A 57671-nucleotide genomic window follows, 5' to 3' on the forward strand; every position below is an offset into this window, starting at 1 on the left:
TCTTTATGAACAGTACGTCCAAAAATAACCCAGGGGGCAAAAAGGGGGCAAATCTCGTTTGCAAGGTTAACAAACCCTTATAGGACGGGCTTAACCAATAGACCCTTCCATTTCGAACTTGATCAAACGATTCATTTCTACCGCATACTCCATCGGCAGCTCTTTGGTGAACGGCTCGATAAAGCCCATAACGATCATTTGTGTCGCTTCTGCTTCGGTCAGACCACGGCTCATCAGATAGAACAGCTGATCTTCTGATACTTTGGAAACCGTTGCCTCGTGCTCCAGCGTAATATCGTCGTTCATGATTTCATTATAAGGAATGGTATCGGAGGTCGACTGATTATCCAAAATCAACGTATCACATTTAATATTCGATTTTGCACCTTGAGCCTGACGACCGAAGGAAGCCAATCCGCGATACGTTACTTTACCGCCATGCTTACTGATCGACTTGGATACAATGGTCGATGTGGTATCTGGCGCCAAGTGGATCATTTTTGCCCCTGCATCCTGATGCTGGCCTTTGCCTGCAACTGCGATGGACAAGACCATACCTTTGGCTCCGCGGCCTTTCAGTACAACGGCTGGATACTTCATCGTCAGCTTGGAACCGATATTGCCATCGACCCATTCCATCGTTGCATTTTCTTCTGCAACCGCACGTTTAGTTACCAGGTTGTAGATGTTTGGTGCCCAGTTCTGGATCGTTGTGTAACGAACGCGTGCGTTCTTCTTACAAATAATTTCCACCACGGCGCTATGCAGCGAGTTCGTGCTGTAAATTGGAGCCGTACAGCCTTCTACATAATGCACAAAGCTGTCTTCATCGGCAATAATGAGCGTACGCTCAAATTGTCCCATGTTTTCCGAGTTAATGCGGAAGTAAGCCTGCAATGGAACCTCACATTTTACACCTTTGGGTACGTAGATAAAGCTTCCGCCTGACCATACCGCACTGTTCAGTGCTGCAAACTTATTGTCCGCAGGAGGTACAACGGTCGCAAAGTACTCTTTCAGAATTTCAGGATGCTCACGCAGCGCCGTATCGGTATCCATGAAAATAACACCCTGCTCTTCCAGATCCTTTTGCATGCTGTGGTAGACAACCTCGGATTCATACTGTGCAGATACACCAGCCAAAAACTTTTGCTCCGCTTCAGGAATCCCCAGTTTATCAAAGGTTTCCTTAATTTCGGTAGGAACCTCTTCCCACGTTTTCCCTTGTTTCTCGGAAGGTCTTACATAGTACTGGATATCATCAAAATCCAGCTCATCCATATCCCCGCCCCAGGTTGGCATTGGCATTTTTTCAAACTGTTTCAATGCTTTCAGGCGGAATTCCAGCATCCAATCCGGTTCACCTTTAATTTTGGAGATTTCCTTTACGATTTCCGGAGTGAGACCCTTACCTGTTTGGAAAATGGATTTGTGCTCGTCACGAAAGCCATATTTATACTCTTCCATTTCCGGCGCTTTCTTGGCCATGTTTCTCAAACCTCCTCTGTTCTCATTAAATTATTTATCTTCATCGATTCCTTTGCGCAGCGCGTTCCAAGCCAGTGTCGCACATTTAATGCGAGCCGGGAACTTGTTAACACCGGACAAAGCTTCCAGTTCTTCGTAATCGTCGAATTCCACGGCTTCCCCTTGCATCAGAGAAGAGAAACGACTCGCCATATCCAGTGCCTGTTCAATCGTTTTTCCTTTGACCGCTTCCGTCATCATCGAAGCAGAGGACATGCTAATCGAGCAGCCTTCGCCTGTAAAACGAGCATCTTCGACCACGCCGTCTTTCGTTTTAAGCTGAAGGGAAATCCGGTCACCGCACGTAGGATTATTCAAATCCACCGTGACCGCATCATCTTCAAAACGACCGCGATTCCGCGGATTTTTATAATGATCCATAATTACGCGTCGGTACAAGTCATCAAGTTGCATCGCCAAAATACTCCTTTGTTTGGATTAAGGCGCTGACCAGAGCGTCGACATCTGCTTCCGTGTTATAAAGGTAAAAGCTGGCTCGTGCGGTTGCACTGGCTTTCAGCCAGCGCATCAATGGCTGGCAGCAATGATGGCCTGCACGTACCGCTACCCCTTTGCTATCCAATACGGTAGCTACATCATGCGGATGCACATCATCCAAATTGAATGTTACGAGTCCCACATGACGTTCTGCAGGCCCGTAAATTTTCAGGCCATCCACTTCACGAAGACGCCCGAGAGCATAGTTGACCAGGCGGTTTTCATGCTGTGCGATTGCGTCCAGACCGATGCTTTCCAGAAAATCAATAGCTGCCCCCAAGCCGACGGCTCCGGCAATAATCGGGGTTCCACCTTCGAATTTCCAAGGCAGCTCCTTCCATGTGGATTCATATAATCCCACATCGTCGATCATTTCCCCACCAAACTCAATAGGCTCCATATTTTCCAGCAGTGCCTTCTTGCCGTACAATGCTCCGATCCCTGTAGGAGCACACATTTTGTGACCAGAGAAAGCATAAAAGTCAGCATCTATATCTTGCACGTCTACTTTCATATGTGGCACGCTTTGTGCACCATCGACAACGATAATCGCGCCTTTGCGATGAGCAATCGCTGCAATCTCTTTAACAGGATTTACAACGCCAAGCACATTGGAAACATGCGCAATGGCTACAATTTTGGTGTTTTCTGTAATGGTATTTTCCACATCAGCAAGATCAACGCTACCGTCCTCTTGAAGCGGAATATATTTTAAAGTCGCGCCTGTGGCTTTGGCTACCTGCTGCCACGGAATCAGATTACTGTGATGTTCCATCGGCGTGATCACAATTTCATCACCCGCCTGACAGTTAGCCCTGCCATAGGAAGAAGCCACCAGATTCAGCGCCGTTGTTGTTCCTCTTGTGAAAATAATCTCCTGGCTGCGCTTCGCATTCAGAAAACGGGCTACCTTCTCACGTGCACCTTCATAAGCATCCGTAGCGCGGCTGCCCAGCGTATGCACACCGCGGTGAACATTCGAATTGTCATATTCGTAGTAGTGCTTGATCGCCTCGATGACCGCCAACGGCTTTTGCGAAGTGGCCGCATTATCCAAATAAACCAGCGGATGACCGTTAATCTCCTGATGTAAAATCGGGAATTGTTCACGGATCAATGCAGTATTCATTGGCCCAACTTCCTTTCAACTAGGCTTTGCAGCTGCTGTTGAAGTCCTTCGAGCGGAATTTCAGATACGACAGGTGCCAGGAAGCCATAAATAATCAGACGTTCGGCTTCTGCACGACTAATCCCGCGGGACATCAAGTAATACACTTGCTCACGGTTAACCTGACCGACCGATGCTGCGTGACCTGCCGTCACATCATCTTCATCAATCAACAGGATCGGGTTAGCGTCACCACGCGCTTTCGGGCTAAGCATCAGAACACGTTCTGTTTGCTGACCATCTGCTTTCGTAGCCCCTTTTTCGATTTTTGTAATTCCGTTAATAATGGAAGACGCTTCTTCACGCATAACTGCGCGCGTAATCATCTGGCTGGCGGAATTTTTACCAAAATGCTGTGCTTGTGTTGTATAGTTCAGCTTTTGTGAGCCGGAACCTACAGCAATGACCTTGGCATCCGAGTTGGAGCCATTGCCTTTGAGGACAGACATCGTATTGCTGGCTGTGTTGCCGTTGTTCATTTCGCCTACAATCCATTCGATGGCGGCATCATTGCCCAAAGTAGCACGACGAATAGAAATATCCGTTACTTGCTCTCCAAGCTGGTGCACCGTCGCATAACGAACTTTGGCTCCTGCATTCGCAACCACTTCTACTGCACCGTTATGAATAACAGGCGTCGTCAAATCCGCAGATACATAATTGTCTACGTAGGTTACAGAGCTATGGCTTTCAGCAATGAGCAGCACATGCGGCGCAAACGTCGCTGTCGCATCATCTGTCAGGAAAACAGCCTGAAGCGGAACGTTCAGCTCTACATTTTTCGGCACATAAGCAAATACTCCACCGTTCCAGAGTGCTGCATGCAATGCAGACAATGAATTTTCCTCAGCCTTAACAACTGTATTCAGGTGAGCTTTAACCAAATCACCATGTTCCTTGACCGCTGTTTGTAAATCCGTGAAAATGACACCTTGAGCTGCCAGTTCCTCGTTCAGCTTTACGTATACAGCACCGGAGTTGCGCTGGATGATCAGACCGCCCTCCTGCTGTTCTTTAACCAGATCAGCAATTGCTGCGGGAACCTGTCCCAGCGATACAATAGCCTCACTATTTTTATGTTGACCGTAATCGTTCAAATTCCAACGCTCGATTTTAGTTTTTTCAAATACCGGAAGCTCCAGTTTGCCTGCAAGCTCAAGTGCTTTTTGTCTGTCTTCGATCAGCCAGGACGGCTCGCCGTTACGTTCAGACAGAACACGCAGTTGCTCGGAATCTACCGGAAGGATTGTTTGTGTACTCATCAGTTTTCCTCCTCGCTTCCGGCTTACGCCTCTTGTCCTACAGTTTCATCAACGATGCCCAGCTCTTCCTTGATCCAATCGTAACCGTCTGCTTCCAGACGTTCAGCCAGCTCAGGGCCTCCAGATTTAACGATACGTCCTTGCATCATTACGTGTACATAGTCAGGCTTAATGTAGTTCAACAGACGTTGATAGTGAGTAATCACGAGAAAACCACGGTCTTCAGAACGCATAGCGTTCACGCCGTTAGCCACAATTCTCAAAGCATCGATATCAAGACCGGAGTCGATTTCGTCAAGAATGACAATTTTCGGGTCAATCATCATCATCTGCAGAATTTCATTCCGTTTTTTCTCACCGCCGGAAAAGCCTTCGTTCAGATACCGGTGAGCAAACTCCGGATTCATTTCAAGCTCTTTCATTTTGCTTTCCATTTGACGAATAAATTTGATCAGAGAAATTTCTTGTCCTTCTTCACGGCGTGCATTAATGGCACTACGCAAAAAGTCGGAATTTGTTACCCCTGCAATTTCACTCGGATACTGCATCGCCAGGAACAATCCCGCGCGTGCACGCTCATCCACTTCCATGTCCAGCACGTCTTCTCCATCCAAAGTTACGTTGCCCTCTGTAACTTCATATTTAGGATGACCCATCAAAGCAGAAGCCAATGTACTTTTACCTGTTCCGTTAGGACCCATGATAGCGTGGATTTCTCCGCCCTTCATTTCGAGGTTAATACCTTTCAAAATTTCCTTGCCTTCAATGGTCGCTTTGAGACCTTCAATCTTAAAGTTTGTAGCCATATTCGGGATACCCTCCAAAAATTGTAGTGTGGTGTCGAAATCAGAAAGTATATTTAAACAGGGGAGCCCCCTGATTTCAAACAAAGCAATAGTTAAAATTTTATTTATAATCATTCTAAACTGATTCTCAATGATTCTCAAGTTATTTTATAATAAATATCTTTGATGGTGCAAGCAACAGACACGCGTTATGCGCCTTTCTTCATAAAATGTTCATCCTCCCCAGCACACAAATAGCCAAATACATCCTCCAAATTCATTATACACTTATATTTGCGCTCAACTTGAGGATGTAGGATTTCTTTTTAGCCATAAAAACGCTACTGACAGCATGGTGTCAGTAGCGTTTTTTAATGTAAAGGGTTTATTACAAAATGCAGCCCTGTCTGTATCGGGTGCTATTAAACTGTCCGATCGACAATTTAGCCGAATTTTCTGCTGATTAGCCCAGATAGGAACGCAGCATCCACATATGCTTCTCCAGATCCGCTTTGTAGCCGATCAGCAAATCTGCGGTAGGTTGATCGGAATTGCTTTCTGCCAGCTCAATCCCTTCTTGAAACTCTTCACATACGGTTGCAAAGTCCTCAATTAAGGTTTGTACCATTTTTGGAGCATCTTCATCGCCGGTTGCCTCTTGAATTGAGGACAGCTCCAGGTATTCCTTGAGCGTTGCGGAAGGTGAACCCTTCAATGCGAGCAGACGCTCGGCAATCTCGTCCATCTTCAATGTAATTTCATTGTACAACTCTTCAAATTTAGCATGCAGTGTATAGAAACTGGAGCCTTTCACATACCAGTGATAGTTATGAATTTTCACATATAACACATTCAGGTTAGCGACTTGACGGTTTAAAAGCTCCTGCACAGAATTCGTTTGTGTATTTTTCGAGTTACTTGTTGTTTTAGTCATCATAAATCCCTTCCTTTTAATTAAATTGACATTCATGAACGACTACTCTTTATCCACCGTCATGCTGACGGAGAGACGCCAGTAGGCATCAATGATCATCCGCCATGATCACCTGCCGGACGTCTGCTTATCCATTACCCTTTCTCCACGGTGATGAAACCAAAGAAAAAAAATGTACAAAACTTCACCGATTTTCGTTATACTTTTTCTATCCTATCAAAATACTTGGTTTAATATTGTAATATTTTTCGTATTTTATCGCGCACAATTTATGGAGGTGACTTCGTTGTCCCAATATCATCCTTTAACGACAGAAGAAGCAATCGAATTCGTGAAGAACATCCCCGGATTTTTCAGCAAGGAAGCCCGTCTGGAATGCCAAGAAATCGGTGATGGTAACCTGAATCTGGTTTTTCATATTACGGATTCTGAATCTGACAAGAGTATCATTGCCAAGCAGGCACTTCCCTATGTGAAAATTGTAGGTGAATCCTGGCCGCTGTCGCTGGATCGTGCTCGCATTGAGCGCGAGGCACTTCAGCAGGAGCATCAAATTTGCCCTGAATTGGTTCCTGCCGTACTGGCCTATGACGACGAGCTTGCGTTGACTGTGATGGAGGATCTTAGCTCACACACCATCATGCGCAAGGGATTAATAGAAGGAAATACCTATCCGCATTTTGCCGATCATATCGGAGAATTTCTGGCGCGCACGCTCTTTTTCACTTCCGATTTGGGCATGAATCAGCAGGTCAAAAAAGACCTGGTTAGACGTTTTATTAACCCGGAGCTCTGTAAAATAACGGAGGATCTTATTCTGGATGAACCATATCGATTCTCGGATAATAACAACTACGGTGAGTATATTGAAGACGAAGCAGAGGCACTCCGAACGGATCAGATTCTTCATCTGGAAGTGGCTTTGCTGCGGGAAAAGTTTCTGACACGGACAGAAGCGCTGCTGCACGGCGATCTTCACACTGGCAGTATTTTTGTAACGGCGGAGTCTACCAAAGTCATTGATCCTGAATTTGCCTACTACGGACCGATGGGCTTTGATATCGGAGCGGTAATTGCCAATCTGCTATTGAACTACGCAGCCCAGCCCGGCTGGATTTCTGGCGAGACAGCTGTACAGGAACGCCGTGACTGGCTTTTGCAGACAGCGATTCAGGTGTGGGAGCAGTTTGAAGGCAGATTCCGCAAGCTTTGGGACGAGCATGTCACCGACCCTATGGCACGTACGACCGGATATCAGGATTTGTATCTCCAAAAAGTGCTGCAAGATACGGTTGGCTTTGCAGGCTGCAAAGTGATTCGCCGTATCATCAGCCTGTCGCATGTAGCGGATATAGATACAATTGCCGATCCTGAACTCAAGGAAGCCGCTGAACGTCTGGCGTTATCTATCGGAAAAACCCTAGTTCTGCGCAATCGTAAGCTGCATTCGATTCAGGAACTGGAAGACATTGTTCGGACAGCAACGGCTGCCCAAAATAAAGGAGCTTAATGGATATGAATGAAAAGAAAGAATCCACCCCCGTAACCTCTGCTGAAGCCACAGTATCCAGCGGGCAGGCTCTGTCTTCGCTGGTGTGGAAAGGCGACCACTTGTCCATGCTGGATCAGCGTCTGCTGCCCGAGACGATTGTCATGCTGGATTTGTTCACAGCCGAGGAAGTGTGGGATGGCATTCATACGATGAAGGTACGCGGTGCGCCTGCCATCGGCATGGCTGCGGCCTACGGCGTTGTACTGGGAGCTTCCGCCTACGGCGGCACAGACGCTGCTGGGTGGCTGGAGCACGTACACGGTGTGTGCGGGCATTTGGCTACATCACGACCGACCGCCGTGAACCTGTTCTGGGCATTGGATCGCATGAAGAAACGGGCCGGGGAACTCGTTGCTGCAGCTGGCGGAGGTCAGATCGAAGACTGGAATGCCGGGCTGGAGCGTGAAGCGATAGCCATTCAGGCAGAGGATGAGGAAGTGTGCCGCCAGATCGGCATCCATGCTTTACCTTTGTTCGAGGACGGAATGGGCGTACTCACTCACTGCAATGCTGGCGGATTGGCAACAGCGAAATACGGAACAGCGCTCGCGCCCATGTACCTTGCGCAGGAGAATGGCATCCACCTGAAAGTATTTGCCGACGAAACACGCCCCGTGTTGCAAGGTGCGCGCCTGACCGCTTTCGAGCTTCAGCAGGCAGGCATTGACGTAACCCTGCTCTGTGACAATATGGCAGGCATGGTGATGTCCAAAGGATGGGTACAGGCCGTCATTGTCGGCACGGACCGAGTGGCCGCTAACGGCGATGTGGCCAACAAAATCGGCACCTATAGCCTGGCTGTGCTGGCAAAGGCGCATGGCATCCCTTTTTATGTGGCTTCGCCGCTATCTACAATTGATTTGCAGACCTCAACAGGCGCAGATATCCCCATTGAGGAACGTTCTGCGGAGGAGGTTACGGAAAGCTTTGGCAAAAGGACAGCCCCGCAGGGCATCAAAGTCTACAACCCGGCTTTCGACATTACCCCTCATGAGTACATTACCGCCATCATTACCGAAAAAGGGATTGTCCAAGCTCCCTTTGACGACAGTCTGGCCGCTTTGTTTGCGGATTAATCTATTCTTGCAGATCAAACAGCTCGTATGAGAGCTAAAATTGCTTTATTGATAACGTGATTTCTCATCGAAAAGACCGGAGCCAAAAAGCTCCGGTTTGTTTGTTTCTTGCTCTTCTACTTTACTGTGAGGCATGGTTATTTAAACTTTATTTAGACTAGTTTCAAAAGTGCTTCGTATCCTGGCATACCTGGCTTAACCCCCAGCTGCTCCGCTTCCGTCGTCACCGATTCCATCGGCGCTTCCAGCAATTCCTTCAGTGTTTTTACCCCCACAGCTCGTGCGGCAAGAATTTTCCGGTCCGCCAGCCGCTCATTGAGCAATCCAACATCCAGTGCACCACACATGATGTAACCACGGGAGTTGGAGATCGTCAACATCGTTGTTTTAGGCAGTTTGACCTCGACTCCGATAAATGTATGCTCACCCACTTGTACGGGTTCCATGTGTATCATGGTTATTACATGCACCTCCTCTTTGTTCATCCGGGATATTTTATGCATCATTTACGGGTGGGTGTGGACGTCCGTGGATACCTGTAAAATATTAGAGGCTTATTTATGTATAGCAAAACAGGCAATAAAAAGGCTAGACGGATCATTCCATCTAACCTCTTGATCAAAGTTAATTTTTTAGGTTCTACTGTGATCTTGAACTTGAGACCATTTTATTCTCACATTCCTCCATGTTGTCCAGTCAGATCGTAACTACTACCGTTACTAACATAAAACTGGATTAAACAACAATTATTTTTTGTAGTCATCAGAATTAAAGTTTGCTCTTTATTCAAACTTCTTTAAGTACTGTGGGGGTACAAGGTCGGCAAGCCAAACACCATTGTTTGCTTTATAAAACTTCACTTGATTAGCCAATGCCTTTGCTGTGTCTACTTCGAGAATAACTAGTTCTCCACGTCTTTTGCCCGCCAAGATTGCAAACTCAAGGGATTCAGACAGATGTACATACTTTCTGCCCATTGGTTTAATTCCTTCAGTAAAAATTTTATTTAGTACCTTTGTATTTGTACCGTGATAGAGAATTGTTGGTGGAGTAGCTTCCTTATAATCTAATCTGCCTGTGCTGTGTCCATAATTAGCTCTTATGTACCCATTAACAATCTCATACCTTTGCTTTGCACAATTCTTTACTACTTGCTTGATGTCCGACTCACTGACATCAGACCATCTATTCTCTGATCTAATCCCTTTAATCAGGTCTTGAATGTCACAATAGCCCTCATGATCCAGATCAATTTCAAATTGTTCAGGTGTGTGCCTCAGAATTTTACTCATAAATTTACTAAGGCTCTCTTCTTGTTTTGGTGATAACATCATATACTCCTTCTAATGTAATATTTGTTTTATCTATAGTAACCGATCCCATGATTCATAACGTCTTGTGAAATAAAATACTGATCCCCCAATAAGGAAACACACACCAGTATTGATTTTCCTTGCTACCGTCCCAGATTAACCCAAAATCTCCAACGATGATTACATTGTCAGTCCTTTTCATTTTTTTCTGTTGGGGGGAAGTTTCTAGTGTTGAGACGCTTGTTGACACTGATTGTCCCGTGAATGTCTCCAGTAATATAGATCACTTATTGCATTTGTCCTCTCTTGTAAGAGTCATATTTCAGTTAGAATTAGACACCTTTCAGTCTTGCAATTAGTCTACTTTAAGCTAATGAGCCATTTGCAAGTTTTTTATGCAAGGCTTGATAAGCTCTGATTGTTATATTCACTTCGTCAGCGATAATGGTGATGGAATCATTGAAATACGAAGCGATAATTCGAATGGTAAATTCAATGTCGTTTTCATATAGGTATACCTGGTAAATCACTTTTTCTTTACTGTTGTGCTCATTAATCACTTGCGCATCCTTGAATTCCTTGCGAATAATATCAGGTACGGAAGAAAGAGAAGCAGCATTTTTCTTGAAGCCAAAAAAAATTAATTTGTTCTTATGAAATTCTAGTGCCAACCCTTCTTTCATTACAATCGCCCTCCTCGTGGACAGAAAAATTCATTTTGATTCTTCCCAAGCTTTCATATATTTTTATGATTCTTACCTTGGAAAAGTGGAAGATTTATTATTCCCACTTTTCCAAGATAATTATTAAATACTAATCCCAACGATCAATCTTGATGAGTCGTGTGGAGTTGCCTGATGTTACTTTCACAATCAAATTCCACTCACTGTCCTTAGAGTAACCCACACCACTAGCTGACGCTGCTTCAATTCCTTCGATTGGAGTGTTAGCGGTATACGCTTCAAGCGTCTTTCTCACTTCACGAAGTTCTGGTTTCAGTGTTTCGACGAAGAATCCTCTGCCTTTACCCTCCGACAAGTCTTTGCATCCGTCCAACAAGAAGAAGATATGATGGCCTGTATGAGTAACTTTCTCTTCGCCCCACAAATTTGGAGAATTCGTAATTCCGTTTACCTTGACAAAACTATTAACTGAAACATTCCATGCATCATCAGAAGAATATGAATTTGAATTAACGATTTCTGGATGCTGATTCTTAATATGTTTAAATATAAATACGTCTTGTTGATAGCCATCACCGCCAGCAACGCCATGATAGGAATATATTTTTCCATTGACTTCAAGCTCTACCTTGAATGGTGTGCTTCCTTTTCCTCGTTCACAGTAATTATGAACATAGAATCTATATGTTCCATTTCTAGCTTCTCCTTCGCTCCATCTGATATTTTCTACTGGCGAATAATCTCTATGACCTCCACCATTCATATCAATGTCCAGCCAACCATTACATCTGCTTCGCTTGTCTCCGTAGTAAATATGTTCACCGTTAGGGGTCACGCAATGCAAATCAAGATCTGTGTATCCTTCCCAAATGAGTGAGCATCGGATTTCATTGTTCTCATATTGACCACCTGCACTCTCAACCCTACGTTTGATCTCTCCGTCAATACCTCCATGATAATACCAGCTAAATGCGTTATCCCATTGCAGAATGTTAGGTGCTGTATCATCGGAAGCCGTAACCAATGCCATAAATCTATTTGGATTGTCGATTTTCACTTCAATGCTTTCTGCCGATGGCATTACCGTTCTTTGAAATTTATCCCATGTCATAACCGCACTTGGAAGGTCAACTCTGCTTGAAACAGTATTAGTTTTCTCTTTCGGCATAATATTACCGAATATACCTCCAGCATTAATATCACCCTTATTCACAAAAGAACCTTTATTCTTCCAAATGGTCTCAGGGACTTCTTCAATCGTTGCGTATCTTCGTTGTAGCGAATTAGCAATGCCAAGCTTCTGAACAATCTTCTCAGCTTGCTCAATGTTCCCTTGAGATGGAGCAACTTGCGCCCTCATATAATTGGAAGGACTCATTTTTTCCGCAAATCTACGACTTATAGAGTCAAATGGAAGTCCGTTAACAATATCGTCAAGCAAGGTTCCGATCATGCTGCTTTTCACATGGCAGAATCCAGAAGGAGCGGTTGCAACAGCCATCCAAGTAATGTTGTCACGAATTTGACTGTTCCAAATGTTTTGATGTTTTGCGTGAAGAACTTGAAGAAATTTAGCTACACCAAGAACTTTGTCAGACCGATACAAAGATTCTGATTCCAAGAGAGTCACAGCTTGTTCTACAGCCTCCGGCGGATATTCCGTAAGTCCAGCAGTCAAAATTCTGAAATCCTCTTTCTTCTCTGCCAGTTCCTGACTAGCAGTTTTCAGTCTAGATTGATAAACTTTTTCTGCTGGAAGCGTAACTGACATATGATCCCATCCATTAGAGTGTGGTTGACCAAGATTTCTTTCGCTAGAAACAAACACCCCTGTAACTCTAGATTTAAGGACAATTTGCTTCATTGCATTGACAGAATTAACGAAAAACTCAGGAGTGTTGCTTTCATCCCACAAAGCAGAATTGATTTCGCCATCTTCAGAAATAGATACAAGCCCACCAAAACGATTCACGAAATTTCTACAACATTTACAAGTATAATGTTGTCTTGCTTCATGTGGTAAACCCTCAAGAAATGCGTCAAATACTCCATCGGAATCAGTTGTGAAAAGTGGCTTGCTGCTAAAGGTTGCAAATCTTTCTTTGATTACCTCACTGAAATGTGGGTATTGATCATTGCTGTTGTCGTATTTGTCTTTGATAGAATTGATATTGTTGTTCACTTTTAAACCCGCTCCTAATTGTATTATTATTTTTATGTAACATTATTGTAAAATCATCATTTTACTTCAAAAGTCTTCAGTATCTAGTTACCTGAAGCGATGAGTTTTTCAGTCTTACGATCCTTTTTAATTTGTTTATTGTTATTCCTATAATCGTCCCATGAATCCAGACTCAAGTAAGGCTCAGCTTCAATAATATCTTTTACCTTGCTATGCTGCTGCGCTTTGAATAGCTCAATCATTCTAATTAAATCGTTGCGATCCAGCAGCTTCACTCCATTAAAACTTGCTAACTGTTCACACGAGGTTGTATATTTACTAGAAGTAATGACAATGGACTTCTTTGCTCTATAATACCTCATGCAGCTATACACTTCCTGAACCGCACTCAGACCCACAGGATTGCTTATTGCATACCGTTTAGCCTGAATGACATTACGGTATCCCTCACGATCTGTAAAAACCAAATCTGCTCCAAAATCTCTGCTGTCTTGTGTCTTATACGCATCACCATAGCCCAGACATAGGAACAGCCTGAACAAATACATTTCAAAGTCCTTACCATCTTCCATACGGTCTATTTCGTTAATGCCGATTTTGTAAGGGTCAATATCCTGCGTTACTTTATAGCGCTCTTGAACTCTAGGCTTTTTAAATAAGCGTAGTAATACCAGAGCAAGCAATACAGTAATGACACACACTATCACAAATATAGACAAAAATGCTCCTCCTTAGCTGTTCTAAGTCCTTTTCACACTTGCTTATAATACAACATATAAGGGAAATTTCCCACATGATTTGGATAAACATAGTAATTAATCAACAAAAAACGCCTATTACTAGGCGCTTAGTTACATATCAAAGGGGCTAAATTTAACCCTCCCTGACTCCTATATACACATTCCTTCTAATTTTGCCTTCCTCTTTATACATCGAATTCAACCAATCCAAATTCATTTTACACGGCCTTTCTGTCAGCCTGAGCCAACATCTTGAGGTTGATCCAGTTACCATCTATTGTTTTAAGGTATAGTTTGCCGTCCATCAGCTTCCCAGTTTTGTACATTGGTATTGCTCCTTTCTTGGTGGACATATGTATCTTCCCCTTTAGAAATTATAGTTGTATCACGTGACACATTAGAAACCTGAAACAATTCCTCTCGCTTCGTCCTCAGCACGTTCAATGGCCTGAATAAAAGGCAGCAATGGTTTCTCTGATTTATATTGAATAGCCTTCTCACATGTACCGCCAGCAGCTTCCCATTCCCAATAAGCGATGACATCCAATGCCTCAAGGAAATACATGGACAAGGCTTCCACAGGATTCACAGCGTACAATTGCATAAACTGTTCATTTGATAGCTGATTACTCTGAAGGTATTCGTCCTTCAATTGGTGAAGTAAAAGAAATGTGCTTTCAGAATTAACGTTTACAATACGATTTACATACTCATTGCGGCGCTCAACTGTGTTCAATATCATTTGCATGTCATTACGGATACGCCAAGTTTCAGGGCTGATATTGAGCATACTGATTAGGTCATTGGTGGACAGGTCAGGATTGTACGGTGCTGGCTCAATAATACGAGTCCATACCCCATCGTTACCATGCTCAAATACTTGGATAGCGTCTGAAACGTTAAGACCAATCGTCTGCCATTTGTGATTAAGGGCATCGGTAATGTGGTAATAATGTAGTTCTTTTTCAACGCTCTCTTCTGATTCCCAAACCTGTCCCTGTCTGATAATATTAATTATGGCTTGATTGTTAGCTTTTTGGGGTCATTTAGTATCGCTCCTTTTTATCTACTAACAGTTATATTTTATATCTATTAATAGATAAAGTCAAAAGGTTTTTATCACTTTCCCGTTAAATTATTTATCAAATCACTGTTGTGTTAGAGCCTGTTTTTTTAGAAATAGATATTATTGAAAGGAACTATTTTGATATGATCAAGATAACACTAGGCGAGTCATTAAAAGAACTTGCATTAACACAAAATAAGTTTGCAGTAACATACGGTTTTCGCCCCAATACAATTAATGATTTTGTGAATGGAAACGTTAAAAGAGCTGATTTCGACACTTTAGATAAGATGGTTAATTCTCTAAACCACTACGCTAAAAATATGAAGATTCAGCGTCACTTTACGTTGAGCGATGTTTTTATTCACGTCGACGAATCACAAGAAGAACCCAAAGATTAGCTAATATAATAGTTATGCGCAGACACAGTAAAGAGCCTAGACCAATTCTCTAGGCTTATTTGTCGTACCCCCATTGAACGCAATTCTACGTTGAATGGATCAGGTAGTAAAAGAAACTTCCTAACTATAAGGAGTCTCTTTTGCTTATGCTCTTGACAACTTGTCAAATCCCTTGATATGGCTGAGTTTAACGTAGTAGATAGTTTAGTAAGTTTTATGAAAGCTACCAACCGTAGATTTATACTTGGCAATATCAGATGGTAACACGAACCCGATTGATGTTTGATAAAGATTTGCAATGTCGTTCCCTGCTCCGAAATAATATGTCTGCCAAACAAATTTGGAATAATAACTATCAGCAATATTACTAAGTGTATGATTAAAAGTATAATTTTGCACCCTACCTATATTGTTCATTGCCCATCTGGCTGCGGAAAGGCCACCTCCACCATATGCATGCATGATTGTAAACGTGTTACCTTTAGAAAACCGAAATATACGAGTCTATACTCTCTGAAATGCCGGGGCCGTATGGATGGACATGGTAGATTCTATAGTCGGTTCCTACAATGCCAACGTGACCAGCAAGGAAAGTAGAAAACGATTTAGGATTATAAATAATATCTCCTGCTTGAATAGTTATGTTAGTACCAGGATATTTCTCAGGAAGTTCAGCCGTTGGACTGATTATAGTTTTATCCTGTGAGTATGTAGATTGGGTGACAGAATTTGAATCATCGGTAATTGTTGAACTTGCATCCGCACTAGCTACGCCAGCAAATAGAAATGCAAAACAAATAATAAACAAAAATCCCAATGAATGTTTCAACTGCATTTACTCCAATATTCTCTAAATAGTATAATTTTGACATAATTAGTGTACAGATGGGATTATTTCTTTTCAATTTTTTTTTGAATTTTAATCCAACAAAGGGGATAGTTATGAAAAAATATGGTGTAGTAATCTTTATAGTAATTATATTTGCAAGCGTTTGGATACTTAGTAGCTTCACTAAAAGTCATACTCAAAACGAAGTATTCAACTATCTTGTAAAAATTCAAGGATACAAACCATCTGAAATTTATTCAGTTGAAACTCAAATAGGTAAAGTTCCCTTAGTTAGTACACAAGTTATATTCAAGGACGAAACCAATGCAAGGTATTTTTATAAAAAAGAGCAGGATAAAATTATTCAGTATAGCCAAGCCCCCGTTAAAGGAGTAGATGATGGGGCGTATAATTATAAACATAAAGAAAGAAAATAACCTTTTTTACTTTGAGAGTAAGAGAATCCAAGTGGGTACAAGGTTTATGCATGGAAAATGAGTACTGCAAAAAGAAACCCAAATGACTGAGGTGTTTTATGCGCTTGATTTGTTTAGTATTATTAATAATCCTTGCATCATGCTCAAATGTAACAAATAGTTCGACCCAGGAGGTGAGTACTGAATATGAAAATGTTCAGGAACTTAACAATTTACCTGTTCCCAGCACTGCCATCGAAGTCGCTGAAAAATCTGCTAGAGATTTAAATAATTGCAAAATTCCTCAATTCTTTGAAAATTTTAATGCTTCATATCAAGAAAAACTCAAAAATGAGGGATGGGAAATAACTGAAGTCGAGAGCAACAAAGTAATATCAGTAGAGAAAAACAATATTAAGTACTTACTGATTATCACTAAAAGCTCTGACACTCAAACAACCAAGGTTACAGTCAGAAAAAATTCTTAAGACCCCGCACGGGGTCTTTATTTATGTCATAAATAGGGAAGTCTCAAAATTCTATTGTAGTTACTGCTGCATTCTTATAGGTTAAATCATTCCAATACAAGATTTTCTATAACCTGAACGGCATTCCTTACTCCTCCGAGACTTAACAACTTTTCTCCGGCTATATTAGCATTATGAGCAAATATGGGTTTCTCATTAAAATCATCTACGATTCTTTTTATTGTTTCGGAGTTAAAATCATTTGCTTCAAGCAATACACCTGCGTTTAACTTGGCTACTGAAGAGGCGTTGTACCGCCGTTCAAACACACCACCAGGACATACGATTTGAGGTACTCCATAGATCAAGCCAGTCATAATACTATTTTGCCCACCGTGATTTATATAAACTCTAGCTTCCGGCATAAGCTTGCTAAAATCAAATTTTTTGTTGACAATTATGTTGTTTTTCTCAAAGGGTTTTACTTGCTCTGATGCAATATATACTTCATAGTCAGATCCTTCAAAAGCTTTAGTTAACTCTTTTATAACCTGCTTTGGAGAAATCACACCATTTCCCATATAGGCTATTATTTTATTTTTTTCGGTTTTAGCGTCTGTACCCTCTGGTGCGGAAAGAGGTCCCACAAAAGCTATATCCTCCCCATCCACAGGTTCCAACTCATAAGAACTCGGAATAATCTTTAAATCTGCCCAATCGAAGATTTCTAAAACCGACTCCACTTTGTTTAAGCCATTATCTTTTAAGTATTTATTAACGCCCTTACTATATTCAGGGTTGGAAGCAAAGCTTTTTTGAACTGGATAACTGAATCCCGTAGCAATTTTCACCTTTTCTAACCGGGCGGCGACAATAGCTGATATTCTAAATTCTGAATACATAACGTCGGGTTTAAATTTTTGAATTGCTTTTCTAATGGAAGATACATCTTTTAGAAAATATCGTCTATTTATTACTCCTAAAAAATGTAAAACATCTTCAAAGCTATTGGCTTTCTTTTTTGGCTGAATTCCCAATGATTGAAATATTTTAAACATACTTTTGCCGATAAATACAGGTGTTCCAAAGAGTGAAGGAATAGGCGCATAATAATTTTTCACTTTATGAATACGATGATAATTTGCATCTTCTGGTGCGCATAATGCTACTTCATGGCCTCTTTTGATAAATTCATTTGCTAATAAGGTTGTTCTTGAAAAAGGTCCTTTTGTTTCTACCATAGCTGACATCGGTGAAATTAGAACTCTCATAATACTCTCTCCTTACCGGATTGGAGTTACATACACATCAATATCTGGACACTAGAGCTATGCTGTTGGTATAACACCATGCTGAAAAACATGTATGGCGTGTTTAATAATGGCTTCATTCTGATATTTTCTATCTTGCATGGGAACCATCTCTTGGAAAATTACAAACGACCAAATTGAACCAATAAACAGCCTAATCGAAAGGACAGGATCTATCTCGCTAGATACATGGGGCTTTAACATTTTGCCGATCTGCTCGGAGGCTTTTTCGACGATCTCATGGTAAAACAGTTCCCCTATTTCCGGGAAGTTAGGCGTTTCTCCAATGATAATCCGCATGAGCTTGATTTTTCGCGGGTCTTCGAACACAGATAAAAACACCATTCCAATTTCAACTAAAAATTCCTCTATATTTACCATTTCATGCTCCAACTTTGTGAGCTTAAAAAGCATCTGCATCTGTGTTTCCCTGATCGTGGATATGAACAGTTCCTCTTTGTTTTTGAAATATTGATAAATAGCTCCTTTGGACATACCTATTTCATTGGTTATATCCTCAATGTTTGTACGACTGTACCCTTTTGTCCCAAAAACATTAAGAGCAGCCTCCATGATTTCCTTCCGCCGGATGTCCTGAGAATGGGAAACATCCTTCAAATCCAATCGGCCGATGTCCATGAGGATGTCATCCTTGCTTTTGTAATAGCGGTAAATTGTCCCCACAGCCACTTTTGCGCTTTTCGCAATATCCTGAACGGTAGTATCCCTGTAACCCTTCTTTATAATCAGCTCCTCTGCGACTTTTTTAATTTTTGCCTTAGTGTTGTTCTTCATATGAATGACGTCCTCGTATTATGAATATTTTCTGGATGGATATTTATTATTCATTCACATTATAACGCTTTTTTTTCGTTAATCAATAGGCCAGAGTCAGTTAAACACACTAAAAAGGCTAGACGAGTAATCTCATCTAACCTCTTGATCATAGTTGATTGTCTAGGGATACTAGAAGGGCGATCAACTTACTCTTCATCTTCGTTAACCACTTTAATCAGATTTCCGTAGACTGCCTTCGTATGAGCAGATGCATGTTCTTTAAAATGTGTAAACAACCTCATACATCTGATCGCTTGTATTTTATTGTTAACTTTAGCAGACCTTTCCAAACAACTGAACAAAAATGCGAAGCCGTCTGAAAACCTCCCTTTACGCAAAAGATAGATCGCTAATTCCCTTGAGAAATCAGTATATCGCTCCGTTATGAAGCGTTGAGTATACAACCCTTCCACTTTTTTCTGCCTCAGAAAGGAGATAATTTCCCCTTCAAATTGCACTAAAATATCATCTACATCAAAATGATACCGATTTGCCGCCTCAAGGATATTATCAAGTGCGGGAAGAACTTCCTCTTTTCTTGAAGAAATATAATTTACATAATTGGGAAGAACGCTCTTATCGCCAAAAAGAAGCTTATTTACATACGTATTTACTACTGCCCAGTCTTCATATTGCCTCTTCCACTTCAAAGCAGTTTCATCCGTAGCATTCACCCAACTCAAATCGGCGTAAGCATAAGTGTGCTGAAGTGCTTGCTCGTAGTCTTTCCTCCCTTCACAAGCTTCTGCACGAAGTAAATGGGAGAATGCCCAATAAGCAAACAAAGGAAAATTGGGTTTCTTCGAATTGTCTTTGTTCACAGGATGTCGCTGCTGCTCCAGTTTGTATTGAATTTTAGCCTTGTCTCCCATAGCTTTAGCGAATAGTTCTAATTTATCCCATTTTCGTAACGAACGGTATGTATTCGCCAAATCTTTTAACGCCTCTAACTGATCTATCTCATCTAACCGTTCAACGTAAGGCTCAAATTGAACAGCTGCATCATAGTTTTTCTCTTGATCGTCTCCAATACGAATCGTAAACAATCGATACTGGCAAACTGCAAAATTATCCGAATGTTGATTCTTCTCGCTTACTGCTACATTTTCGTACAGGAACGCCGCTGCTTCATTGTAACCGTCTTTGTATACATTTTCAGCAACTTCAAAGAGCGATGGCAAATATTTAGGATTATCCAGCAACAGAAATACAACGCGCTGCAAGCAATCAAGTCGGTCAAGCTCCACGCATCCGTACAAAAAAGGGCAGATTCTTCGCCAGTTGAGCGGTTCTTCTACGATACATTCTTCAATGTAACGTTCATAAAAATAGTCTGGTCGTAATTCCATCCCCACAGTTATGCGATCCAATTGGTTAACCGATAAAATACGATTTCCAGTAACAATACTGCTAACCGTACCTACATTTAAACCAATGATGTGTCCAAACTCGGTCATACTCAAACCTTTTTGTTTTAGATATTGCTCCAATTCTGCTCTAATCGTAAGTGTGATTCCCATGAATAAACCACCCTTTCAACGTAGACTCGCCATATGTAGTTGAATAAATCATTTTATCACCCATAATTGTACCATATTTTGGAACAAAGCCATATACCTTTCAGTTATTTACTTTAGATACCTTTTCGGGGCTATAGGCCCTTCCATTTTTTCAAACTGAAACATTTTTCCAATATAGATCGTCTATAAAGCAAATAGATAAAGTCAGAAAGGGGGTAGCTCATATTATGCGGAAAAATAGAATCTTATTTTTGACTATCGTCCTGTTGTTAATAACCACTTACAGCTCTAACGCAGAAAAAGAAGTTTTTGCTCAAAGCGCGAAGGAGCAGGAGACGCTAATCGTTTATAAACTACAAAAGGGCACCACTCTACAACAGCTAACTAAAAAAGATATACTTGCTACATTCAAAGATAAAACTGACACTAAGATTTTTATCAATGCAGTGAATACATCAGAAAAAATATCAGGTATAGTTAATACAGCTTCTCCAAATTACGAACTTACTTTCCACAAGGATGGAACTGAAGAGTCTTATTATTTATGGATTAACCTCAACGATTCAACCAGCAATGCTATGTATATAAATAATGAAGATCCCCATACTGCATACAAATTATCAGTCAACTCCACAAATTCTATAAAAAAATTACTCCTGCAAACTAAAAATAAACTAAAAAGACCTGTTCTTTGGTTTCATTCAAAAAACAGGTCTTTTTTCGATTTTATTTTAACTCATATTTTTCCAACACAGATTCTCTAAATTGTTCTTTAGAGTCTTGTTTATCCACCAAAGAGCTAGGAGATTGAGATGAGGGTTCAATAGCAAACTTGCCAAGATCCATATTTATCACGCTGTATTGTCCTTGTGTATTTTTTTTGAGAAAAATAATACTTTTTTCATTTTGCTTCAATTCAGTATAATCCTCATAGGCTATTTTTTTCTTGCCTCCGGCATCATCAATATAAGAAATCGGTTCCACGATAGACAGAGGCTCTTCTACATTTAATGCTGTGCCTTCGGGTGATTTAATTACTTTATCAATTTTTATATTCGTAAGTGTATAAAAGTCTTGTATCGTACCATCATCAAAGCTTGTAACGATATGTTGTCGATCATCAAACCCCTGCAAAGGAGTCCCTATCACAATAAGCTCTGCATTGGAATCCAATTCGCTTACAGTTTTATAATCAATATAAGAAGCTTCCAGCGAAATTTTGGGAGTATTCATCTCTGAGAAATTCGGAGAAGCGTTCGTAGATGTAAAAAAAAGACTCCCTGAAGCAATGAATCCCCCTATCGCTAATACAGAAATACCCAACTTTATTTTTTTATTAAAAGTCATAACAGTACCCCTTTCCCCAAATTAGTTATTACGCTAATTAGTTTCCCCACTTAGCAATTAAGGATTGCTTGTCATAGGGTTGAACACCGATAGACTGAATACCTTGTTTCATAACAGAGCTGCTAGAAGTTGATGGATGTGCTTGAGATAACGTATGGCCGACCTCGTGAGTTGCGTTGGAGGTTTTTTGTACGGAGTTCATACCATAAGCCTGCATCTGGTTGTGATAAATCACCACCGTGGCATATGCCCATTTATCGCTTACACCTGCTACACCACCAGATGTTTTATATGGAGTTGTCAATCCCAATAAACCGGAAGTGGCTGTAGAACCGACATAATATCTGTCCGGGTTCCCACTCGTCGATGTCGTTTTGCCAATGTTTACTGATCCAGACGTAGCGTTCCAATCAGAACGTGCGGTGTCATAGGCACCGGTATAGCCATTTTTAGAAACCGAGGAATCATAATATGCACTAAAATTGGCTGAGCTTCTTCCCCCGGTAAAGCTAGTTGCAAACGAAATGGAACTAATAGAAATCACGGCAATAGATAATATTCCGACCATAGAAAAAAGTTTTTTCTTGGAAGCCAATAGTTTTCTCAAGGTTAGCACCCCTCTTAGGAAATTTGGAATCTTATAATCAATCCTGATGAAATATACTTTTCGCTGGAATATCATTCCTATACCAATATACCGATTATTTTTCTTTTTCTCTACATTAAAAACAGTATATTCCATAATGCGACATGAATTTGGTTCTTTATTCCTAACGAAGATGTATAGCTCAAATATCCATTTAGTCTCAATTTACTCTATGTATCCGCAGCAGCCTTATGGTGCATGTACAATAAAACAGGTGATATAAAAAAAGGACCAGATGGATCATACCATCTTGCCCTTTCAATAATTATATCGTCTTATTTCTAACGAAATGATTACATTTCGCCATGGTGAGTAGTGTAATGGCTGGACCCTTGATTATAAAAATATAAGGGCATAGTCACTATCGCTACTAACATAAAACTGCTTGCTAAAAAGGTCAGAAATATTTTACGTTTCATCTTTATCCACCTCGTGCATTAAATTTCTGTACGCTGTCTTCGTCTCAGATGGTGCATACTCCTGATAAAACTCATACAGCCTCATACATTTAATTATATACGATTTATTATTGGTGGATGCAGATTTTTCCAAACAGTTTAATAAAAATTGAAAGCCATCAGCAAATCTTCCTTTAGTCAAATAGTAAGCTGCTAATTCCTTTGAAAAATGCATGAAGCGTTCTGTTATAAAGCGTTGAGTATAAAAGCTCTCAACCTTCTGTTCCTCCAAATAGGATAAAATATTCGCCTCGAATTGCTTTAAAATATCATCTACATCAAAATGGTATCGGTTAGCCGCCTCAAGGATATTATCAAGTGCGGGAAGAACCTCGTCTTTTCTTGAAGAGATATAAGCTACGTAATTGGGAAGAACACTCTTATCGCCAGAAAGAAGCTTATTTACGTACGTGTTTACTACCGCCCAGTCTTCATATTTGTTTTTCCATTCCAAAGTTTCTTCGTCTGTATCCGTAACCCAGCTTAAATCAGTATACTTTCTAATATGCTGAAGTGCCTTCTCATAATCTTTTCTCTCATCACAGGCTTGTGCACGAAGTAAATGCGAGAATGCCCAATACGCAAACAAAGGAAAATTGGGTTTCTTCGCATTTCTTTTTTTTACATGATGCCCTTTTTGCTCCAGTTTATATTGAATTTTGGCCTTATTTCCTAGAGCTTTAGCGAATAATTCTACTTTGTCCCATTTACGTAACGAACGATATGTATTCGCCAAATCCTTTAACGCCTCTAGCTGATCTATCTCATCTAACCGTTCAACATATATTTCAAATTGAACTGCTGCTTCATAGTTTTTCTCCTGGTTGTCTCCTTGCCTTGTTTGGAACAAGCGGTACTGACACATAGCCAAACGTTCTGAGTATTGTTTCTTCTCACTTACAGCCACATTTTCATAAAGTATGGCCGCCGCCTGGTACATCTTTTCATGGAATAGCTCTTCCGCAAGCTCAAATAAGGATTCTGAATAACCCAGTTTATCCATCAATAGATTTACAACTTCATGAATACAGTCCAATTTATTTAATCTGGCACAATTATGTAGAAAAGGACTCATTCGACGCCAATTCGGGTTAGCCTCTGCCAAATATTCAGACACATAACGTTCGTAGTAATAGCCGACAGGATGCCCTATCGCTTTTGTAATTCGATCCAGTTGATCCACTGAAAGAGTACGATTCCCATTAATAACACTACTCATGGTCCCCGGATTCATTCCTGCTTCTCTCGCTAGGTCGCTTAGAATTAAATCATGATCTTTCATATGCTTTGTTATCTCTGTGAGTATCGTGGTTGTATTGGACAAATTTAACCACCCCTTATCAGGAACTTGTTAGGATAATCGACATTTAAAGAGGACTATTGCAATCCGATGATTGTGTAGCCTTTCCGCAATCCATTGTACCATCTTCTGGAACATTATCATATACCTTTCAGATACTTACTTAAGCTCCCTTTTGGTAGGGTTTACATAGAAATTTGCTCTATCAATTTTCAAACATACGTTATTTCTCTACCTTCCCTCTCTAGTTTAACGCACGTTTACTTCAACTGCACTCAATTCATAAAAAGGCTGCTCCCCCTCGGAAAACCCGTTTGGGAACAGCCTTATCAAGTACAGCTTCCACTACACTGATTTGATTTTATTGGAGCGATACATCAAGTACAGGAAATATGGAGCGCCAATCAGGGCGATCAGCAGCCCGGAAGGAATCTCCGTCGGTGCAAGCACCGTCCGTCCGATTGTGTCAGCCAGCACCAGCATTACCGCTCCCAAGATGCTTGACAGAATAATGGATCGGCGTACATGGTGCCCGATCAGCGTGCGCACGATATGCGGAGCAATCAATCCAATGAAGCCAATCGTACCCACGCAGGCTACCGCTCCGCCCGCTAGCAGTACGCCCACTGCCATCGCCAGCAAACGGGTGCGACGCACGGGAAGCCCCAGCCCCATGGCGCTGCTATCGTCAAATACCAACAGATCGAAGCGACGAGCCAGCCACCAGGCTACTGGCAGCAGCACGAGTAGAAAGGCCAGAATCGTCATCACCTGTCCCCAGCTTCGAGCGTAGGTACTGCCCGTCAGCCAGATATAACCCGTGCTGCCCCACAGGGAGCCCTGGATGATCAACACCTGAATTCCGGCTGCTCCAATCGCCGATACGGCAATACCGAGTAGTATCACAACAGACGGGTTCAGATGCTTGTTCCAGGACAGAAAGAAAATCACCGCCGCCGAGACCGTCGCTCCGACGATTGCCGCGACTGGCAGCATATATACAGGCAGACCGGGCCAGACAATAATCACTGCAAGCGCGCCGAATCCGGCTCCTGAAGAGACCCCGATGATCGAGGCATCAGCTAACGGATTGCGAACAGCCAGTTGAATCAAGACACCGCTGACTGCAATCGCGATGCCAGCCCCAGCCGCCACCAGCGTACGTGGAATCCGGAACTGTAGCAAGGCCGAATTCGCACTCTCCCCGCCGAACAGACCAGATAGCAGATCGCCTACCGGAATGCGCATTCCCCCAAACATCAGGCTGAATACGCTCAACAGCACAGCTCCGCACGCGAACAGCGTGACCAGCCTGCCAAACGGTAATTTCCGTGAACGGACACCTATGTTCATTGAAGACTGTCCGCCACTGCCGGAAGGCAGCTTCATCCTCCAGAGAATCAGCCAAATTAACCATGGGGCCCCAATCAATGCCATGACCGCTCCAGTTGGCAGATTCATGCTTGATTGGTGAACCATTTTCGCCAGCACGTCAGCACCCGTTAACAGTAGCGCTCCCCATAGGAAGGAGCCGGGCAGTATCCAGCGGTGCATTTTCAGGCCGCTTAATCGTACCAAATGCGGAGCAACCAACCCCACAAACCCGATAGGCCCGATGACGCTCACCGTAACCGTCGACAGCAGGACCGCCAATACAATACCTACAGCCCGCGTCAAGCCCACCCTTTGCCCAAGTGACGTGGATGTGGACTCATCCAGATCAAGCACATCGAACTGCCTCGACAGCAGAATTGCAATAATTGAAAGCCCTACGACCCAGGGCCAAGCGTAAATCGTACCGCTCCAGTCGTTTTGCACCAGTGAGCCGGAACCCCAGAGAAACAGCCCCTGTGTTTCAAAGGAATAAAAGATATGCAGTGCTCCGGTAAACGAACTGAGGACCATAGATACAATCAAGCCCGCAAGCGCCAATCGAATCGGACTTCCCTTTCGCCCGCCGCCCATGAAATAAGCGAGCATTGCCGCCAGCAGACCGCCTATGGCAGCGAACAGAAACGGCGCTTGGTGCAGTAAGCCAGGGAACATCACCGCGCCAAGCACAACTACAAAGTAGGCTCCAGCGTTAATTCCGAGTGTATCAGAAGCTGCCAACGGATTTTTGGTAATCGCCTGCAGCAATGCACCAGCAATCGCCAGCGCACCGCCAGCCAGGATTCCAATGACCGTGCGTGGCATTCGCAAATCCCAAATCATATTGTGGTCCAGTGTATTCTGTCGCTGGACCAACGCCTCAATGACTGTACGCAATGGTATGGATGACTCTCCATAGCACAAGCTTACAAAAAAAAGCACAGCAAGGACGGCCAAACCGCCCCCAAAGATGCCCCCTACACGCCAGACCTTCGACAACCCTGCTGTACCTGTCTGGGTCATTTCGTCAGAACCCCGACCACTTGGTCAACCAGCACTTTGGATGAGATTGGGCCACCGAAGGTCCATGTTGTTCCATCCAACGGATAGGTTCGTTTGCCTTTGACAAAGTTCAGTTCATTCCAGACCGAATTGTTCTTCATGGCAGCTCCGAATACATCGTCCGTCTTCTGCGTAATGTAGATGAAATTGCTGTCCTGTACAGCAGGCAGGGCTTCGATGCCAACGGTGCTAAATCCGTATTTCTCAGTCGTGTCCGACTTCCAATCGTTCACCATGCCGATTTTCGACAGTGTTTCCACTACAACTGAGTTGTCCTTGAACATCCGTAGACTGGCGGCATTTTGAGCCGTAAAGGCCTGTGTCAGCGCGTAGTGGAAGTTCGCTTTTCCCGCTTTTTCCAATGCAGTCTTTGCCTCTACATAATGCTGGTCAAGTTCACTTAGAACTTTATCAGCCTGCTCGGTTTTTCCGGTAGCCACAGCGATCTGCTTGAAAATTTCGACCATACGGTCATAATCATAGCCGTTCCCTTTATAAGGATCGTATTCTATCGTTGGTGCGATCCCTTTAAGCTGTGAATAAATGGCCGCATTATTATCTGCGTTAGTGATAATAAGATCCGGCTTGAGCGCCGCAATTGCTTCCAGATTCGGTTCGTCCCGTGTGCCTATATCCGTAACGGAATCAGCCAGCTTCGCCTCTGGCGTCACCCACAGCTTGTAGTCTGCATTGTCCGCATTTCCGACAGGCTGCACCCCAAGTGCAATCAGATCTTCGGTAAACGTCCATTCGAGCACAACGACACGTTCCGCTGGCTTGTCCAGCTTGACTTCCCCATGATCATCCTGCACCGTCACTGGTCCAGCCGCTGGAGTCGTCTGTTTAGGTCCCGGACTGGCTCCCGTCTTCGAGCTATCCCCCACCTGACCACAGCCAGCCAGCAGACCACCCAGCATAATAGTAAAGACCATAAATAACAGTAGGCCATTCCACTTCTTCTTCATCCCTCTTAATTCACCCCTATATGTATACGTCGCCTTAGACAATGATTATCATTATCACTAAAAAGGGTATAGGGGTTAGCGATTTTTGTCAATAAGGATTCTATTGAAATAGCATAAGCAGTATATTTTTGCAAAAGTGCGGCTCCTCTTTAGTCAGAAATCCAAATTGAATCGTAAACGGGTTCCGTTTATGATAGCTTTATCATTGTTTTTAAGGGAGGCTGCATTAACGTGGCAGTATTAATCAACGAGCAAATTAAGGCGGACGAGGTGATGCTCACCGGACTCAGAGGGGAACAGCTCGGTATGGTCGCCAAGGCAGAAGCCTTGACTTTGGCCCGATCCTTAGGGGCGGACCTGGTCTGTACCTCATTGATGAGCAGCCCACCGCCCTGCGCCCTGGTTCCGAAGGGCAAGGGGAAAGCGCTCGCGCAAAAGGAGTCCGCAGCACGCAAAACAAATGTCGGGCGAGCTGTTGGAAAGAGCGGTAAAGAAAAAATCAAGGAGCTGCGCTTCACTGCTCATATTGAAGAGCATGATTACGATACGAAGCTGCGTCAGGCGGAGAAATATCTGCGTTCCGGCAAGCCAGTGCAGTTGGTTGTCAAATCATCCGGCGCGAAGGAAGCCCCTGTCGCCAAAGCGGTGCTGGAGCGGCTGCTGGTCGACCTAAAGGAAGCCGGAGTGAAGGACACTGGAATCCAGACGGGCGGCAAAGGCTCACAGGTGAAATTAAACCCACGCTTCCGATAAGAAAATCCTTTGGGAGGAATTCGAATGCATCGAAAAAAGTCCCCCGTTAAACCAGAGGTCCCCCATCCATGTGTGCGTGTCTATTCCAACCAGTAAAGCAAAGGGAGATGACTATGAACATGAATGGACCTGTGCCCAATATGGTGCTATGCTAATTGGCTCGCACAATCAGAAGCTATTCTCAACGGGCTCAATGGTTCTCCCGGAAGCATTGAAACTAACAGCTCGTCCAGAAGGATTTGATACTGTATTTAGTAAAATTAAAACCCGCTTTCATAGCAATTATAATAATATTCCACGTTTTGGATATGCCGAAGCCCCCCTTTTATTGAGGGGGCTTTTCCTATTTTGCTAACTGTAAAATATTTAAAATTTAAATCACTTGATTTCGCCCTCCGCCTCATTTATTCTCGATATACGTATACAATAGGCTTTGCTGATCTATCTCTAGTTACTCACAGATATTGCTGCCACTTGTGAACACATACAGAAACCTGCAATTAGGACATGTCCAAGAAATGTTTATGCATAGGGCTTTATACAGAGTTAATTTTTGTTAATATCCAATATCAGGGCCTAAGGTACTATGATAGATTACATTTTAATGATATATTGATAAATAATATAAAAGACTATATACCCAGGGCTTGGGCTGGAGGATGTATGAAAAAGGAATCAAATCAAGGCGAAACCAGTTATTTATTTAATGTTGATGTATTAGTTAAAGGTCGTTCAAATGTAGAGGCCCTTCAGTTCTTGCTTAACCTCTTGAGCCAATATGATCAAATTGCCGATAGCCGGATTCAATCTGGCATCGAACTTGGTAATTTAATCGAAGCTGCTTTGTATCTAAAAAAACAGTCCGCTAACGACTCATTGGACCCCGCCGCTAAGCTTGCGGAAAAGTTTTCCAAAAAGAAGTCTGCCTCGGTTACGACTAAGCCAGCTGCCGTTCAAGAGATCAAACAATCCCGCACACAGCCGAAGCCTGCAACACAACAAGAACTTAACAATGGATTCAACGCTATATACAGGATAATACACTTGTGCGTCTAATCGTGAATCGTTATGGGGGACAGCGTAGCATTCCCTGCCGCATTCTCAACCTGGATCATGGTAACAACTTGCTGAGTGTGTATCATGTGGATGAGAAGCAAGTGTACTCCTTTAAAATGAATGAAATTGATGAAATCACAACGTAACCATAATAACTTTCAACACGAACTAAAGCATGAAAAAAAGAGAACCGATAGGAAAAGCGATACGCCTTTCCTATCGATTCTCTTTTTTCGTATTCCCGAATCGAGTCACTAATCCTCTTTTTTCAGCCCCGTCGCAGCCCAGGCCAGGCATACCCAGCCTGCAATAAAACAAACGCCCCCCAATGGGGTAATGGCACCCAGGACACGGATTCCGGTCAAACTTAGCACATACAGGCTGCCGGAAAACAAAATAATACCCGTGAACAGCAGACGCGCTGCCCATCTTAAACGGTTCGAAGCCCCCCATTGTCCGGCAGCCAATGCAATGATCAGCAAACCGACAGCATGAATCATATGATATTTTACACCTGTTTCATACACAGCCAATGCATCCGCGTCAATTCGCGCTTTCACAATATGTGCTCCAAACGCTCCAATGGCTACTGCCAACAGCATCATTATAGATCCCACAATTATCCATCTACGTTGCATATTTATGTACTCCTTTTCTTCTCATTCTTTAATCCCAACGTTCTTCCTATTTTATCGAATAGGTATGAAGTTTACCAGCTAGCCCGTATGGTTGGACCCCCAACAGAATTTGATGTTTACACCTTGCCTTTTGGAGGGTAATGTGTAAAACGGCTTGCTTTTTTGTTTATTTTGTGGAAAATTAGTACCTGTTCGGACTATGTTCAAGGAGTTGAAAAAATGAAAACCCAAGATCCTGATCTGCAAAAACCTGCTGCGTCTGAGGAGCACCCTGTTTTTTCAGAAGCTCCTGTGCTCCAGCCTCCGGTCAAACTCAAGCACTCCGGTCCCGGGATTGCTTCTTTTATTCTGTCGCTCGTCAGTCTGATCGGATATATTATTATGGCTATTATGGTCATTAATCTGCTTGCTCATTTCCACCAGTACCAAACGATGAATCCGGAAGTCGTTCTGCAACAAACCGGAGCGGCGCTGCTTCCTTTTATTTTTTTAGGCAGTCTGTTGCTGAATTGTAGCGGACTTGTGGTCGGTATTATTGGAATTGCGTTGAAAAACCGTAAGAAGGCCTTTGCTATTACAGGATTGATCATTAATGCACTCATTATTGTGGGCTTTATTGCACTTCTTGCCATCGGCCTTGCCCTTCCGAATAGCACTGCGGATATTTATCCTTCCTCCGTGCAATCTTTATAATTTTTCCGCACCACACAGAGAGGATTCTATGTATGAACAAAATTAAAATTTTTGCGGACAGCACCAGTGATATTCCTGCCGACTGGCGCCAACAATACGAGATTAGCATTGTACCATTGTATACCGTGTTTGGTGATGAAGCATTACAGGACGGGGTAAACATTCACCCGGAACAATTATTTCAGCGTGTAAGCCGCGAGGGACAATTGCCGCGCACCGCCGCACCTTCTCCAGCGGATTTTATTCAAGCCTTTGCTCCCTACATAGAACAAGGGGACGACATTTTATATATCAGTCTGTCTTCTGAGCTGTCTTCGACGTACCAAAATGCACTGCTCGCTGCCTCCGAATTCCCGGAAGGTCGCATCACGGTCTTTGATTCTCTGAATTTATCATGCGGCTTTGGCCTGCTTGTGATGAAAGCTGCACGCGCGGCAGCAAATGGCACTACGATGGAGCAAATTGTAGCGATGCTGACAAAAACCCGACCGTTGGTGGATACGGAATTTGTCATTGATACACTCGAATACCTGTACAAAGGCGGCAGATGCTCAGGAATGCAAAACCTGATCGGCAGTCTGCTCAAAATTCGTCCGGTCATTAAAGTCATTGACGGAAAAATGACGCCTGCATACAAAGTCCGTGGCAAACGTGAAAAAGCACTGGATCAGATGCTGCAAAATGCCCTGAACCAGCGGAATCAGATGGATCATGACATCATCATTGTCGTACATGCCTTGGCTGAGCAAGATGCGCTCATGCTGCAAGCTCGTTTGAAGGAAGAAACGAAGGCACAAGAGGTGCTGTTGGCTACAGCCGGGTGCGTCATATCGAGTCATTGTGGACCTCAGACGATCGGTATTATGTATGCCAAAAAAGCATAGTTTCAAAATCTAGCTCCGCTTACCCTACAGGTAGCGGGGTTTTTGATATTTTTCCAGTAATTTAGCAATGAATAACTTTACTATTTTTGATAGTATTATTCGTCAAGTGACGATAAATGCATCTACAATCTATCATAAAAAAGAAGGTTATTCGGTATGAGTTCCAAGCGATCACGTTGGTTAATCCGGCTCACCCTGGCTGCAACTACAGCCATAACGATATTCACCACATCCACTTCATATTTAGCTGCCCCGGCAACAGCATCCGGCGTAGCGTTTCAGGATATTTCACACAGCTACGCCTATCAATCTATCATTTCCCTACACGCTAAAGGGATTTTGACAGGTACACAACCAGGCTACTTCTCCCCCAAAAAAGCAGTTACCAGAGCCGAATGGGTTACTGCACTGGATCGTACGCTCGGTCTGCAGTCTGTAAAAGCGACCGTTGCTTCCTATCGGGATGTATCCAAACAGGCGTGGTATTACGGCTGGATCGAAGCTGCTTCCCAGCTTGATATCGTTCAGGGAGGAACGACCGCTACATTCCAGCCCAACCATTCTGTAACCCGACAAGAAGCGGCCTTGATGATCGCACGTCTTATCCACTCTTCGGGGGGATCAGGAGAAGCCACTTCCTCTTTCACAGATGCTGATGAAATTGCAGATTGGGCGCTTGAAGCTGTAAACACCGTGAATCGTTACGGCTTTATGAAAGGTGAAAATAAGTATTTTCACCCCACATCTTCCCTCACCCGAGAAGAAACAGCGGCCATACTGGAACGTCTGCTGGCGTATTCCACGCAGCATGCTCGGCCAGCCGCTTCCTCCGCCACTTCTATCCGACTAGGGTGGCAATATGATCAAACCGTTCAGCAGTTTGAAAACACCGTGCTGCAGTCCAACATTAACACGCTGTCACCACGCTGGTTTTTTCTGAACGAAACAGGTACGATCAGCGACTATACGAATTCGTCACTGCTCACCTGGTCCAAACAGCATCATAAAAAAATCTGGGCTATGGTCGGCAATCGTTCCAATCTGACAATGACCCATCAAATTTTGTCCAGTGAGGTTTTACGGAGTAAAACTATAAACCAGCTTGCCCAGGCCGTGTCTGTCCATAAATTGGACGGGCTTGTCATTGATTTTGAAAATGTAGATGGTCAGGATCGAGCCAATCTCACATTGTTCATCCAGCAATTAAAAGCCAAGCTGAAAAGCCTGAATGCTGTACTGGCGATTTGCGTATCGCCCGATTACGGCACGGACTGGACAGCCGCCTTTGATTATAAGCAGCTTGGCGCTGCGGCAGACTATATGATCCTCATGGGATACGACGAGCATTGGGGAGGCAGCTCGACTCCCGGCTCCGTATCCTCATTGCCATGGCTCCGTGAAAGCGTGAGACGCTTTGAGCAAACGACCGACCCTAGCAAGGCAATATTGGCGCTGCCTTTATTTACAAGGAATTGGACGCTCAATGCGAGCGGCCAATCGGTTGCTTCCTCTGATATTTCACTAAATGAGCAAAATCAGCTAGTGTCCCGTGCCTCTTCCAAACCGGTGTGGAATAAGGATGTTCAGCAGTATACGGTGTCTTACAAAGACACGCAGCTGCATAAGTTATGGCTGGAGGAAGGACGATCCTTTACCCTTAAGTACCGATTGGGACAGGATGAAGGATTTGCAGGCTTCGCCTACTGGTATCCGGGCGGGGCAAGCTCTGATCTGTGGTCCAGTATAAAAAATGCAGACCGATTCCTACAGCGTGGCTTGTAAAAGCGAACAACCTTCAACCTCACGTGAAAAGTGAAGTTGAAGGTTGTTGGTATACATACATATTGCCAGCCTACGACTGGTACGCGATTTTCCCGTTCACAACCGTCATTCGTACCTTAACGTCAAGCAAAGCTTGCGGGCTTTCCGATACATCGCGGTCAATGACCGTAAAGTCAGCGGCTTTGCCTTCAGCAATCCATCCCCTTTCATCCTCCTCCCCGGCTGCGACTGCGCTTCCCGTAGTAAACAAATGAATGGCTTCATGAATATCCAACTTTTCGGCAGGAAGATAACCCTCATGCGTTTCTTCCGGCTTGGTACGAGTTACAGCTGCATGCATCCCGAGAAAAGGGCTCAGCGGCTCAATCGGCGCGTCACTGCCGCCAGCACATGGAATCCCTGCATCCAGCAGCTTTTTCCAGGCATATAAATATTCGGTCCGTTCTTTCCCAACCCGATCCAGTACCCATGGGAAGTCACTTGCGACAAAACGCGGCTGAATGTCCGCAATCAGCGGCAGCTTCGCCATTCTCTGGACCAACTCAGCCGTAAGCACCTGTCCGTGGATCAGACGATCCGGCAAACCGCTTTCCTCCGTAAGCGGATGGGTCTCCATCGCTGTCAAAATCATGTGCGCCGCCCCATCGCCTATGGCATGCACAGCCACCGGAAAGCCTGCGGCTCTGGCTGCCGCCACCATCTGATTCAGCTCTGGCTGCGGTTGAATCGCCATTCCGCGGGTATGCGGAGCGTCACTGTATGGCTCGGACAATAATGCAGTTCTTCCGCCAATGGCGCCATCGGCAAACATTTTTATGGCACCGATCTTATACCACTGATTGCCGGCACCTGCACGCAACCCTTGTCCCTGCGCTTCTTCCAAAAATGGATGATAAATCAGCTGGTGTGTACGAAAAGCAAGACCTTCTTCCCTCAGCTCCCTGTAAATTCGCTGCATCGTCTCTACGCTGCCCAAAAAACGTAAATCCTCCGTATGCGCAGCAGTCAGACCGAGACGTAGCGCATCCAGGCATGCCCGACGAATTGTATCCTTTTTAACCGCATAATCCGGTTCTGGCTGAACGCTTGTAAAGGCGAAGGATGCTTCCTCATAAATCAATCCGTTCAACCGTCCCTCAGCGTCTCGCCCGTAGGCTCCCGAGGCTGGATCAGGGGTGCTGTCGCTAATACCCGCACGTCGAAATGCCTCTGAATTGGCCAAGAACGTATGAAAGCATGTACGGGTCAAATAGATCGGGTGCTGATCTGTAATGGCGTCCAGCTCGGCTATACCCGGAATTTCAACGGGAATAAATGCATTTTCGTTCCAGTTGAGCCCTAAAATCCACTCTCCCGGCGGTGTTACAGCGACCCGCTTGCGCAGCATGTCCAGCATCTCTTGCTTGGAGGTAGCTGATGTCAAATCCAGCATCGCCAGCTTCATGCCATGCATGGACAAATGCATATGTGAATCGGTTAAGCCTGGCAGCACATAGGCGTCCTCCCAATCCACAGTTTTATACTCCTTACCGGACAGCCGCAATTCAAGCTCCCGTGCATATCCGATGGCCTGTATGCGGCCATGCTGTATCACGATTGAATCTCCTTTGGAAGCCCAATCTCCGTATAACCGGCCGTGCTTGAACAAAACGAACGTCAACGCTACTCATCCCCCTTTTTCAGCTATAACACTTATTCCCTTCATATTACGCCTGTGTCGATACTTCCAATTGTAGTGTAGTTATATCTACCTGCTGTATCTGCTGGGCAAAGTGGTCATGAGCTGCACAGACAGCCATTTTATACTCTTGATCCAGCTCATACTGTTTAAAATGGCAATATTCGGTGGTAAAGCCCTCGGTCGTGAAGCCTATGAACGAATGTGCCCTCAACTCGAATGAAAAAGACTTCAACGGTAGTGTTAATCCCTGCCCCTCGGCCTTCACAAAGCTTTCCTTAAGCGTCCACAGATCATAAAAATAGGATAAGCGACTGTCTGCGTCCTGACGCATTAATGCATCATACTCTGCGTCCGAAAAGCATACCCTGCCTACCTCAAAATCAATAGGACGGAGCTGTTCAATGTCGATGCCGAGCGGATGATCATCAAGGGCACATACCACCCATTTTCCCGAATGAGAAACATTAAAATGGAATGCCGGCGTATTCAACAAGGAAGGCTTACCGAAAGCATTGTATGTAAACTGAAGGCTGGCATTAGGTATCTTCAATTGCCGACAAGCCAGCCATCTTAACAGCACATCGGCGTATAAGCCCCTCAGAGCGTCTTCCCGGTGCAAAAAACGATCCAGCTTCTGCTGCTTTTCCAGTGAAACCCAGTTTAACAGCAGCTCATAGTGAGCCTCAGCCTCCGGCTTGCTTGTATCAATCGCGTATATCTCCATGGTCGCCTCCTATGCCGTAATGGATATCAGCCCGTTCGCAACACTCACCGTTCGATTGAAGTCTGTCAGATATGGATGGCGTGTGCCGTGTACATGGTCAATATACTACTCTAGCACTTTCAATTCAATATGGATACAATTGGGATGAGCAGCTCTTTAAAGCTGCTTTATAGAATTCAGTCATGTAAGCGCTTAAAAAACACACATAGAGGAGGACGAAACTATGAAATACGATTTTGTTCGCTTGCTGTGTATTATGCTTACTATTTTGCTGACGCTGAGCATTTTCCAGATGTTTTCACCTAAAATCGCTTCAGCAGCTTCGGCGAATGTTGTGAATGGCATTCAGTTTAAGGATACGGATGGAAACGTCGTCCATGCCCATGGGGGCGGTATGATTAAAGTGGACGGTTACTATTATTGGTTTGGTGAAAATCGTAATCCCAACGGTACATTCAAGGCGGTATCCGCCTATCGTTCCTCAGATTTGAAAAACTGGGAGTTTCGGAAAAATGTGCTGACCAGCAGCTCGGCAGCTGAGCTGAATGTGTCGAATATCGAACGTCCAAAGGTGATCTACAATGAAAAAACACGCAAATACGTATTGTGGATGCACAAGGAAAACGGAGTGAATTACAACGAGGCTCGAGTTGCAGTTGCCACCTCCGATACTGTGGATGGCGATTATACGTATCAAGGCAGCTTCCGTCCTCTGGATCACGATTCCCGCGATATGACGGTATACAATGACAACGGAACGGCTTACCTGATCTCGGCGACGCGTGTGAATGCCGATCTGAACATTTATCGGCTGACACCGGATTTTCTGCAGGTTGAATCGCTGGTGGCTACACTGTGGCCGGGGCAATATCGTGAAGCTCCGGCGATGTTCAAAAAAGGAGATGTCTACTTCCTGATTACATCCGGGGCAACCGGCTGGAATCCCAATCAGGCCAAGTATGCTACGGCATCCAGCATTGAAGGAACCTGGAGCAATACGATGAACTTCGGGGACAGTACAACCTATGGTTCACAGTCGGCCTACGTCATTCCTGTTGAAGGTACGCAGATGACCTCGTACTTGTATTTGGGTGACCGTTGGGCGGGGGCATGGAGCGGTCCTGTGCAGGATTCGCAATATGTGTGGCTGCCGCTGCGTTTTCCAACCGCGACTTCATTAGCCATGGACTGGTTCGACAGCATTAATATCGACACTGCCAGTGGTGTAGTGGAAGGCGTCACTACGCCGATGGTCATTGACCCGGATGCCTACTATCAACTGGTAAGCCGCAAGAGCAATAAGCCGCTGGGCATCATTGGCAGTGCAACGACAGACGGCGCGGATGTGGAGCAACGCGCGGACTCGGGAACTGCCAGCCAGCAATGGCAGCTTAAGGATGCAGGCGGCGGATATTATAAAATTGTGAACCGCAACAGCGGCAAGCTGATTGGTGTTGAAAGCGGTGCTACAGCGGATGGTGCAGTTATCGAGCAATGGAGCGACGGAGGCTGGTCCAGCCAGCATTGGCAGCTGGTATCCGTAACCGGAGGTTATTACAAGCTGAAAAATCGGGCGACTGGCAAGCTGATCGACATTTCCGAAGGTGCTACCGCCGATGGGGCCAAGGCCATTCAATGGGTCGATAATGGCGGGACGAATCAGCATTTCCGTGTAGTTAAAGCAGAATAGCTCAGCTTATTTCAAAAATTTAGAAAATTTCAAAAGGAGCCGTATTCCGAGCAGATCATGGATGATTGCAACGGAAAACCGGCTCCTTTTTTACGTAAAAATGATGAAGAATGATGAAGTTGGTGATCTCTGATACGTTACACTTCCCACGGATAATCTGTCGTCAGGAAACTCGCCAGCTGCTTGCTTTCTTCCCTGCGCTGACGCCGTATTGCTGCGCGCGATGGAGCCGTCTGGTGCAATTGCATTTCCTCTTCTGTTTCCGGAATCACCTGCGGGACGGTCACTTTACGGTTATGCTCGTCCAGTGCCACAAAGGTCAGAAAGGCCGTAGCGGCAATTTTGCGGTCGCCCGTCATTAGCCCTTCGCGGATCACCTTTACGAATACCTCCATCGAGCTGCGGCCTGTCCAGGTAACAAATGCCTCCAGCGTGACGGAATCGCTCGGATGAATAGGCAGTAGAAAATCCACCGAATCCGTAGAAGCCGTAACCGTGTTCGTACGACACAGCTTGGCAGCAGCGATTGATGCGATATCGTCGATATACGACATCAGTCTGCCTCCGAAGAGTGTGTTATGATTGTTAATATCGTTGGGAAATACACGGGACGTCTTGAAGCAGTAGGTTTCTCGGATGTACTTGCTTTCCATGGGTTCTCTTTCCTCACTTTTCCTAGTTGCTATCTTTTTTATATCTCAGGATTTCGCAAAATCCTCATGCAGAAGCCTGTTTCAGGCTATCCTCATCATCCCATTAATCCGCATAATAAATCAATACATAAAAATCCGCATCCTCATCCGAATCATTGCGGTAGGTATGTATGTCAGACACCTGAAATTGTATGGCATCCCCTGCACTCAGCTTGAGCTGTTGCCCTTGCATTTCAAAGTACATTTCCCCGCGAATCATGAGAATCGATTCTTCTCCCAGATGCTTCTCTGCCTGGTGTGTAAAGCCCGGCTTCAGACTTACCGTGAACACCTCGAACTTCTTTTCCGAATGATACGGGAATACAGGGTACACAAAATAGTTACCGTCCTCATCAATAACCGGATGCAGGTCTTCCCTGCTAATTTTCGTGATTTGTGGGGGGTCTTCTTTGAGAAAGGTGGAAAAGGATACGTGCAAGCCGTTCGCAATTTTCCAAAGTGTTGTCACTGTAGGATTGGACTTCCCCTTCTCAATCTGAGCCAGCATACCTTTACTGACTCCTGTTAATTCAGCCACCTTATCCAGACTAAGTCCTCTAGTCTTCCTGATTTGGGCTAAATTAGAGCCGATAATGTATTGCATTGAATCCACAGATCGTGCCTCCTCGTGTCCAAAAGTCTATATAAGAAGAATACACAAAAGACTGTCCGCTGTAATTAGTTTTGTTGTCATTTAACTAGTTGGCGACCACTACTCTAAAAATAAATAATGTCATTCGGAGGGAGAATCTACACATAAGCCTTTACAGATCTTTTGCAATTTAGGATACACGACTCATTATCCTATCCAATATAAAAAAACGGGCTGTCCTTTTTCACCATAAAATAAGAAAACTTAGATCAATCATTAACAGATGATTTTGTATTTACTTAGCCTTTATTTGAGTGTTTTGGTCATTATAAAGTCCATTTGTTCTTCATCACCCATATAGAAAGAGTGGGCTCCTGTTTGAACAAACCCCATTTTCTTATAAAAAGCAAGGGCATTTTCATTTTTTTCCCATACGCCTAGCCAGATTTTCTTTTTATTACGTTCCATCGCAATTTCCATAGCTTTATTTAGCAGATATTTACCAAGCCCATGTTTTTGAAATTTGTTCTTAATATAGACCCTCTCGATTTCAAGTGATTCATCACCCATTTCTTCAGACTGAGCATCATTGGTATTGACCTTTAAATATCCAGCAACTTCATTATTAACATAAACAAAAAAGAATTGCGAAGAAATATTGGACAATTCATTTTCTAATTGTTTTAAGTTAAAAGCCCTTTCCAAATAGGCATTCATATTTTCAGGTGAATTCTGATGCTTAAATGTCTCATTAAATGTTTCATAACTAATTTCTTGAAGTTGGCGTGAATCTTTAAGAGTACACTTTTTTATATTTATAGTCATTTAAATATGTCGCTCCTTTATATAATCAATAATTTCTCTTGTTTCCCTTTTTTACTAACTCCCAGTCTTTTTCTATATTTTTCCTTACTCTTTGAAGAAGATTGAAAATGGATTCTACTTCGCTTTCGGAAAATCCCTCTAAAGCAACGATATTGGAAAAATCATTTTCTTTTTTTATAAAAGGATAAACATTTTTCCCTTTCTCTGTTGGAAAAAGCTTTTTGATTTTTTTGTTATGCTTATCGTCTTTCTTTTCAATAAATCCATTAATTTCAAGTTTTTTTATCGCACGAGCTGCTGTTGTTCGATCTACTTTTATCATCTCAGCTAACTTTTCTTGAATGATTCCCGGGTTTTCACATATTCGCACCAGGTACAAATACTGCCCTTTTGTAAGGTCATATTCTTTAAATTCTATATTACTTATAGAATCTAATGCCCTTGCGATCATTCCAATTTCACGAAGAATTTCCTTCATAATTAACTCCTTAGCACATATTTTTGTTGCAAATGCAATAATAATGGCATATATTAAATTTAACCTGACTTTGTTGCAATTGCAACAAAAAAATAATGATAAAGAGGTCGAGTAAAGTGAAATATTTATTTTATGTATTAGGAATTTTAATATTAACCCTTGGTATTTCTTTCACTATACAATCCGACCTTGGAACTTCACCTTTTGATGCACTTTTGGTAGGACTGTCCATAAATGTGGGGCTTACTGTGGGAAGTTGGGAAATAATAATAGCTTTAATATTGATATGTTGTAATTCACTTTTAAAAAGACAACGACCAGAAGTTTTGGGGTTGTTAACAGCATTTATCACGGGTATTGGTATTGATATGTGGCTTTTTTTACTTCACAATTTGATAACACCTGAACTATGGTACAGCAAAGTTGTTTGTTTTGGAATCGGTTTAGTTGTTATAGGATTAGGAACTGCCACATATTTACACACAAACTTTGCTCCGATTCCAGTTGACCGATTAACATTAATCATACAAGAATTAACTAGAACAAATTTATTTTTTTCAAGAACATTCATTTACCTCGTATTCTTGATAATTGCTATGATTTTAAATGGACCCATTGGCGTTGGAACGTTATTAACCGTTTGCTTAGGGGGGCTGATACTTAATTACTTTATGCCATTGACTGAAAAAGTATTAGACCGCATATTAACACACTCTAGTACATCACCAAATTATAATAAAGATCAAAACCATTCAATATAGAATGCTCCTGCCCGTTAGCTTAACGCTAGCAGCAGTCTAACACTTTATTTTCTCAAAATATCAGAGAATGGATGAGATATTGAACACCTTCAACATGGGCCGATCGCTCAGTATGAAAGGCTGTCCGAATATTCCTTCCGTATTAACAGCCTGTTGGTTCACATAATAAAATGCGGCTATTTTCACTTGCAAAACAGCCGCACCCCTTCATTATTTTTTTTCAAATAGAAAATTAGTTACTAAATAATCTTCTGAATTCTTTCCGATATAGATCTCAAAGTCACCTTCTTCTGCTTCAAATTTCATATCCCTTGTGTGAAATCTCAGCAGATCCTCTGTTATGGTGAAAATCACCTTTCGTTTTTCTCCAGCTTTCAAATGTATTTTCTGGAATCCTCTTAATTCCTTAACCGGTCGTACGACACTCCCCACTTTGTCGCGAATGTAGAACTGTACGACTTCATCACCACTAATTTCGCTACTATTATGAACCTCTATTTCTACCTCTACTTGTTCTCCTGACCGCAAAACCGAGTTGCTAATCTTTAGATTGGAGTATTCGGCTGTATGGTAAGACAAGCCATAACCAAATGGATACAAAGGTTCATTCGGACAATCCAAATAGCGAGAAGTAAATCGAACACTGTGCGTGGAGGTCTTTTGCGGACGCCCCGTGTTAAAACCATTATAATAGATCGGAACCTGACCTACCGCACAGGGAAAGCTCATAGTCAATCGGCCGGAAGGATTGGCATATCCCATTAATAGATCCACAATAGCATGTCCGCCTTCTGTCCCAGGGAACCAACATTCCAGGATAGCATCTACTTTATCTTTAATATCCGTTAACACCAACGGTCTTCCATTAAAGAGAAGGAGTATGGATTTCTTCACCCAAGGAAGAACTTGCTCCATAAATGCAGTCTGGATTGCAGGCAGATTCAAATCTGTTCTGCTGCCAGCCTCACCACTTTGCAAAGTATGCTCTCCCATGGCAAAAATAACAACATCTGCCCATTTGGCAAGCTCGATAGCTTTATTTAGTTCTCTTTTTTTGTCCTCATCTGTGTTAAGCAGCGTTTCTTCCTTTGTGAAGAACCCAAAGTCTCCTAGCCCTTCATAGCTATCCAGCAATTCACAGCCCTGTGTAAACTGAAAGTGATCGGGATTTAATATTTCCTCGAATGCTGTCTTTAAAGTAACAACCTGACTTTTATCTCCATATACAGCCCACAATCCATTCAGATCCTGGTTGTTTGCATATGGCCCGATAAGAGCAATCTTCCATTCTTTTGTTAACGGCAAGGTATCGTTCAGATTTTGAAGCAAAACCAAAGATTGGGTTGCCGCTTGTCTGGAAAGACTTTTGCTCTCAGCGCAGTTACTCAACTTTTTTTCTCTAGCCACACTTGCGCCTCTAAAAGGATCTTCGAATAAACCCAATTTATTTTTTAGCTTTAATACTCTAAGAACGGCTTCATCCAGCTTTTTGAGGCTTATTTCCCCCTCCTCCAAAAGAGGCTTTAGCTGATTGGCATAACAGGATGTTTTCATATCAATATCCACACCGGCTTCCATGGCGAGTCTAGCTGCATCCTTATCACTTTCTGCTACGCCATGAGCAATCAGCTCTGCTATTGCCGCATAATCCGTAATTAAAATCCCGTCGAAGCCCCATTCCTTGCGCAGCACCTCGTCCATCAACCATTGATTAGCAGTTGCAGGAATTTCATCAACAGTGTTAAAGGAGGTCATAACTAATTCACAACCTGCATCTACTGCTGCTTTATACGGCGGTAAATATTCTTCACGAAGCCTTCTTTCTGACATATCAACTGTATTGTAATCACGTCCACCCTCAGGAGCTCCATAGGCAGCAAAATGCTTTACACAGGAAGCCAGACTTTCACCCGGTGTGAAATCGCCTTGAAAGCCTTCGACCATGGCTTTTGCAAATACACTGTTTAAGTAGGTGTCTTCTCCGGTAGACTCCATGCAACGTCCCCATCTGGCATCGCGAACGACATCGACCATCGGAGCAAAAGTAACATGCGCACCTGCAGCGCAGGCTTCCTTCGCTGTAGTTTGGTTGCATAAATTGACCATATCAGGGTTCCAGCTACTCCCCAAAGCCAAGGGGATGGGAAATACAGTTTTATAACCATAAATAATATCTGCCATGAATAATAAAGGGATTTTGTGCCTGCTCTTTTCCAAATAATCACTCTGTATTTTTATGACCTTGTCGGCACCTAATACATTTAAAACAGAGCCAGTTAATTGAACCATTCCTTGATTTATACCAAGCTTTTGCACGGGTCCAACAGCCATTGCACCTTCATTGAAAAAATCCCCGGATAGTTGGACCAACTGTCCTATCTTTTCCTCTACAGAAAGCGTATTCATTAAGTTCAATAATTGCTTTTCGTCCATATTACATTCCTCACATCATTGATTTTTTTCCAGCATACGATCATTAAAGCCGAAGAAGTACGTTCCCACAAATGCGCAAAGAAATCCGATGATAGCGGCTATAACCATGGCAATACCGCCTTTTAAAACGGCAATAGCCGGAAGGGTTAGCAAGCTTGTAGTAAACATTGCTGGAAACTGCGCTCCTGCCAAACCTACAATAATTCCTCCAAGGCCTGTACTGATACATGCGATATAGAACGGTTTTTTAAATTTGAGGTTGACACCATAAATCGCCGGTTCCGTTACGCCTCCAATAATCGCTGAAAATGAAGATGAACCTGCGAATTCTTTCAAAGTTCTGTCCTTCGTTTTTAAAAAAACAGCAAAAGCAGCACCAGCCATAGCAAAATTGGTACCTGTTGTAACAGGAAGCAACGTATCATAGCCATACACAGCAAAGTTATTCATGACTATAGGAATAAGTCCCCAATGTGCACCAAAAATAACCAGGATTGGCCAAAGTACGCCTAGAATCAGACCTGCAACAGGTGGCATAAGTTGATATAAAGCGGTGTAGCCTGCTGCTACAGTATCGCCGAGCATACTTGTCAACGGTCCAATGGCTAATAACGAAGCGGGAACCATAATTACGATACACAATACAGGTACAAAAATTCCTTTTATAAGTTGAGGCATAATCTTGTTTAAAAACTTTTCCAACTTGGATAAAACATAGACTGCAGCAATTACAGGAATCACGGATGAACCATAATTAATCAATTTTACCGGAATGCCCAAAAAGGAGATTGCAGTTCCTGCATCATGCAGAGACACTAAATTAGGATAAAGGAATGCACCCGCAACCGCCATGGAGACAAACTGGTTTGCACCAAATTTTCTGGCAGAGGTAACTGCCAGAATCAATGGCAGGAAATAAAAGAAAGCATCTGCGGCGGCATATAAAACAGCATAAGTACCACTCTCAGCAGACATCCAACCTAATGTTGTACACATCACCAATATCCCCTTCAGAATACCGGCTCCCATCATAGCTGCCATGAGCGGAAGGAAAATGCTAGAAATAGTATCAAGAAGTAATGAAACTCCCTTTTTTTCGTTTTTCTCTTCCCCTGCTTCTTCTATATTGTGGCTTTGTCCTCGTATCTTCTCAACCGCATTAAAAACATGCTCTACATGCGTTCCAATAATGACCTGATATTGTCCCCCTGACTGCAACACATCCAGGACACCCTCGTTTTGCTTTAACTGCTCTGTTTCTGCCACTGATTCATCTTTCAACACAAACCGAAGTCTGGTCATACAGTGATTCAAGGACTGTACGTTTTTTTCTCCCCCTACTTTTTCAATGATAGTTTTGGCAAGATTACTGTAATCCCTTACATTTTGTTGATTTGCCATGCTGCTTCCCCCTGCTTAACATAATCAAAAACTATTAATAGTCTAGATTCTAGCATTCATAATTAGCTTGTCATAATAACCAAACCACATGAATTCATTGACCATTTCACTGTTTTTTCTGTATTTTAGGTTATTCTAGTGGTTATCAGTTTATAGAAGCATCGTTTTGAACCTAGTGAATAGTACATTTCATTACTTTCCTATTTTTCATAGTCGAAACTTGGTCAACTGGCAGCAACTCGGACATGCAGATATAGTGCAGGCTCATGGCGGGAGTTGGTGGGCGGTTGTGTCGGGGTTTCGCCCGATATCAAGAAGACATCATTTGGGGAAAGACATGATTGACTCCCGTGACCTGTTCAGAAGATGGCTGAGGTTCTGCTTGGATATTGCAGATCAACGAGAGTAAGATGGTAATCATATTATTCTTGAAATTAATATCAAATGATACAATAAATGTAATTGTTTTATCTTGGGGATGCGGAAAGTAGCTTGCTGGCTATTGAAGTGGCTGGAGGGTTTATAGATGTTTATTTTGGACTCTATGCTACAAAAAATGGGAGGAAAAATCAAAGCATCCTGCCCACTACGATTGGTTTATCAAATATCAAGTTAATGGCGAGGGGAGAAATAACCGGATTGCCGTGAACCATGATCAAGCCTGGCTTCGTGTTATAATTGAGAATAGTAAATATGATGAGGGGAGAAACCCGATATGGATCCCAATAATTTGGATAAAACTTTACGTACAATGACAGAACATGAAATTTTATATCGTCAGGGAATCTCTTCTCCTAATCCACTTGAATATCTTTATATGTTTAAGGAAAGTAAAAGAGTGGCTAAAGTACATGTTCAGCATCATTCAGAATTATTTAAAAGTTCACCCAATATTATAGTGAAAAAGCATTCTCGTTTTCAGCCTTATCCCTTGCATGTTCATGACTGGATTGAAATTAATTACATGTATGATGGCTCTTGTACTCAAATCATCAATCAAAATTTGTATTCTCTGCAAAAGGGACAGATTCTTCTTGTCGATTCGGATACCGTTCATACGATTGAGCCCCTTGGAGAATCAGATATTCTTATTAATATTATTATTAGAAAGGAATACTTCAACAGTAACTTTTTTAACAGGCTTGCATCAGACAGTCCTCTTTCCAGCTTTTTTATTAATTCCATTACTGAAGGTAATGCCCATGACAGCTTTATTCTCTTTCGTTCCGAAAACAACAGGAGGCTTCCCATTTTTATGAATGAGTTTTTTTGCGAATGGTTTGACCCCTCCACACGTTCTGCTGAAATGCTGGACTCTCTGTTTTCCTTAATTATGATGGAATTAATCAATTTATACGAGACCGATACTACAGAAGAGGGCAACCGACTCAAAAAAAATCCTATTGTCCCCATTCTTAAATATATAGAAGAAAATTACAGAACCTGTACATTAAACTCCACCGCTGCTTTTTTTAATATAAATGCCAATTATCTTTCTTCACAGCTAAAAAAATATACAGGAATGTCCTTTATTGCACTGCTTCATCAACAAAAGTTACATTTCGCAAAAACGCTTCTGATTAACAGTAATATGAGTGTTACTGAAGTTGCAAATTATGTTGGATATGAAAACATTAGCTTTTTTTACAAAAAATTTAATTCAATCTACGGATGCTCGCCTAAAGAACTTAGAAGCATTTAGGGAGCATATGGGTTCCTAATATATAGAATTAGGTGCGAAAATTGGTAATATCATCTATATATCGCCTCTTTCTGATTATTACTCCACTAGAGAGATTTATTGTCGCGAATAAATTCACTTTTAATTTTCCAAGAAACGCCTGAACCATCAAGGTTGCAGGCACTGACATCTAATTCAAGTTTAATGACAAAACATATTCTATATACTGACAAAACTAATTACAACGGATACATCAGGCTTGTTCGCCACAAGAAATATTCAATATAACATACATACGTATAATATATTGATCAATTATAAACTTCCGTTGTATACTGTTATAAAATTTATACACTGGAGGTCAGATTGAAATGTCCATAGCATCGGAGTTGAGCGGAACGGAGCCCGATTCACTCAGCTTTTTACAGGGGATTAAAGATTGCATTCCTACATTGCTCGGTTATGTATGTATTGGGTTCGCAGCAGGCATTGTGGGGGCCTCATCCGGGGTGAGCACGATGGAAATTGCACTGATGTCAGCACTTGTATATGCGGGAGCTTCTCAGTTTATTATGTGTTCAATGCTGGCTACAGCCAGTCCTCCATCCGTCATTATTTTAACGACATTCATTGTGAATGCCCGCCACCTGCTATTAAGCGCGTCGCTGGCTCCTTACTTTACTAAATATTCTCTGTGGAAAAACATAGGTATCGGCGTTCTTTTGACGGACGAATCCTTTGGGGTAGCATCGGATAAATTGGCTAAAGGCGGACAGGTAAGCGATCGCTGGATGAACGGGTTGAATATAACGGCGTATCTCGTCTGGATTGCGTCCTGCGTTGCGGGAGGGATTCTCGGGAACTGGATTTCCAGTCCAGAGGCTTTTGGTCTGGACTTTGCCTTGCCAGCCATGTTTCTTGCCCTGCTCATTTCCCAGCTGCAAAGTATACAGACCTCCAAGCTCAAGCACCGTCTGCTGCTCGTGCTGTGTATGGCTGTTCTGATGTATCTTTTATCCTGGTGGGTGCCATCACATATCGCGGTCATTGCAGCTACGATGATCACCGCAACGATTGGAGTGTTAACCGACAAATGAACATCCATCCCCATGTCCTGTATATCATTATCGGCGGCATGATCGTCACGGCGATCCCAAGGATCATTCCCTTCGTCGTGCTGCAAAAGCTGGCGCTGCCCAAGCCTGTGCTGCAATGGCTTTCCTATATTCCCATTTGTATTTTTACAGCACTCGTGATGGAAAATCTGCTCGTCCGAACCGAAACCTCGGTCACTCTGAATGGGCAAGTGCTCTTAGCTGTCCTCCCTACGCTGGTGACTGCCTTGTGGAGCAAAAATCTGCTGGCTACCGTCGTTGTCGGTATTGTAAGTATGGCTGTAATTCGACTATTGTGGCTGGGATAGATTTTGGGGCCTTTTTTACATTTTTTACTTTCATTATAAAAGTAAACGGGCAGAATTTAAATCGAGTTCCATCACATATCGTACATCCCCGTGAATATACTTAATAACCAACAAGGCCAAACTGTGCCGTGTATCCACTTGGGGGGTGCCTAACAATGCCGGAACCACGCCAGCCATATTCATTCGTCGTATCCCGTGAAGATTGGTCGCTGCATCGCAAAGGGTACCAGGACCAGCAACGTCATCAGCAGAAGGTCAAGGATGTCATTAAGCAAAATCTACCCGATCTGATAACGGAAGAAAATATTATTATGTCGGATGGTCAACAGATTATTAAAGTACCGATTCGCAGTCTGGATGAGTATCGCTTCATTTATAACTATCAAAAGCAAAAGCATGTGGGCCAAGGGGATGGAGACAGTCAGGTGGGAGATGTCATTGGACGTGATCCTGCTTCCCGGAAACCGGGCAAAGGCGAGAAAGCCGGCGATCAACCCGGACACGATATTGTGGAAACGGAAGTTAGTATAGAAGAACTGGAAGATATGCTGTTCGAGGAAATGGAATTGCCGAATTTACAGCAAAAAGACAAAGATCAAATCGAGGTTGAATCTATCGTATTTAATGATATACGTAAAAAAGGCATGCAAGCGAACATTGACAAGAAGCGCACCATTTTGGAAAATTTGCGTCGCAACGCCCGTGAGGGCAATCCGGGCATTCATCATATCAGTCCGGACGATCTCCGCTATAAAACATGGGAAGAGAAAACCATCCCTCAATCCAACGCGGTGATTATAGCCATGATGGACACATCAGGTTCGATGGGATCTTTTGAAAAATATTGCGCCCGCAGCTTCTTTTTCTGGATGACCCGCTTTTTGCGCCGTCAATATGAAAAGGTGGAAATCGTCTTTCTCGCGCATCATACCGAGGCCAAGGAGGTTACGGAGGAAGAGTTTTTTACCCGTGGAGAAAGTGGCGGCACCATCTGCTCCTCCGCCTATATCAAGGCATTGGAGATCATTGACAAGCGATATCCTCCTTCCAGCTACAATATATACCCCTTCCATTTCTCGGATGGCGATAACCTGACCTCGGACAACGAGCGGTGTGTGAAGCTAATCGAGGAACTTATCAAACGAAGCAATATGTTCGGCTATGGAGAAGTGAATCAATATAATCGCAGCAGCACACTGATGTCAGCCTACAAGAACATTAAAAAGGATCAGTTTATGTACTATGTCATCAAGGAAAAAGGTGAGGTATACCAAGCCTTGCGTACCTTTTTTCGCAAACGGGAAGGAGGAACGGCGGGATGAGCACCGACCAGAAGGAGTTGGAATATGCGATATCAGAAATTATGGAGATTGCAGACGGTTTCGGGCTCGACTACTATCCGATGCGGTATGAGATTTGTCCGGCGGATATTGTATATACGTTCGGGGCCTATGGGATGCCTACTCGCTTCAGCCATTGGAGCTTTGGAAAAACATTTCACAAAATGAAGATGCAGTACGATTTTGGCCTCAGCAAAATCTATGAGCTGGTCATCAACTCCAATCCCTGCTACGCCTTCCTGCTGGAAGGAAATTCATTGGTTCAAAATAAGCTGATTGTCTCCCATGTGCTGGCGCACTGTGATTTTTTCAAGCACAACGCCCGCTTCTCAGGTTCCAACCGCAATATGGTGGAGAGTATGTCCGCCACAGCAGATCGAATCAGCAGCTATGAAATGGAATACGGCTCGAAGACCGTCGAATCTTTCATCGACGCCGTACTGGCGATACAAGAGCATGTCGACCCACAGCTTATCAAACCAAGGCATCTGGATAAGCAACGCTACATGGAGCTCAAAATCCGGGAGCAGAAAGAACCTGAAAAGCGCCAACGTCCCCCTGGGCCTTACGATGATCTGTGGTCACTGGACGCCGTGAAGCCACAATCGGATTCGACGGAAAGCGAAGGCATCCAGGTGCGTCAATTCCCACCGGAACCGGAGAAGGATATCGTCTGGTTTATTCAGGAATTCTCGGAGGTTCTGGAAGACTGGCAGCGGGATATTATGACAATGCTGCGGGACGAAATGCTGTATTTCTGGCCCCAGATGGAGACCAAAATCATGAATGAAGGCTGGGCCTCCTATTGGCATCAGCGGATTGTCAGGGAACTGGATTTGACCGGAGATGAAACCGTTGAATTTGCGATGCTGAATGCTTCGGTCGTACAGCCTTCCAGGCAAAGCCTGAACCCGTATTATTTGGGGCTTAAAATATTTGAAGATATTGAAAAGCGATGGGATCATCCAACCCGTGAGGAGCAGGAGCGACAAGGACGCAAACCGGGCGAAGGACGCGCTAAAATGTTCGAGGTACGGGTGTTTGACTCAGACACCTCTTTTATACGCAATTACATGACCAAGAAACTGACAGAGGATCTGGATCTGTACGTGTTCGAGAAACGGGGACCGGATTGGAAAATCACCGATAAATCCTGGGAAAACATACGGGATCAGCTTGTATTTTCGCGTGTGAATGGGGGTTCTCCTTATATCGTCGTGGAGGACGGTGATTATCTGCATACAGGCGAATTGAAGCTGAAGCACCAATATGAAGGGATTGAGCTGGATTTAAAATATATGGAACGAACGCTTCCGTATGTGTATCAGCTATGGGGCCGCGCCGTACATTTGGAAACGATGATTGAGGGTAAGCCCGCCTTATTCTCATACGACGGCAAGAAACATCATCGCAAGTTTGTGTAATACGTATAGACGAAAAAATCAGCCTGAATTAAAAAAGGTGCATTCCGAAAAACGGATATGCGCCTTTTTGTACGGCTGGATCAAGAACCTACTTTTCCTTGAATTGAACAATATAGCTTTGATTCAGCTGTTTTCCGCCTTCCGAAATATTCTGATACATGGATAAAAACCGAGCCGACGGACTCCATACCGTAGGGCTGTCGTAGGATTGGATGTCGGTCGTGACCGGAGTTGTTTTACCCGTGGACTGATCAAACACATACAACCCTCTCATCCCCTGCTGATCCTCATCATAAATGGAAAAAGCCAGCTTGGACCCGTCACTGGACCAGCTTCCACGGCTCATTAAAGTCCCCTGACCGACGGTTCCCTTCTCTTTGCCATGTTCATCCAATACAATCATGCGGGCGGGTTCGGAGGTGTTCCATTTTCTTTTTTCAATGGCAATCCATTTACCGTCAGACGAAACAGCAAAGGACGCAGCGCCATTCGCAATCGTTACAGCTTGAGGGTCGTCGATGGTAAACCGATTCAGCACCCGATACCCTTGCTTATCATTGCCTGTATAAAATATGGCGTTCCCCACTTTTTCGACATGAGAAATCAGCTCAGCCCGATTAGGGTCTTGAAACTTCAATTCTTTAGCCTTGCCGTCCAGACCTATCAGATAAATTTTGCCGTCCGGTGCGCCTGTAATCAGATGTTCTTTATCCCCCCAGCTTACTTCGTTGGACATATCCAGCTTGCCAATCGGTGTAACCTTGCCGCTGCTTATTTCAAGAATATAGCCCCGGATATCATATTTGCTGCTGGTGCTGCCCTCCGTAAAAAAGACATGTCGCTGATCCGGTGATACCACAGCCAGCAATTGCGGAGCCTTGCGGTCCGGTAGAAGAGCCCGTTCCTTGCCTGTCTTTACGTTATGAATCATCAGCCGGGTCTGTCTCTCCACAATCAGCTCTTCGTCGCTTAGCCAGGACCTCGCGTAGACATCTCCCAGCTTGTCGATGGACGATACCACCAGCTCATCCGTTACCTGCTGACGGGCTGCATCGGTGTCAATCACCGTAAGCTGTTGTCCCGGCTTCGTACCAGACGATGGCTTGCCTTCTCTTGCGTCGTTCATTCCACAGGCACTAAGTGATACAACGGCTACTAAGCTCGTTATGAGCAATCCCGTGGTTCTATGTCTGAGAAGCCATGCACGGGGATGATCGCCACAAGGGACGCTGTTCTTTTGGACGTGGTTCATTCTGTTTTTCTTTATCATGTTATACGACCTCCTTGTTCACGATACCCCCAGTTTAATACCATAACGTCTCATGAATACATCGGATTGTTTCCAAGTTGTAAACAAAACACTATTTAGGTCCTGGAATTGACGCTTAAAGCCGTTTACAGGGAATCATCGTGAACCAACAAAGGCAGCTTAAGCGAAAACTCATTGCCATTCCCCTTTGCGTACGCGTCGTAATTCTCCATCCCCTCCTCACCTGAGGCTGTAAGATGCAGCTCTCCCCCCATACGCTCCGCCAGCCTGCGCGCCAGAGGAAGTCCAAGCCCCGTACCGCTATCCTGACGGGAACGATCACGACTCAAGGTAGCAAACGGCTCGAATATCATTTCCCATTTTTCCCTCGGAATCCACGGACCGGAATTGCGTACATACACGATTACGGTATCCCGTTCCACCCGGCTCGATAACGTCATCCAGCCTCCGTCCCGATTGTACTTCACCGCATTATCCAGCAGATTCAGCACAATATGCATCAGATGCTTAGGATCACCCCATACCTTCGCAGGAACAGCATCTATCGAAAAATGAAGTCCACGCTTCGCTGCTTTTCCCCGGATTCGGCTCCCGGCATCTTCGAGCAACGAGCGCAGTTCCACTTCCTCCGCATGCAATTCAAAATCATATTTATCCAGCACAGATAGCCGCAGCGAATCCTCTACAAGCTCGTACAAGCGTTTCGTTTCCTTGTGGATACTTTCTCTGGCTTCACGCACCAGCTCAGGGTCATCCCCATACATATCCAGCAAATCGGCGTAAGCCTGGATAGAGGTTAACGGGGTTTTCAGCTCATGGCTAATATTGCCGATAAAAGTTTTTTGCTGCTGCTCCAGCTCCCGCAAACGCTGAACCGCTTCTTCCAGCCGGAACTTTTCATTCTCCAGCGCGGTAATGCTCTCCCGGATCACATGACTCATCTGGAGCATTCCTTCATCCAGTCTCCCCAGCTCATCCTGCCTTCGAAGCAATCTCGCTTCAGGATAATGCCCTGCCGATATCTGCTCTGAAGCGCGAGTCAATCGCCCGATGTCTCTCGTCTGTCGACTGACATAGCCCAAGCCCAAAATAAAGCTCAATACCAGCACAGTCCCCCCGGTCCATAGAAACATGCGGGCAATGGCCTGGTAGAACTGCTGCTGTGCTTCAATGGAACTATGAAGCTGCACCACTCCCAACAAACCATCCGGGCCTTGGAGCGGAGCCAAATAGATGATGGTGCTGCCTTCCGTAATATAGGCGATCTTGCCTTGGAGCGCATAAGAAAGCGCCTGACTGACATCCGTTCTAAAAGCCAGCGGCAGCGAATTGCCAACCTCATGTCCCTTACGATCATATAAAATAACGCGCATGTTGCTGGACACGCCCAGTTCCACCGCGAGTTGGGGGGCCTGCTTCTTCATGAAGGCTTCGGGCGATGGACTTACTCCCAACAGATAGGACTGCTTTACACGCATTTCCACAATTTCAGCCTGACGCTTTAAGCCGCGCTCCATTTGATCTGTCTGGCTGGTACGAATCCCGGTAAGTACAAGCCAGCTCAGCACACCGACAGTAAACAGCAGCAAAGCCGCCAGCACCAGCGGAAGTTTCCAGCGCAGACTCAAACCTGTACGCTTGCGAGTGTGCTTCTGCCCGTCAGTGGACGGCAAGCTTGCTTGTTTATTGGATGAATGTGGTTTGTTCACGTTATCTTCTCTGCCTTATAGCCGATACCATACACGGTCTGCAATATCGCCTGATGTGGCTCAAGCTTCTTGCGCAGACGCTGGATATGGATATCCACCGTCCGTGTTCCGCCCGCATAATCGAAGCCCCACACCTGCTCCAGCAGCTCGTCCCGGGTATACACTCTTCCGGCATGGGACACCAATAGCGCCAGCACATCAAATTCCTTGGGAGTGAGATCCAGCGCCGTTGCTCCGATTTCAGCCGTTCGGCTGGACGGACGTACCCGTAACGGGCCAAGTACCGTTTCCGCTCCTTCCGGTGCAGGTGCTCCTTCTCGCTCCAGCCTCCGAACCAACGCCTTGATACGTGCGAGCAGCTCTCTCAGATCAAATGGCTTACTCATAAAATCGTCTGCCCCCAGCTCCAGCCCCAATACCTTATCCACAATATCGTTTTTGGCAGTCAGCAGTAAAATACCGATGCCCTTCCGAGTTTCCAAACGGCGGCACACCTCGTATCCGCCCAGCTTGGGCATCATCACGTCCAATATCAACACATCCGGGTGGAACAAACGCACTTTTTCCAATGCGTCCTCCCCATCAACGGCGATTTCCACCACAAAACCTTCCCTTTTTAATGCATAGGCCAGTGCATTGCGAATACTGGGCTCATCGTCCGCTACCAGTATTTTTTTATCCATGTTCTTCCCTCCCTGCTCCCAAGGGCCAAGCGTCCGTCTACTTATGCTCCCGCAAATAATAATGAATCAGACAGGTATGGCATATAAACTGCTCGCGTGGATCATTAAGATCAAAATCCGTCATGTCGCGAATCCGCTCCAGTCTGTATTTTACTGAATTACGATGTATAAAAAGATAATTCGCCGTATCTATCAGACTGCCCCTGTTTTCCAAATAATAAAATAACGTTTTGAGTAAATCGCTGCCATGTGACCGATCATATTGCTGAAGCTTCCCCAGCTTGCGTTCGAATACATTTGAAAATTCCTCTGTGTCCATCGCTTCTCCAAGCATATAGTGCATCTCTACATCGCCGTATGTGCAGACACGTTGGTCGGGATACAGCCGCTGCGATACCGTAATTGCGCGCCGTGCCTCATTATAGCTTTGGAGCAGCTCCCACAGCTTTTTGGCGCTTCCGATGCCTATATAATAATCACCCGTCCCCAAAGCTTTTTCACTTGCCCAGCTCTTCAACGTTTCAGCCCAGGATCGTTCCTGATCGGCGCCAGCTCCGTCATGACGATCACTTGAATTCAGCGTAGGCAAAAACAATACCGCCCGATTGGAACGAAACTCAATATGAGATACCACCCGCCGTCGGGCCGATTCCAGGTTCAGCAAACCGGAAAGAGTCTCTTCTGGCGGAGCCGCAGCACTCTCCAGGACAGCAACCTCCCAATCATAAGCCGGATTAAATCCCAATTGACGCCCTCTCCGCTCAACCTCATGGCGCAGAGGTACCGGAGGTGTCATAAGCTCATCTATAAAATTCCCCCGCAGCCGACTTTCCGTATCTTCTACCGCCTTTTCACGCATTAATTCCAGCGCCATCACCAGACGTGCCTGTTCAATGCCAACCTGCTCCATATCATCCAGCTCATTGCGGGCAATGACCAGCTTGGCGACCGTGCGTTTATCCACATTAATGGGAAAATGACGAGAATCTTGCGCCTTCATCCAATCCCAGCCTTGTGGTGAAGTGACAATAGCCTGACCTCCATTATCAATCAAAGCAACCGGAGCTTTAAGCAATTCTGATATATTGTCACTAACAGCCTGTATGCCACTGTTCTCCAGAACCATCGTGGTTAAGGTCCGATAGATTCCTTCCGAGCGCCGCAACAGCTCAGCCTGCCGGTTCAGCACCATATCCATGACACGCTGTGTAATATCTGTATATGGAATATCGGCTGGGATCTCAATCACAGGAAGGCCGCAGGCATTGCTTGCCTCCAGCGCACTGCGGGGGATTTCCGTGAGAAAGCGGGTCGGCTTAATCACAAGCGCCGCCGCCCCACCCTGATGCAGCAATTGAATGATTTGACACAATACCTCAGGCTCATGACGGATAGAATAAGCGGTTGTCATCAACAATACACCTTCCCGAATCCAGCCTTTCAGATCGGGAACCTCCATAATGTCAATAAAACGGACAAACCGGTTCATCCCCTGTTCTCCGCTTAATACCTTTGCCTCCTTCAACTCGGGGATTGCCATGAGCTCCTGAACTGTTACACCCGGTATTTTCATAATGACAGACCACCCTGCTATTTATTTTGCAAAGTCCTTGCTTCATCTAATTTTCAGGATAGTGTACCAAAAAAGCTTACAAAACAAAACCTTTTACCGCTAGATCATGTCTTTCCAACCCGACCATTTCTATTTTTAGGAGCTCAATGGAACACAAATAAACCGCCCTTTTCTGGAAAAGACGGTTTATTTCGATATTAAGCTATTTATAAACAAGTTAAAAAACTATCCTGCCTGTGCCTCATCATGATGCGGTTGCCAACGTACCGAAGCAGCCGCACCCAGCGCTACAATCGGATCAACGGCTCGAATACCCAACGTACGCTCCAGCTCAGGTGCAAAGTTCATCGTTACAAAACCTGTGCAGGCCAGCACAATGACCTCGGCCCCCTTCTCTTGAAGCCGCATCGCCGCTGCCATGGCAGCCTCTTTGCCTTGTGGAGTGTTCAGGTCCAGCGTCGTCCGCACACCCTCGGGACGCTCCGTACCGATATAAGACTCGCCCAGTATATGGCGAATCAATGGTGGAGCCTCGTCCAAAATGGTCAACACGCCGACACGGCTGGCCGATGTCAGAGCCAGGTGTGCTGCACAGGACCCGGCGCCATAGACAGGGACAGCTACAGCCTGGCGAGTTTCCTCTAGCGCCGGATCTGCCGCGCAGCTAATGCCGATAGACGTACAGCCCTGTTGAACGAGCTGTTGCGCCGCGAGCACAATTTTGGGCACAGCCTCCCGGTCAGTGATATCATCGTAGATTCCCTTTGGCTGATCGGGGATACATACACTGGTAACAGGCAGCCCGTAGCGCTGCTCGATGAGCCGGCCGTGAAGGCCGATAGCTGCTTCGTCCTGCATGGTGAGTACTCTGATAATTCCAAGCATGATGATTTCCTCCTTTATCTCTCCAGCAATTGACCAGCCTTCATAATCAGACGATCATCCAGATATACATCCGGTTTTTGAACGACCCCGTCAATATGTACGCCCGCAGCAACCGTTCCCCCAAAGGTATTATTGCTGCCAAAAGCAACATGGATCGTGCCGTACACTTTCTCGTCCTCCAACACAACGCCCGTAATACGGGCTTTATCATTCGTTCCAATACCGAACTCGGCCAGCATTCTGCCCTCACCTTCACCCAGCATATCCAGCAGAGGCTGTCCGGCTTCTCCTTCCGCAGCGATCAATCTGCCATTTTGTACTGTCAGCAGGAGCGGCTCCTTTAATGCACCGATTCCCGCTACAGAACCATCCACCACGATCTGGCCTTGTGCTGTTCCTTCCAGTGGAGCAATATACGCTTCGCCGGAAGGCAGATTACCGGATTCGCCTGGGTTCAAATACATACCTGTGCTGGGAACGCCGTCGCGACCTTCAATGGTAAAATTCAGGCTATACCCATCCTTTTCAATCCGTACCTGTTTGGCAGCTGTCAGCAATGCGGTCACCTCTTCGGTCAGCGCCTTGACCTTGGGATAATCAGCAGCGATTGCTCCGTTCATGAACATATCGTCTGTCATGCCAGGCATGGTCGCCAAACGAGCCCCAGCGGCTGCGGCCTGCTTACGGGCACTTGTATGTGTCAGCGAATACCGGGTGACACATACAACCACGTTGGAGCGAAGCATGGCTTCGGCAACAGGAGTCGGAGGCTCCTCGCCTGATTTGGAGCGTACCTTCATCGTCATCATAGCCGCTTCTGCTCCCAGTGCCTTACCAGCCTCATATATGGACTCGCCCAATTCCTTTTTATCATCGTCGGTGACA

The 57671-nt window shown here is 44.2% G+C and carries 55 protein-coding genes and 3 pseudogenes (1 of these 58 running past the window's edge); 20 read left to right on the forward strand and 38 right to left on the reverse strand.

Annotated elements, in window-relative coordinates:
• Window positions 1-90 precede the first annotated feature (90 nt).
• The 6 genes from sufB to BAZ21_RS17600 all read right to left on the reverse strand — a co-directional run bounded on the left by sufB (window position 91) and on the right by BAZ21_RS17600 (window position 6174).
• A complete protein-coding gene (gene sufB, locus BAZ21_RS17575) occupies window positions 91-1488 on the reverse strand; it encodes a Fe-S cluster assembly protein SufB (protein ID WP_007429652.1) in 1398 nt (465 codons plus the stop codon).
• A gap of 30 nt (window positions 1489-1518) precedes the next feature.
• Window positions 1519-1941: a Fe-S cluster assembly sulfur transfer protein SufU gene (sufU, locus tag BAZ21_RS17580; RefSeq protein WP_007429651.1), complete on the reverse strand. Its 423-nt coding sequence runs from the start codon at window positions 1939-1941 to the stop codon at window positions 1519-1521.
• Window positions 1931-3154 carry a cysteine desulfurase gene (locus BAZ21_RS17585; protein WP_068503556.1) on the reverse strand — a complete coding sequence of 408 codons (1224 nt, stop codon included), beginning with the start codon at window positions 3152-3154 and terminating at the stop codon, window positions 1931-1933. Before BAZ21_RS17585 ends, sufU begins: the two co-directional genes overlap by 11 nt.
• Window positions 3151-4455: a Fe-S cluster assembly protein SufD gene (gene sufD / locus BAZ21_RS17590; protein WP_068503559.1), complete on the reverse strand. Its 1305-nt coding sequence runs from the start codon at window positions 4453-4455 to the stop codon at window positions 3151-3153. The genes BAZ21_RS17585 and sufD overlap by 4 nt, the downstream gene beginning before the upstream one ends.
• A 23-nt stretch (window positions 4456-4478) precedes the next feature.
• Entirely contained in the window at window positions 4479-5261 is a 783-nt protein-coding gene (gene sufC, locus BAZ21_RS17595) for a Fe-S cluster assembly ATPase SufC (RefSeq protein ID WP_007429648.1), read from the reverse strand.
• Between the two features lie 442 nt (window positions 5262-5703).
• Window positions 5704-6174, reverse strand: coding sequence for a Dps family protein (locus BAZ21_RS17600; protein WP_068503924.1), 471 nt, complete (start codon window positions 6172-6174; stop codon window positions 5704-5706).
• Between the two features lie 286 nt (window positions 6175-6460).
• Between BAZ21_RS17600 and mtnK the strand changes: the two genes are divergently transcribed.
• The gene (mtnK, locus tag BAZ21_RS17605) at window positions 6461-7684 is read left to right on the forward strand and encodes an S-methyl-5-thioribose kinase (protein WP_068503561.1); all 1224 of its coding nucleotides are present in this window, start codon (window positions 6461-6463) and stop codon (window positions 7682-7684) included.
• 5 nt (window positions 7685-7689) lie between these two features.
• Entirely contained in the window at window positions 7690-8802 is a 1113-nt protein-coding gene (gene mtnA / locus BAZ21_RS17610; protein ID WP_068503563.1) for an S-methyl-5-thioribose-1-phosphate isomerase, read from the forward strand.
• A gap of 152 nt (window positions 8803-8954) precedes the next feature.
• Here the strand turns inward: mtnA and BAZ21_RS17615 are convergent, their stop codons facing one another.
• From BAZ21_RS17615 to BAZ21_RS29060, 7 genes are all read right to left on the reverse strand, one after another.
• On the reverse strand, window positions 8955-9257 hold the full coding sequence (locus tag BAZ21_RS17615; RefSeq protein WP_068503565.1) for a YunC family protein: 303 nt from the start codon (window positions 9255-9257) through the stop codon (window positions 8955-8957).
• Window positions 9258-9584: 327 nt separating this feature from the next.
• On the reverse strand, window positions 9585-10133 hold the full coding sequence (locus BAZ21_RS17620) for an RNA 2'-phosphotransferase (RefSeq protein WP_068503567.1): 549 nt from the start codon (window positions 10131-10133) through the stop codon (window positions 9585-9587).
• Between the two features lie 347 nt (window positions 10134-10480).
• Window positions 10481-10798 carry a hypothetical protein gene (locus tag BAZ21_RS17625; protein WP_068503569.1) on the reverse strand — a complete coding sequence of 106 codons (318 nt, stop codon included), beginning with the start codon at window positions 10796-10798 and terminating at the stop codon, window positions 10481-10483.
• 130 nt (window positions 10799-10928) lie between these two features.
• Window positions 10929-12980, reverse strand: a complete 2052-nt coding sequence (locus BAZ21_RS17630) for a YfaP family protein (RefSeq protein WP_068503571.1) — start codon at window positions 12978-12980, stop codon at window positions 10929-10931.
• 83 nt (window positions 12981-13063) lie between these two features.
• A complete protein-coding gene (locus BAZ21_RS17635; RefSeq protein WP_068503573.1) occupies window positions 13064-13699 on the reverse strand; it encodes a restriction endonuclease in 636 nt (211 codons plus the stop codon).
• A gap of 239 nt (window positions 13700-13938) precedes the next feature.
• Window positions 13939-14073, reverse strand: coding sequence for a hypothetical protein (locus BAZ21_RS29745; protein WP_256021656.1), 135 nt, complete (start codon window positions 14071-14073; stop codon window positions 13939-13941).
• A gap of 44 nt (window positions 14074-14117) precedes the next feature.
• Complete coding sequence (locus BAZ21_RS29060) at window positions 14118-14738, reverse strand: hypothetical protein (RefSeq protein WP_176718172.1); 621 nt, start codon at window positions 14736-14738, stop codon at window positions 14118-14120.
• Window positions 14739-14929: 191 nt separating this feature from the next.
• Between BAZ21_RS29060 and BAZ21_RS17645 the strand changes: the two genes are divergently transcribed.
• Complete coding sequence (locus tag BAZ21_RS17645) at window positions 14930-15187, forward strand: helix-turn-helix domain-containing protein (protein ID WP_068503577.1); 258 nt, start codon at window positions 14930-14932, stop codon at window positions 15185-15187.
• A 481-nt stretch (window positions 15188-15668) separates the two neighbouring features.
• On the opposite strand, the gene BAZ21_RS17650 is transcribed toward BAZ21_RS17645, so the two are convergent.
• Window positions 15669-16016, reverse strand: a complete 348-nt coding sequence (locus BAZ21_RS17650) for a hypothetical protein (RefSeq protein ID WP_068503579.1) — start codon at window positions 16014-16016, stop codon at window positions 15669-15671.
• A gap of 113 nt (window positions 16017-16129) precedes the next feature.
• Here BAZ21_RS17650 and BAZ21_RS17655 point away from each other — a divergent pair, with 113 nt between their 5' ends.
• Window positions 16130-16453 carry a DUF3139 domain-containing protein gene (locus BAZ21_RS17655; protein ID WP_068503581.1) on the forward strand — a complete coding sequence of 108 codons (324 nt, stop codon included), beginning with the start codon at window positions 16130-16132 and terminating at the stop codon, window positions 16451-16453.
• Between the two features lie 173 nt (window positions 16454-16626).
• Window positions 16627-16920, forward strand: coding sequence for a hypothetical protein (locus BAZ21_RS17660; protein ID WP_256021659.1), 294 nt, complete (start codon window positions 16627-16629; stop codon window positions 16918-16920).
• An 86-nt stretch (window positions 16921-17006) separates the two neighbouring features.
• Here the strand turns inward: BAZ21_RS17660 and BAZ21_RS17665 are convergent, their stop codons facing one another.
• The 4 genes and pseudogenes from BAZ21_RS17665 to BAZ21_RS17675 form a co-directional block, all read right to left on the reverse strand.
• Window positions 17007-18170, reverse strand: coding sequence for a glycosyltransferase (locus BAZ21_RS17665; protein ID WP_068503585.1), 1164 nt, complete (start codon window positions 18168-18170; stop codon window positions 17007-17009).
• A 57-nt stretch (window positions 18171-18227) separates the two neighbouring features.
• Entirely contained in the window at window positions 18228-18833 is a 606-nt protein-coding gene (locus tag BAZ21_RS17670; protein WP_256021814.1) for a TetR/AcrR family transcriptional regulator, read from the reverse strand.
• A 27-nt stretch (window positions 18834-18860) separates the two neighbouring features.
• Window positions 18861-19004 (reverse strand): annotated as a pseudogene (locus BAZ21_RS29750) (TetR/AcrR family transcriptional regulator); the annotation flags it as partial.
• Window positions 19005-19192: 188 nt separating this feature from the next.
• Complete coding sequence (locus BAZ21_RS17675; protein WP_068503589.1) at window positions 19193-20566, reverse strand: helix-turn-helix domain-containing protein; 1374 nt, start codon at window positions 20564-20566, stop codon at window positions 19193-19195.
• Window positions 20567-20793: 227 nt separating this feature from the next.
• On the opposite strand from BAZ21_RS17675, the gene BAZ21_RS17680 reads away from it, so the two are divergent.
• On the forward strand, window positions 20794-21330 hold the full coding sequence (locus tag BAZ21_RS17680) for a hypothetical protein (RefSeq protein WP_068503591.1): 537 nt from the start codon (window positions 20794-20796) through the stop codon (window positions 21328-21330).
• Here BAZ21_RS17680 and BAZ21_RS17685 read toward each other — a convergent pair.
• The 5 genes from BAZ21_RS17685 to BAZ21_RS17705 form a co-directional block, all read right to left on the reverse strand.
• Window positions 21293-21913, reverse strand: coding sequence for a hypothetical protein (locus BAZ21_RS17685; RefSeq protein ID WP_068503593.1), 621 nt, complete (start codon window positions 21911-21913; stop codon window positions 21293-21295). The two genes, BAZ21_RS17680 and BAZ21_RS17685, sit on opposite strands and share 38 nt — an antisense overlap.
• Window positions 21914-21950: 37 nt before the next feature.
• On the reverse strand, window positions 21951-22655 hold the full coding sequence (locus tag BAZ21_RS17690; protein ID WP_256021662.1) for a hypothetical protein: 705 nt from the start codon (window positions 22653-22655) through the stop codon (window positions 21951-21953).
• Window positions 22656-22967: 312 nt separating this feature from the next.
• Window positions 22968-24299: a helix-turn-helix domain-containing protein gene (locus BAZ21_RS17695; protein ID WP_068503926.1), complete on the reverse strand. Its 1332-nt coding sequence runs from the start codon at window positions 24297-24299 to the stop codon at window positions 22968-22970.
• A gap of 363 nt (window positions 24300-24662) precedes the next feature.
• Window positions 24663-26711, reverse strand: a complete 2049-nt coding sequence (locus tag BAZ21_RS17700; RefSeq protein WP_068503597.1) for an iron ABC transporter permease — start codon at window positions 26709-26711, stop codon at window positions 24663-24665.
• Entirely contained in the window at window positions 26708-27715 is a 1008-nt protein-coding gene (locus BAZ21_RS17705) for an ABC transporter substrate-binding protein (RefSeq protein ID WP_068503599.1), read from the reverse strand. The genes BAZ21_RS17700 and BAZ21_RS17705 overlap by 4 nt, the downstream gene beginning before the upstream one ends.
• Before the next feature lie 231 nt (window positions 27716-27946).
• Between BAZ21_RS17705 and infC the strand changes: the two genes are divergently transcribed.
• From infC to BAZ21_RS17715, 3 genes and pseudogenes are all read left to right on the forward strand, one after another.
• The gene (infC, locus tag BAZ21_RS17710; protein ID WP_068503601.1) at window positions 27947-28468 is read left to right on the forward strand and encodes a translation initiation factor IF-3; all 522 of its coding nucleotides are present in this window, start codon (window positions 27947-27949) and stop codon (window positions 28466-28468) included.
• A 133-nt stretch (window positions 28469-28601) separates the two neighbouring features.
• A pseudogene (locus BAZ21_RS30255) lies at window positions 28602-28736 on the forward strand (kanamycin nucleotidyltransferase C-terminal domain-containing protein); the annotation flags it as partial.
• Between the two features lie 395 nt (window positions 28737-29131).
• Window positions 29132-29670, forward strand: a pseudogene (locus BAZ21_RS17715) (hypothetical protein).
• Between the two features lie 108 nt (window positions 29671-29778).
• On the opposite strand, the gene BAZ21_RS17720 reads toward BAZ21_RS17715, so the two are convergent.
• Entirely contained in the window at window positions 29779-30162 is a 384-nt protein-coding gene (locus BAZ21_RS17720) for a DUF423 domain-containing protein (RefSeq protein WP_068503603.1), read from the reverse strand.
• Window positions 30163-30381: 219 nt separating this feature from the next.
• On the opposite strand from BAZ21_RS17720, the gene BAZ21_RS17725 reads away from it, so the two are divergent.
• From BAZ21_RS17725 to BAZ21_RS17735, 3 genes are all read left to right on the forward strand, one after another.
• Window positions 30382-30855, forward strand: coding sequence for a hypothetical protein (locus BAZ21_RS17725; RefSeq protein ID WP_068503605.1), 474 nt, complete (start codon window positions 30382-30384; stop codon window positions 30853-30855).
• 32 nt (window positions 30856-30887) lie between these two features.
• Window positions 30888-31739, forward strand: a complete 852-nt coding sequence (locus tag BAZ21_RS17730) for a DegV family protein (protein ID WP_068503607.1) — start codon at window positions 30888-30890, stop codon at window positions 31737-31739.
• A gap of 156 nt (window positions 31740-31895) precedes the next feature.
• Window positions 31896-33521 carry an S-layer homology domain-containing protein gene (locus tag BAZ21_RS17735; protein WP_068503609.1) on the forward strand — a complete coding sequence of 542 codons (1626 nt, stop codon included), beginning with the start codon at window positions 31896-31898 and terminating at the stop codon, window positions 33519-33521.
• A gap of 70 nt (window positions 33522-33591) precedes the next feature.
• Here BAZ21_RS17735 and BAZ21_RS17740 read toward each other — a convergent pair whose 3' ends face one another.
• Both BAZ21_RS17740 and BAZ21_RS17745 read right to left on the reverse strand, forming a co-directional pair.
• Complete coding sequence (locus tag BAZ21_RS17740) at window positions 33592-35181, reverse strand: amidohydrolase (protein WP_068503611.1); 1590 nt, start codon at window positions 35179-35181, stop codon at window positions 33592-33594.
• Window positions 35182-35227: 46 nt separating this feature from the next.
• Window positions 35228-35926 carry a 4'-phosphopantetheinyl transferase family protein gene (locus tag BAZ21_RS17745; protein WP_068503613.1) on the reverse strand — a complete coding sequence of 233 codons (699 nt, stop codon included), beginning with the start codon at window positions 35924-35926 and terminating at the stop codon, window positions 35228-35230.
• A gap of 223 nt (window positions 35927-36149) precedes the next feature.
• On the opposite strand from BAZ21_RS17745, the gene BAZ21_RS17750 reads away from it, so the two are divergent.
• The gene (locus BAZ21_RS17750) at window positions 36150-37616 is read left to right on the forward strand and encodes an RICIN domain-containing protein (protein WP_068503615.1); all 1467 of its coding nucleotides are present in this window, start codon (window positions 36150-36152) and stop codon (window positions 37614-37616) included.
• Window positions 37617-37753: 137 nt separating this feature from the next.
• Here the strand turns inward: BAZ21_RS17750 and BAZ21_RS17755 are convergent, their stop codons facing one another.
• The 4 genes from BAZ21_RS17755 to BAZ21_RS17770 all read right to left on the reverse strand — a co-directional run bounded on the left by BAZ21_RS17755 (window position 37754) and on the right by BAZ21_RS17770 (window position 40203).
• Entirely contained in the window at window positions 37754-38269 is a 516-nt protein-coding gene (locus tag BAZ21_RS17755) for an acyl-CoA thioesterase (RefSeq protein WP_007429619.1), read from the reverse strand.
• Between the two features lie 103 nt (window positions 38270-38372).
• On the reverse strand, window positions 38373-38921 hold the full coding sequence (locus BAZ21_RS17760) for a helix-turn-helix domain-containing protein (protein WP_007429618.1): 549 nt from the start codon (window positions 38919-38921) through the stop codon (window positions 38373-38375).
• A gap of 285 nt (window positions 38922-39206) precedes the next feature.
• Entirely contained in the window at window positions 39207-39725 is a 519-nt protein-coding gene (locus tag BAZ21_RS17765) for a GNAT family N-acetyltransferase (protein WP_068503617.1), read from the reverse strand.
• 25 nt (window positions 39726-39750) lie between these two features.
• Window positions 39751-40203 carry a MarR family winged helix-turn-helix transcriptional regulator gene (locus tag BAZ21_RS17770; RefSeq protein ID WP_068503619.1) on the reverse strand — a complete coding sequence of 151 codons (453 nt, stop codon included), beginning with the start codon at window positions 40201-40203 and terminating at the stop codon, window positions 39751-39753.
• 116 nt (window positions 40204-40319) lie between these two features.
• Here BAZ21_RS17770 and BAZ21_RS17775 point away from each other — a divergent pair, with 116 nt between their 5' ends.
• Window positions 40320-40964: a YczE/YyaS/YitT family protein gene (locus BAZ21_RS17775; RefSeq protein WP_068503621.1), complete on the forward strand. Its 645-nt coding sequence runs from the start codon at window positions 40320-40322 to the stop codon at window positions 40962-40964.
• A 210-nt stretch (window positions 40965-41174) separates the two neighbouring features.
• On the opposite strand, the gene bglX is transcribed toward BAZ21_RS17775, so the two are convergent.
• The gene (bglX, locus tag BAZ21_RS17780) at window positions 41175-43397 is read right to left on the reverse strand and encodes a beta-glucosidase BglX (RefSeq protein ID WP_068503623.1); all 2223 of its coding nucleotides are present in this window, start codon (window positions 43395-43397) and stop codon (window positions 41175-41177) included.
• Between the two features lie 15 nt (window positions 43398-43412).
• The gene (locus BAZ21_RS17785) at window positions 43413-44798 is read right to left on the reverse strand and encodes a PTS transporter subunit EIIC (RefSeq protein WP_068503625.1); all 1386 of its coding nucleotides are present in this window, start codon (window positions 44796-44798) and stop codon (window positions 43413-43415) included.
• Window positions 44799-45290: 492 nt separating this feature from the next.
• On the opposite strand from BAZ21_RS17785, the gene BAZ21_RS29065 reads away from it, so the two are divergent.
• From BAZ21_RS29065 to BAZ21_RS17810, 6 genes are all read left to right on the forward strand, one after another.
• A complete protein-coding gene (locus BAZ21_RS29065; protein ID WP_176718169.1) occupies window positions 45291-45446 on the forward strand; it encodes a hypothetical protein in 156 nt (51 codons plus the stop codon).
• Window positions 45447-45513: 67 nt separating this feature from the next.
• Window positions 45514-46500, forward strand: a complete 987-nt coding sequence (locus BAZ21_RS17790; protein ID WP_068503627.1) for an AraC family transcriptional regulator — start codon at window positions 45514-45516, stop codon at window positions 46498-46500.
• Between the two features lie 350 nt (window positions 46501-46850).
• Entirely contained in the window at window positions 46851-47576 is a 726-nt protein-coding gene (locus BAZ21_RS17795; protein ID WP_068503629.1) for an AzlC family ABC transporter permease, read from the forward strand.
• Window positions 47573-47902, forward strand: a complete 330-nt coding sequence (locus BAZ21_RS17800; RefSeq protein WP_068503631.1) for an AzlD domain-containing protein — start codon at window positions 47573-47575, stop codon at window positions 47900-47902. Before BAZ21_RS17795 ends, BAZ21_RS17800 begins: the two co-directional genes overlap by 4 nt.
• A gap of 155 nt (window positions 47903-48057) precedes the next feature.
• On the forward strand, window positions 48058-49224 hold the full coding sequence (gene yhbH / locus BAZ21_RS17805; RefSeq protein ID WP_068503633.1) for a sporulation protein YhbH: 1167 nt from the start codon (window positions 48058-48060) through the stop codon (window positions 49222-49224).
• Entirely contained in the window at window positions 49221-50666 is a 1446-nt protein-coding gene (locus BAZ21_RS17810) for a SpoVR family protein (RefSeq protein ID WP_068503635.1), read from the forward strand. The genes yhbH and BAZ21_RS17810 overlap by 4 nt, the downstream gene beginning before the upstream one ends.
• Window positions 50667-50754: 88 nt before the next feature.
• Here the strand turns inward: BAZ21_RS17810 and BAZ21_RS17815 are convergent, their stop codons facing one another.
• The 6 genes from BAZ21_RS17815 to BAZ21_RS17840 all read right to left on the reverse strand — a co-directional run.
• Window positions 50755-51936, reverse strand: a complete 1182-nt coding sequence (locus BAZ21_RS17815) for a dipeptidyl aminopeptidase (RefSeq protein WP_068503638.1) — start codon at window positions 51934-51936, stop codon at window positions 50755-50757.
• Window positions 51937-52061: 125 nt separating this feature from the next.
• Window positions 52062-53645, reverse strand: coding sequence for a sensor histidine kinase (locus tag BAZ21_RS17820; protein WP_068503640.1), 1584 nt, complete (start codon window positions 53643-53645; stop codon window positions 52062-52064).
• Window positions 53642-54328 (reverse strand): response regulator transcription factor, encoded by a 687-nt coding sequence (locus tag BAZ21_RS17825; protein ID WP_068503642.1) that lies wholly within the window; start codon window positions 54326-54328, stop codon window positions 53642-53644. Before BAZ21_RS17825 ends, BAZ21_RS17820 begins: the two co-directional genes overlap by 4 nt.
• A gap of 37 nt (window positions 54329-54365) precedes the next feature.
• Window positions 54366-55901, reverse strand: coding sequence for a PucR family transcriptional regulator (locus tag BAZ21_RS17830; protein ID WP_068503644.1), 1536 nt, complete (start codon window positions 55899-55901; stop codon window positions 54366-54368).
• Window positions 55902-56126: 225 nt separating this feature from the next.
• Window positions 56127-56786: an aspartate/glutamate racemase family protein gene (locus BAZ21_RS17835; RefSeq protein ID WP_068503646.1), complete on the reverse strand. Its 660-nt coding sequence runs from the start codon at window positions 56784-56786 to the stop codon at window positions 56127-56129.
• Window positions 56787-56800: 14 nt separating this feature from the next.
• Window positions 56801-57671, reverse strand: the 3' portion of a protein-coding gene (locus BAZ21_RS17840) for an aminopeptidase (protein ID WP_068503648.1). 80 nt of this gene lie beyond the right edge of the window; 871 of the gene's 951 nt are visible here — the last part of the coding sequence; its start codon lies beyond the right edge, outside the window; the stop codon is at window positions 56801-56803.

This window comes from Paenibacillus kribbensis (assembly GCF_001705305.1).
Classification (GTDB): Bacteria; Bacillota; Bacilli; order Paenibacillales; family Paenibacillaceae; genus Paenibacillus; species Paenibacillus kribbensis_B.

Bases quoted from the DNA above. Each gene is read 5' to 3' on its own strand.
- sufB (WP_007429652.1), bottom strand. From the start codon at position 1,488: ATGGCCAAGAAAGCGCCGGAAATGGAAGAGTATAAATATGGCTTTCGT.
- sufU (WP_007429651.1), bottom strand. From the start codon at position 1,941: ATGCAACTTGATGACTTGTACCGACGCGTAATTATGGATCATTATAAA.
- BAZ21_RS17585 (WP_068503556.1), bottom strand. From the start codon at position 3,154: ATGAATACTGCATTGATCCGTGAACAATTCCCGATTTTACATCAGGAG.
- sufD (WP_068503559.1), bottom strand. From the start codon at position 4,455: ATGAGTACACAAACAATCCTTCCGGTAGATTCCGAGCAACTGCGTGTT.
- sufC (WP_007429648.1), bottom strand. From the start codon at position 5,261: ATGGCTACAAACTTTAAGATTGAAGGTCTCAAAGCGACCATTGAAGGC.
- BAZ21_RS17600 (WP_068503924.1), bottom strand. From the start codon at position 6,174: ATGACTAAAACAACAAGTAACTCGAAAAATACACAAACGAATTCTGTG.
- mtnA (WP_068503563.1), top strand. From the start codon at position 7,690: ATGAATGAAAAGAAAGAATCCACCCCCGTAACCTCTGCTGAAGCCACA.
- BAZ21_RS17615 (WP_068503565.1), bottom strand. From the start codon at position 9,257: ATGATACACATGGAACCCGTACAAGTGGGTGAGCATACATTTATCGGA.
- BAZ21_RS17620 (WP_068503567.1), bottom strand. From the start codon at position 10,133: ATGTTATCACCAAAACAAGAAGAGAGCCTTAGTAAATTTATGAGTAAA.
- BAZ21_RS17625 (WP_068503569.1), bottom strand. From the start codon at position 10,798: ATGAAAGAAGGGTTGGCACTAGAATTTCATAAGAACAAATTAATTTTT.
- BAZ21_RS29745 (WP_256021656.1), bottom strand. From the start codon at position 14,073: ATGTCCACCAAGAAAGGAGCAATACCAATGTACAAAACTGGGAAGCTG.
- BAZ21_RS17645 (WP_068503577.1), top strand. From the start codon at position 14,930: ATGATCAAGATAACACTAGGCGAGTCATTAAAAGAACTTGCATTAACA.
- BAZ21_RS17655 (WP_068503581.1), top strand. From the start codon at position 16,130: ATGAAAAAATATGGTGTAGTAATCTTTATAGTAATTATATTTGCAAGC.
- BAZ21_RS17665 (WP_068503585.1), bottom strand. From the start codon at position 18,170: ATGAGAGTTCTAATTTCACCGATGTCAGCTATGGTAGAAACAAAAGGA.
- BAZ21_RS17675 (WP_068503589.1), bottom strand. From the start codon at position 20,566: ATGGGAATCACACTTACGATTAGAGCAGAATTGGAGCAATATCTAAAA.
- BAZ21_RS17680 (WP_068503591.1), top strand. From the start codon at position 20,794: ATGCGGAAAAATAGAATCTTATTTTTGACTATCGTCCTGTTGTTAATA.
- BAZ21_RS17685 (WP_068503593.1), bottom strand. From the start codon at position 21,913: ATGACTTTTAATAAAAAAATAAAGTTGGGTATTTCTGTATTAGCGATA.
- BAZ21_RS17690 (WP_256021662.1), bottom strand. From the start codon at position 22,655: ATGGAATATACTGTTTTTAATGTAGAGAAAAAGAAAAATAATCGGTAT.
- BAZ21_RS17695 (WP_068503926.1), bottom strand. From the start codon at position 24,299: ATGAAAGATCATGATTTAATTCTAAGCGACCTAGCGAGAGAAGCAGGA.
- BAZ21_RS17700 (WP_068503597.1), bottom strand. From the start codon at position 26,711: ATGACCCAGACAGGTACAGCAGGGTTGTCGAAGGTCTGGCGTGTAGGG.
- BAZ21_RS17705 (WP_068503599.1), bottom strand. From the start codon at position 27,715: ATGAAGAAGAAGTGGAATGGCCTACTGTTATTTATGGTCTTTACTATT.
- BAZ21_RS17720 (WP_068503603.1), bottom strand. From the start codon at position 30,162: ATGCAACGTAGATGGATAATTGTGGGATCTATAATGATGCTGTTGGCA.
- BAZ21_RS17725 (WP_068503605.1), top strand. From the start codon at position 30,382: ATGAAAACCCAAGATCCTGATCTGCAAAAACCTGCTGCGTCTGAGGAG.
- BAZ21_RS17730 (WP_068503607.1), top strand. From the start codon at position 30,888: ATGAACAAAATTAAAATTTTTGCGGACAGCACCAGTGATATTCCTGCC.
- BAZ21_RS17735 (WP_068503609.1), top strand. From the start codon at position 31,896: ATGAGTTCCAAGCGATCACGTTGGTTAATCCGGCTCACCCTGGCTGCA.
- BAZ21_RS17745 (WP_068503613.1), bottom strand. From the start codon at position 35,926: ATGGAGATATACGCGATTGATACAAGCAAGCCGGAGGCTGAGGCTCAC.
- BAZ21_RS17750 (WP_068503615.1), top strand. From the start codon at position 36,150: ATGAAATACGATTTTGTTCGCTTGCTGTGTATTATGCTTACTATTTTG.
- BAZ21_RS17755 (WP_007429619.1), bottom strand. From the start codon at position 38,269: ATGGAAAGCAAGTACATCCGAGAAACCTACTGCTTCAAGACGTCCCGT.
- BAZ21_RS17765 (WP_068503617.1), bottom strand. From the start codon at position 39,725: ATGACTATAAATATAAAAAAGTGTACTCTTAAAGATTCACGCCAACTT.
- BAZ21_RS17770 (WP_068503619.1), bottom strand. From the start codon at position 40,203: ATGAAGGAAATTCTTCGTGAAATTGGAATGATCGCAAGGGCATTAGAT.
- bglX (WP_068503623.1), bottom strand. From the start codon at position 43,397: ATGGACGAAAAGCAATTATTGAACTTAATGAATACGCTTTCTGTAGAG.
- BAZ21_RS17785 (WP_068503625.1), bottom strand. From the start codon at position 44,798: ATGGCAAATCAACAAAATGTAAGGGATTACAGTAATCTTGCCAAAACT.
- BAZ21_RS17790 (WP_068503627.1), top strand. From the start codon at position 45,514: ATGGATCCCAATAATTTGGATAAAACTTTACGTACAATGACAGAACAT.
- BAZ21_RS17795 (WP_068503629.1), top strand. From the start codon at position 46,851: ATGTCCATAGCATCGGAGTTGAGCGGAACGGAGCCCGATTCACTCAGC.
- BAZ21_RS17800 (WP_068503631.1), top strand. From the start codon at position 47,573: ATGAACATCCATCCCCATGTCCTGTATATCATTATCGGCGGCATGATC.
- yhbH (WP_068503633.1), top strand. From the start codon at position 48,058: ATGCCGGAACCACGCCAGCCATATTCATTCGTCGTATCCCGTGAAGAT.
- BAZ21_RS17810 (WP_068503635.1), top strand. From the start codon at position 49,221: ATGAGCACCGACCAGAAGGAGTTGGAATATGCGATATCAGAAATTATG.
- BAZ21_RS17815 (WP_068503638.1), bottom strand. From the start codon at position 51,936: ATGATAAAGAAAAACAGAATGAACCACGTCCAAAAGAACAGCGTCCCT.
- BAZ21_RS17825 (WP_068503642.1), bottom strand. From the start codon at position 54,328: ATGGATAAAAAAATACTGGTAGCGGACGATGAGCCCAGTATTCGCAAT.
- BAZ21_RS17830 (WP_068503644.1), bottom strand. From the start codon at position 55,901: ATGAAAATACCGGGTGTAACAGTTCAGGAGCTCATGGCAATCCCCGAG.
- BAZ21_RS17835 (WP_068503646.1), bottom strand. From the start codon at position 56,786: ATGCTTGGAATTATCAGAGTACTCACCATGCAGGACGAAGCAGCTATC.